At 40.6% G+C, this 45340-nt stretch carries 33 protein-coding genes and 2 tRNA genes; 9 read left to right on the top strand and 26 right to left on the bottom strand.

Going from position 1 to position 45340, the window contains the following annotated elements; all coding sequences use genetic code 11:
- The 4 genes from ACEYJ7_RS09645 to ACEYJ7_RS09630 all read right to left on the bottom strand — a co-directional run.
- A partial coding sequence (locus ACEYJ7_RS09645; protein ID WP_373778890.1) for an alpha/beta hydrolase occupies nucleotides 1-898 on the bottom strand: 898 nt, incomplete at its 3' end.
- A gap of 9 nt (nucleotides 899-907) precedes the next feature.
- A complete protein-coding gene (locus ACEYJ7_RS09640; RefSeq protein ID WP_373778889.1) occupies nucleotides 908-1852 on the bottom strand; it encodes a DMT family transporter in 945 nt (314 codons plus the stop codon).
- A gap of 246 nt (nucleotides 1853-2098) precedes the next feature.
- Nucleotides 2099-3202 carry a carboxymuconolactone decarboxylase family protein gene (locus ACEYJ7_RS09635; RefSeq protein WP_373778888.1) on the bottom strand — a complete coding sequence of 368 codons (1104 nt, stop codon included), beginning with the start codon at nucleotides 3200-3202 and terminating at the stop codon, nucleotides 2099-2101.
- A 76-nt stretch (nucleotides 3203-3278) separates the two neighbouring features.
- Nucleotides 3279-4346, bottom strand: a complete 1068-nt coding sequence (locus ACEYJ7_RS09630) for an alpha/beta hydrolase (protein ID WP_373778887.1) — start codon at nucleotides 4344-4346, stop codon at nucleotides 3279-3281.
- Nucleotides 4347-4773: 427 nt separating this feature from the next.
- Here ACEYJ7_RS09630 and ACEYJ7_RS09625 point away from each other — a divergent pair, with 427 nt between their 5' ends.
- Nucleotides 4774-8832: a transcriptional regulator gene (locus ACEYJ7_RS09625; RefSeq protein WP_373778886.1), complete on the top strand. Its 4059-nt coding sequence runs from the start codon at nucleotides 4774-4776 to the stop codon at nucleotides 8830-8832.
- A 641-nt stretch (nucleotides 8833-9473) separates the two neighbouring features.
- On the opposite strand, the gene ACEYJ7_RS09620 is transcribed toward ACEYJ7_RS09625, so the two are convergent.
- The 3 genes from ACEYJ7_RS09620 to ACEYJ7_RS09610 form a co-directional block, all read right to left on the bottom strand.
- Nucleotides 9474-10583, bottom strand: coding sequence for an alpha/beta fold hydrolase (locus tag ACEYJ7_RS09620; protein ID WP_373778885.1), 1110 nt, complete (start codon nucleotides 10581-10583; stop codon nucleotides 9474-9476).
- 12 nt (nucleotides 10584-10595) lie between these two features.
- Nucleotides 10596-11921, bottom strand: a complete 1326-nt coding sequence (locus ACEYJ7_RS09615) for a carboxylesterase/lipase family protein (RefSeq protein ID WP_373778891.1) — start codon at nucleotides 11919-11921, stop codon at nucleotides 10596-10598.
- A 195-nt stretch (nucleotides 11922-12116) separates the two neighbouring features.
- The gene (locus tag ACEYJ7_RS09610) at nucleotides 12117-12629 is read right to left on the bottom strand and encodes a GNAT family N-acetyltransferase (RefSeq protein WP_373778884.1); all 513 of its coding nucleotides are present in this window, start codon (nucleotides 12627-12629) and stop codon (nucleotides 12117-12119) included.
- A 275-nt stretch (nucleotides 12630-12904) separates the two neighbouring features.
- On the opposite strand from ACEYJ7_RS09610, the gene ACEYJ7_RS09605 reads away from it, so the two are divergent.
- On the top strand, nucleotides 12905-13927 hold the full coding sequence (locus ACEYJ7_RS09605) for a hypothetical protein (protein ID WP_373778883.1): 1023 nt from the start codon (nucleotides 12905-12907) through the stop codon (nucleotides 13925-13927).
- 47 nt (nucleotides 13928-13974) lie between these two features.
- On the opposite strand, the gene ACEYJ7_RS09600 is transcribed toward ACEYJ7_RS09605, so the two are convergent.
- The gene (locus tag ACEYJ7_RS09600) at nucleotides 13975-14817 is read right to left on the bottom strand and encodes an aldo/keto reductase (protein ID WP_373778882.1); all 843 of its coding nucleotides are present in this window, start codon (nucleotides 14815-14817) and stop codon (nucleotides 13975-13977) included.
- A 116-nt stretch (nucleotides 14818-14933) separates the two neighbouring features.
- Between ACEYJ7_RS09600 and ACEYJ7_RS09595 the strand changes: the two genes are divergently transcribed.
- Nucleotides 14934-15821 (top strand): LysR family transcriptional regulator, encoded by an 888-nt coding sequence (locus tag ACEYJ7_RS09595; protein ID WP_373778881.1) that lies wholly within the window; start codon nucleotides 14934-14936, stop codon nucleotides 15819-15821.
- A gap of 199 nt (nucleotides 15822-16020) precedes the next feature.
- Here the strand turns inward: ACEYJ7_RS09595 and ssb are convergent, their stop codons facing one another.
- Nucleotides 16021-16548, bottom strand: coding sequence for a single-stranded DNA-binding protein (ssb, locus tag ACEYJ7_RS09590; RefSeq protein ID WP_373778880.1), 528 nt, complete (start codon nucleotides 16546-16548; stop codon nucleotides 16021-16023).
- A 166-nt stretch (nucleotides 16549-16714) separates the two neighbouring features.
- Between ssb and uvrA the strand changes: the two genes are divergently transcribed.
- Both uvrA and ACEYJ7_RS09580 read left to right on the top strand, forming a co-directional pair.
- Nucleotides 16715-19543: an excinuclease ABC subunit UvrA gene (gene uvrA / locus ACEYJ7_RS09585; RefSeq protein WP_373778879.1), complete on the top strand. Its 2829-nt coding sequence runs from the start codon at nucleotides 16715-16717 to the stop codon at nucleotides 19541-19543.
- Between the two features lie 78 nt (nucleotides 19544-19621).
- On the top strand, nucleotides 19622-20002 hold the full coding sequence (locus ACEYJ7_RS09580) for a YacL family protein (protein ID WP_373778878.1): 381 nt from the start codon (nucleotides 19622-19624) through the stop codon (nucleotides 20000-20002).
- 40 nt (nucleotides 20003-20042) lie between these two features.
- On the opposite strand, the gene cydC is transcribed toward ACEYJ7_RS09580, so the two are convergent.
- From cydC to ACEYJ7_RS09540, 8 genes are all read right to left on the bottom strand, one after another.
- Nucleotides 20043-21710, bottom strand: a complete 1668-nt coding sequence (cydC, locus tag ACEYJ7_RS09575; RefSeq protein ID WP_373778877.1) for a cysteine/glutathione ABC transporter ATP-binding protein/permease CydC — start codon at nucleotides 21708-21710, stop codon at nucleotides 20043-20045.
- A 6-nt stretch (nucleotides 21711-21716) separates the two neighbouring features.
- Nucleotides 21717-23456 carry a cysteine/glutathione ABC transporter permease/ATP-binding protein CydD gene (gene cydD, locus ACEYJ7_RS09570; RefSeq protein WP_373778876.1) on the bottom strand — a complete coding sequence of 580 codons (1740 nt, stop codon included), beginning with the start codon at nucleotides 23454-23456 and terminating at the stop codon, nucleotides 21717-21719.
- Between the two features lie 52 nt (nucleotides 23457-23508).
- The gene (locus ACEYJ7_RS09565) at nucleotides 23509-27423 is read right to left on the bottom strand and encodes a translocation/assembly module TamB domain-containing protein (protein ID WP_373778875.1); all 3915 of its coding nucleotides are present in this window, start codon (nucleotides 27421-27423) and stop codon (nucleotides 23509-23511) included.
- Nucleotides 27424-27481: 58 nt separating this feature from the next.
- Nucleotides 27482-29215 (bottom strand): autotransporter assembly complex family protein, encoded by a 1734-nt coding sequence (locus tag ACEYJ7_RS09560; RefSeq protein WP_373778874.1) that lies wholly within the window; start codon nucleotides 29213-29215, stop codon nucleotides 27482-27484.
- Nucleotides 29216-29255: 40 nt separating this feature from the next.
- A complete protein-coding gene (locus ACEYJ7_RS09555; RefSeq protein ID WP_373778873.1) occupies nucleotides 29256-30113 on the bottom strand; it encodes a divergent polysaccharide deacetylase family protein in 858 nt (285 codons plus the stop codon).
- A 2-nt stretch (nucleotides 30114-30115) separates the two neighbouring features.
- The gene (envC, locus tag ACEYJ7_RS09550; protein WP_373778872.1) at nucleotides 30116-31312 is read right to left on the bottom strand and encodes a murein hydrolase activator EnvC; all 1197 of its coding nucleotides are present in this window, start codon (nucleotides 31310-31312) and stop codon (nucleotides 30116-30118) included.
- A gap of 398 nt (nucleotides 31313-31710) precedes the next feature.
- Nucleotides 31711-31787, bottom strand: a tRNA-Arg gene (locus ACEYJ7_RS09545).
- 39 nt (nucleotides 31788-31826) lie between these two features.
- Nucleotides 31827-31903 (bottom strand) — tRNA-Pro (locus ACEYJ7_RS09540).
- Between the two features lie 170 nt (nucleotides 31904-32073).
- Here ACEYJ7_RS09540 and folD point away from each other — a divergent pair.
- A complete protein-coding gene (gene folD / locus ACEYJ7_RS09535) occupies nucleotides 32074-32931 on the top strand; it encodes a bifunctional methylenetetrahydrofolate dehydrogenase/methenyltetrahydrofolate cyclohydrolase FolD (protein ID WP_373778871.1) in 858 nt (285 codons plus the stop codon).
- A 52-nt stretch (nucleotides 32932-32983) separates the two neighbouring features.
- Here the strand turns inward: folD and dapA are convergent, their stop codons facing one another.
- From dapA to mepM, 7 genes are all read right to left on the bottom strand, one after another.
- The gene (gene dapA / locus ACEYJ7_RS09530; protein ID WP_373778870.1) at nucleotides 32984-33871 is read right to left on the bottom strand and encodes a 4-hydroxy-tetrahydrodipicolinate synthase; all 888 of its coding nucleotides are present in this window, start codon (nucleotides 33869-33871) and stop codon (nucleotides 32984-32986) included.
- Between the two features lie 113 nt (nucleotides 33872-33984).
- Nucleotides 33985-34503, bottom strand: coding sequence for an N-acetyltransferase family protein (locus ACEYJ7_RS09525; RefSeq protein ID WP_373778869.1), 519 nt, complete (start codon nucleotides 34501-34503; stop codon nucleotides 33985-33987).
- A gap of 10 nt (nucleotides 34504-34513) precedes the next feature.
- Nucleotides 34514-35332 carry a pyridoxal phosphatase gene (locus ACEYJ7_RS09520; RefSeq protein WP_373778868.1) on the bottom strand — a complete coding sequence of 273 codons (819 nt, stop codon included), beginning with the start codon at nucleotides 35330-35332 and terminating at the stop codon, nucleotides 34514-34516.
- Between the two features lie 81 nt (nucleotides 35333-35413).
- A complete protein-coding gene (locus ACEYJ7_RS09515; RefSeq protein ID WP_373778867.1) occupies nucleotides 35414-36253 on the bottom strand; it encodes an OmpA family protein in 840 nt (279 codons plus the stop codon).
- Between the two features lie 128 nt (nucleotides 36254-36381).
- Entirely contained in the window at nucleotides 36382-38097 is a 1716-nt protein-coding gene (gene recJ / locus ACEYJ7_RS09510; RefSeq protein ID WP_373778866.1) for a single-stranded-DNA-specific exonuclease RecJ, read from the bottom strand.
- A 113-nt stretch (nucleotides 38098-38210) separates the two neighbouring features.
- Nucleotides 38211-38897, bottom strand: coding sequence for a bifunctional protein-disulfide isomerase/oxidoreductase DsbC (dsbC, locus tag ACEYJ7_RS09505; RefSeq protein ID WP_373778865.1), 687 nt, complete (start codon nucleotides 38895-38897; stop codon nucleotides 38211-38213).
- Between the two features lie 25 nt (nucleotides 38898-38922).
- Entirely contained in the window at nucleotides 38923-40533 is a 1611-nt protein-coding gene (mepM, locus tag ACEYJ7_RS09500) for a murein DD-endopeptidase MepM (RefSeq protein WP_373778864.1), read from the bottom strand.
- A 149-nt stretch (nucleotides 40534-40682) separates the two neighbouring features.
- Between mepM and znuC the strand changes: the two genes are divergently transcribed.
- The 3 genes from znuC to ACEYJ7_RS09485 all read left to right on the top strand — a co-directional run bounded on the left by znuC (nucleotide 40683) and on the right by ACEYJ7_RS09485 (nucleotide 43234).
- Nucleotides 40683-41477 (top strand): zinc ABC transporter ATP-binding protein ZnuC, encoded by a 795-nt coding sequence (gene znuC, locus ACEYJ7_RS09495; protein ID WP_373778863.1) that lies wholly within the window; start codon nucleotides 40683-40685, stop codon nucleotides 41475-41477.
- A gap of 45 nt (nucleotides 41478-41522) precedes the next feature.
- Nucleotides 41523-42308 carry a zinc ABC transporter permease subunit ZnuB gene (znuB, locus tag ACEYJ7_RS09490; RefSeq protein WP_373778862.1) on the top strand — a complete coding sequence of 262 codons (786 nt, stop codon included), beginning with the start codon at nucleotides 41523-41525 and terminating at the stop codon, nucleotides 42306-42308.
- A gap of 125 nt (nucleotides 42309-42433) precedes the next feature.
- Nucleotides 42434-43234 (top strand): class II glutamine amidotransferase, encoded by an 801-nt coding sequence (locus tag ACEYJ7_RS09485; RefSeq protein WP_373778861.1) that lies wholly within the window; start codon nucleotides 42434-42436, stop codon nucleotides 43232-43234.
- A 58-nt stretch (nucleotides 43235-43292) separates the two neighbouring features.
- Here the strand turns inward: ACEYJ7_RS09485 and cmoB are convergent, their stop codons facing one another.
- Nucleotides 43293-44258: a tRNA 5-methoxyuridine(34)/uridine 5-oxyacetic acid(34) synthase CmoB gene (gene cmoB, locus ACEYJ7_RS09480; RefSeq protein ID WP_373778860.1), complete on the bottom strand. Its 966-nt coding sequence runs from the start codon at nucleotides 44256-44258 to the stop codon at nucleotides 43293-43295.
- A 265-nt stretch (nucleotides 44259-44523) separates the two neighbouring features.
- A partial coding sequence (locus ACEYJ7_RS09475; protein ID WP_373778859.1) for an acyl-CoA thioesterase domain-containing protein occupies nucleotides 44524-45340 on the bottom strand: 817 nt, incomplete at its 5' end.

The following is a 45340-nucleotide window of genomic DNA, read 5'->3' as shown; positions in this document are numbered from 1 at the left end:
TCGTTCCCGTACCCAATGCGAAGCCGTGTCCGAGGTTTTTATAGAGATGGAATTCAGTCGGCACGCCCATTGCGTTGAGTTGCTCAATACGGCGTTTCATCGTATTCGGAGAGGCAATGCCGTCCTGCTCGCCGATGGCAACAAAGGTTGCCGGTTCGCCTTGGCGATTGTAATCGCTATGTCCTGTGTAGAGCATAATGACACTGCTCGGTTTAGAATTTGCTTCGGTTCCAAAAGCCTGTGTGCCGTAAGAGCCAATATACGCCGCCATTCTCGCTCCGGCGGAGGCGCCCCATACGGAATAGCCGTTAGGGTCGACTTGTAACCTTTTTGCATTTTTTCGCACGAATTCGACCGCTTGAGCCATATCTTCGGTGGCGATTTGTTCGCCCATGCCCGCCCGATATTTCACGACAAAGGCATTATAGCCTTGTTCGGCAACGGATTGTGCAATCGGAAAACCCTCATGCAATGAACCGACGTAAGCAAAACCGCCGCCCGGGGCTATCATTGCAAAAGGTGCATTCGGTTTGCCTTTAAACACGAATATGCCCGTATGTTGTTTGCTTGGATCTTGGCGTTTTTCCGCTTCGCTATAAATCTCATAAAAAATCGTGTCACCTTGTTCGGCACGTGCCAGCATTTTATTCAACGTCTCGGTTACCACCTGCGGTGAAATATGGCTATGGTAGGGCATTAACCGCTCGATCTGCTTTAGGCGTAAGTTCGGTTCATTGCGGTTATCATCCCAAGGCAATAGGCGTTCGGCAAAGCCTTGAAATGCAGAGTGAGTCAGAATGTCGTTTACACGGCTGTCTGTGGTAAACGGTTGGGCGAAAAGGGGCGACTGTACACACATCAGCGCACTGCCCAGTAAGCATAGTGGAATATTTTTCATGTTTCTTCCTTATTTACTCATTTGAATGATAACGACACCGCTCAATAACACCAGCAAGCCCAAAATTTGAATAGCGCTAATCGGTTTTTTATTGGCACCGAGCAAACCGAATTGGTCAATAATCAGACTACCGACCAATAAACCGAATAATGAAGTCACAATCGCCCCGCCGGTGCCGATCTGTGGCACAATCATCACAATACCACCGATATAAATCGCACCGAGCAAACCGCCGAACCATTGCCACCAAGGTTGCGGTTGTTTCACGGCGGCTTTTAAATGTTGCCAAGCGGTCGGTTCTTTCAAGCAAATGACTAAGGCTAATAACAGCGTACCGATAACAAACGGCACAAATACTGAAAGCGTAGTGGATTGCAACGTGTGACGTAATGCGGTATTCACTGCGGGGGTAATGCCTGATGCGACGCCACCGCTAATACCGAGAATCTGCCAACACAGTAACGAACCTTCTTCGCGCTTTTTCAGGTTATGTTGTTTGAGTGACGGTAATACAATCGCAATGCCAATTCCAGCCATTACCGCTACTAAGCCCAGTAAACGCCACAGGGTGAAATCATATTGCGGGGCTGAGAACCAACCGAATGTATCAATCAATGTGCCTGTTATCACTTGTCCTAAAATCGGCATAATCGCCGTTTGAACACTACCCAAACGAGGAAAAATCAGAATATTGACGGTTAGTCCGAACATTGCCAATAAACCGCCCAACCAAATCCACCAAGGCGATTGGTTTAAGGTTTCAGCAGAAACCGCAAGCGGTTCGTTTTGCACGAAAATCAGCAAAATCAATAAGATAGAACCTACACCAAAAGCGATAAAAGATGATAGCAATGGCGATACGACATTTTTGCGTAACACCGAGTTCATCCCTGTTTGAAAGGCTATCCCCATTCCTACGAGCACGCCAATAGGGGCAGCTAATAACGACATCATTATATTTCTCCGATAAATTAATTTAGATGTATTATAGGTAGGTTAAATTATTTTGATTAGATAGGGAAAGTTGAAAGAGTTATTGAATAAAATTCAATAATTTGGATAGAGAGATAAAAAAAGTGCGGTGATTTTTACCGCACTTTGTAAACTACTCAAAATTTAAAATCCATTTGTAGGGGCGAATTACATTCGCCCTGATATTCCTATGATTGTTTTGGGGCTAATGTGATTAGCCCCTGCACATTATTGCGCCTTAAACACGTCTTTCAACACACTATCCGTTTTATCCGCCGCCGTTGGATTTTGTTGGCGGATTTCATCAATCACACGCTTCAATTCCGTTTCATTTAAGCCTAGATTTTTCAAAATGCCTAAATGCGAACGAAGTTGATTCTGCACGGTTTCCAAGCTGGCAAGGGTGCTGACCGTAACCAATTCACGGTTTACGGGACTCAAATTATCACGGCTGAACAAATAGCCGAATAAATGGGCTTTTAGGGCGTAATCCACGCCGTCAAAATTCCACAACACGGCGGAATTATCCCGTCCGTTTAGGGTGTTGAGCGTATGCGTACCTAAGGCGTAATAGTCGGTCGGTTCGGTTTGTGTTGGTAGATTGCCTTGCGGATCTTGAATACCTTTTTCGCTACGTTCTTTTAGCACATTTTGCAAGGTCAGCAAGCCGTTTAAGGCTCGCGGAAAACCTGCGTAGGCGTATTGATGAGCGAAAATTTCACGCAATTCATTGACCGTTAAACCGCTTGTCAAGCCTTGCTCAATAGCAGGTTTTAAATGCTCTAAATCGCCACGAGCGGAGTAGAACGCAATCGGCACAATGGCAAGTTGCTTATTTGCAAGCGGTGTGTTTTGGCTGATTTTTTGCAAATCGGCTTTGGGATCGCTTTTCGGCAATTCCACTTTTTCTAACCAAGTGGCTTTGTTTTCTTTGGCGTTCGGGCTGATGGCGATATGCGCCATTTTGCTGTGTTCGCCCGCACCGTGCCAATGTTTCACGTTGGGCGGGCACCAAATCACATCGCCTTTTTTGATGATTTGAATCGGCTTGCCCCATTCCTGCGTGCGACCTTCGCCTTCGGTCACAATCAGATATTGTCCGTGCGAATGGGTATGCCAATCGGTAATGGTGCCGGCTTGAAATTCTACAATCGCTGAACCGTCCGGGCTGTTGGGGATTTCAGGCAGCCGAGTAAAACGTGCAGAACCCGAAAAGTGTTCGCTCGGCGCGGCCATCCATTGATGTTGCGGATAAAGCGTAATGGTTTGTTCCGCCAAAGCAGACGAAGTAGCGAAAGCAAGTGCGGTGGAAAAAAGGACAGTTTTTTTCATAAGATCTTCTTCTCAATTTAGCCCCAGAGGGGCTAGGATTAAAGAACCTAGCACGGCTCGTGCTAGGTAAAGCGGGTTACAGATTTTTACCAAAGAAACCTGTCAGTTTTTCGCTGATTTGTTTCACATATTCAGGTTTCCAGTAGGTTTCGATATGTTTTGCATTCGGCACGATAAACAGCTCTTTGTTTTGTGTACCTTTGGCGTTGGCGAACACTTCTTCGGTCATATACAAACTGTCCGCTTTTTCGCCTGCGATCATCAACAACGGTTGATTGATGAGTTCCACATTGGTATTCACATCAAACGCCATTAAATCCAACAAACTGCTCACGGTAAAATTGGTTTGCGAATTCGGGTGAGCGTGGGTTTGAGCGTAATATTCATAGCCTTGACGATACAGATCATAAGGCAGAGCCGCCACTTGTTCAGGTGTCATTCCTGCAGCAAAGGCTGGCGTATAAAGGATTTCGCCGCCAGCCGCTTCTTGCGCACGGGCATCCGATGCCTGTTTCAAACGTTCTTGAATGTTGTTGGTTTGCGAACGCATAAAACCGTTGCGGCGTGCGTCTCCGCTGTTGAACATTGAAATAGTCGCCACCGATTTAAAGCGTTTGTCCGTTTCCGCCGCTTTGATGGAGTAGCCGCCACCACCGCAAATACCTAGCAAGCCGATACGGTTCGCATCTACGCCTTTAAATTGGCTGATAAAATCCGCCGCACCGCGAATATCTTCAATACGGTTAGCCGGTTTATCCACATAACGCGGTTCGCCGCCGCTACCGCCTTGATATGCTGCGTCAAAGGCAATGGTCACATAACCTTGCTCTGCTAATTTTTGTGCATACAAGCCCGCCACTTGCTCTTTTACTCCACCGTTCGGGTGCGCCACCACGATTGCAGGGTATTTTTTGCTTGGGTCAAAATTCGCTGGGGTATAAACATTTGCCGCAATAGTTAAACCGTTGAGCTGATATTTCACAGGGTGAATATTGACTTTGCCTTGTACGTTTTCGGTAATTGCACCGTCATAAGCTAGCGTAAACGGATTTTGTTTGTAATCGGCAGCCATCGCGTTTGCTCCTAAAAATAATGTTGAGATGAAAAGGGTTGAAAGTAGGGTTTTCTTAAATGATTTTTTCATCGGGTTGTCCTTGTGTTAATTGAATGAATGCAGTATAGAGAAAAAAGATTGTTTTGATTAGATAGGGAAAATTCAAAGGGGTTATGAATGAAATTCAATAAAAGCTAAATAAGGACATTATTTTTCATTTATCTAGCAGAAATTCGTAAAGTGATAGGGTGTTCACTTCTTCATCACAAGAAGCGTAATGTTTTTCCAACAGATAATTAGGTTTTCAATGCTATTTGGTCGGTAATCAAGGATGCTTCAAAAAAATCTGGACGATACGGATTCATAATTGGATATGGTCTAATAAGTTAAAAAGCTTGCTATTTTATTTATATCAAATTAATATGTATTGTGTAGCGATACACATTAAATTGAGTATCTTTGATGTTGCCTATACAGATGAAATACATTCGATCAATTTTTATAAAAGGAGTGAATTATGACTATCAATCATCCTGGTTTTAGAATCAAAAATGAAGTACTTCCCTCTGGTATGTCAGTAACAAATGCTGCTAAATTATTGGAAGTTGGACGTCCTGCATTATCAAATTTATTAAATGGAAATGCTAAATTATCTCCCCAAATGGCTCAGAGATTATCTCAGGCATTTAATTTTCCCTTGGAAAAATTAATGCAATGGCAATCAGAATATGATGAGTCACTCATACAAAAATCTACGACTCCCATAACTCATACATATGCACCACCTTTTTTAAATATTAAAGCTAATGATATTGAAAATTGGATTAATACAGATGAAATTCAATCAAGATCAAGGCTTGCGGTTTTATTAAGAATGTTAGTTCACTCAACGGCTAAGAAATTATTAAAAGTAAATTTTCCGGGAAATGACGATTCGCAACGACCAGGATGGGATGGAGAGGTTTTATCTAATGAAGCAACTCCTTGGATACCTGAAGGTTTATCTGGTTGGGAGTTTGGCGTAAATGCTGATATTTCTAAAAAAGCAACCGCTGATTTTAATAAAAGTGTGAATGCTTATACTGATAATTCTATTAATATAACTTTTATTTTTGTAACTCCTCGTAGATGGATTGGTAAAGAAAAGTGGGTTCGCGATAAAAAATCTTTAAATAAATGGAAAGATGTGAGGGTTTATGATGCAAGTGATTTAGAACAATGGCTGGAACAATCATTATCTACCCAAAGTTGGCTAGCTAATGAAGCAAAATTACCGACTAAAGATGTTGAGTCGTTAGATAGTTTTTGGAATAGCTGGGCAAATGTATGCCAGCCACGTCTTATTCCATCATTTTTCACTAAGTTAATGGAGAAAAATAAACAGATAATTGAAAATTATTTAACTAGCCCACCTTCTAAACCATTTTATATTGCTGCAGATTCAACCGATGAAGCAATTGCATTTTTATCCTCACTATTTAGTGAAAATAGTGATTTTATTAATTATAGAGATAGATGTCTTCTATTCAAACAAACAGATGTTTTACCGCGTCTTGCAGAGGGGACAAAAAATTTTATAGCAATAACAGCGAATAAAGATGTTGAAAAAGAGCTAGCTCAATATGTAACTCAAATTCATTCTTTTATTGTTTGTTCTAAAAATTCCCAGAGTAAAAATGTAGATCTAACCTTGGAGATTTTGGATTCATCAACCTTTATACATGCTTTAGAAAAGATGGGTAAAAATTATGATGAATCAGTAACTTTAGCTAATAAAGCTGGTTATTCACTAACAGTATTACGCCGTCAATTATCATTAGTTGAAGCTATTAAGAATCCAAACTGGGTAAATAATAGCAATAGGGAATTAATTCCTTTTTTATTTGCTGGTACATGGGATTCTAGCAATAAGAAAGATATTGCAGTTTTAGAATCATTTACAGATAACCAAAGCTATAGAATTTTAGAGGGAAATTTTAGCAAAGTGTATTTATTAAATGATTCTCCCGTCTGGAAAATTAATAATTATAGAGGAGTTGTATCTAGAATCGATTTACTTTTTGCTATTGCACCATATATAACTAAATCTGATCTAGAATGTTTTTTTGAAAATGCTAAGTTGATACTTTCAGAAGATGATCCTGCATTAGATTTGCCTGAAAATGAGCAATGGCGTGCAAATTTACTAAATAAGAAACGAGAATATTCTCAAGTATTAAGAGATAGTTTTAGCGAGATGATTATTCTATTAGGTGTTCATGGTAATGAATTATTTAAAGATGAATTAGATTGTGATATAGCTATTGAGAAACTTATTTATTCACTATTAACTCCTTTGACGGTAAGAAAGTTACAAGCAAATGCTGATTTGTTATCAACATACGCTGAAGCATCTCCAAACACATTTTTAACTATTATTGAGAATGATCTAAAGGCAGAAAAGCATATATTAGCAATCCTAATGCCAACAACTAATACATTATTCTCTAGCCCTAAATATACAGATTTATTATGGGCTTTAGAAAAACTAGCTTGGGATGAAAATTTAGTTTCTAGAGTTGTAAAGATTTTAGCTCAATTAAGTGAGAAAGAAATTGATGATAACTATGCAAACAAACCATTTTCTTCGCTATGTGCTATTTTTAGAACTTGGTTACCAATAACAAATGCTAGTTTAGAACAACGTATTTTTTTACTAAAAAAACTAGTAAAAGATTTTCCAGAAATAGGATGGCGAGTCTGTTTAAGTCAGTTTCCTAAGGTCTCTCATCAAATAGCATTGCCATCAAGTAAATATATTTGGAGAAATATAGGTAAGCAGAGAGTAGTTACGTATCAAGACGTTTATGATTTCTGTAATACATGTGTAAATATTTCATTAAATTGGTCAGAATATACATTTGAAAAATTATGCGATTTAGTCAACAACATTCATTACTTAGATACTACTCAGCAAGATAAATTATGGGAGCTACTAAAAAACTGGTCGTTAAACAAAGCTACTGAATCTGAAAAAATTAAAATGCGAGAAAAACTCCGTACAAGCGTATTATCTCGCAGAGCGAAAAAACAAAAAAATGGAGTTCGGTTCACAAAATTAGGCGAACAAGTATATGCTGACTTATTTCCTGAAAATCCGATTGATAGAAATATTTGGTTATTTCGTGATTCTTGGGTTAATGAATCTGCTGATGAATTGGAAGAAATTCATGATTTAAGTTTTGATGAGCGAGAAGAATTGATTCGTAAAGAGCGAGTTAAAGCTATAGAAAGCATTATCAATGAGAAAGGAAATGAGGGAGTCTTAGATTTATGTTTACAAGGAAATGCTGCACATATAGTTGGTTTCTTACTTCGACGATACATTTTTTCTGCAGAGTCTCAACTTGTTACAGTAATTGTTCAAACTATAAATAAATTTAATATCTCACAAGAAACGAAGTTGATGAATTTTATTCGCGGGATATTATGTGAAAGTAAAGGCAATACATCTTTATTTGAAGCTTTAGGTAAGGAATTATCAGAAAGCGATATGGTTAAGATATATTTGCAAGCACCATTTATATCTATGATTTGGGAAAAAATTGATTTGTTAAGTGAATCATTAAAAAAAGAATACTGGGCTAATGTAATCCCTAATTATTGGAGTGATAAAAATGATGTAAAAAGAGGTGTTCAATACTTGTTGGAGGCAAATAGAGGACAAACGGCATTTTCTTATATTTCATTATTTATTAATGATGTGGAATCAGAGTTGATTTTTGAAGTGCTTTCCTCAATGATTTCTTCGTCTACTATTAATGAAAATTTACCGCCTAACTCTTATCATTTAGGAAAAGCTTTTTCCAGAATTAAAGAAAGTAAATATCTAACATTAGAACAAAAAGCGGGACTGGAATTTTCATATATCTACATATTAGCTCCGTATGGACGCAGAAATGAATATTGCGATATAGAAAATCTAGAAATGTATATTGAACAGCATCCTGATTTTTTTATTTATCTTATTTCTAGTCTATATAAGAGAGATGATGGGAATGAAGATGAAAATATCAATAAACATCAAACTGAGGAAGAAAGGGATTCTATTTTTAAACAATATTATTATACATTAGAGGCATTAAAATTTATTCCAGGTCAAGACAAATCGGGTAATCTTGATAAAGTAAAGTTAGAAAAATGGATTGATAATGCGATTGAATATGCTACAAAAGAAGGTCGTAGAAAAATAGCTGAGTATTTTATAGGCAAACTATTAAGCCATTCTGCGATAGGTAAAGATAATATTTGGCCATGTGAAGAGATTAGAGATATTTTAGAAGATTTTCAATCTGATAATATGTGTGAAGGCATGTATATAGGTAAGAAAAACGGCAGGGGAGTCACGACTCGTTCGTTTGGGGATGGAGGTACTCAAGAAAGAGAATTAGTTGCACAATATAATAATTGGGGAAAACTTCTAACTATCACTCATCCATTTGTTGCATCCAAACTTTTATATGCATTAGCTCAGTCATATCAATACGAGGCTAAACATTGGGATAGTGAACATAGACTGCGAATGCATTTACGATAAATCATCATATAGATTGTAGGCAATTTGAGTATTTGCAGAAAATAAGCCATCCAAAGACCGCTTTCTGAACAATATCCCACAAGGATACTTTAAGGGATTGGATAGCCAAAATGAGGAGTATAAATTCTTGGCTAATATGCTAGTTTGCAAGATATTTGAATTGCTTATATTGATGGACTGAAGGCTGCCACAACAATTTAAGAATCGAGCTTCAAGCGATAAATGAAGTGGTTACCTGTGAAGTTATAGAGAAAGTTTCGAAAAGATGGAGGCCTAAATATCTTTAATAACAATGGATTGTGAAGATATTACCATATTATGATATTTTTCATTTATCCAGCAGATATTTGCAATGCAGTTTATATCATCAATATGGTGGGATTGTTTAATAGTGTGATTCGTCTAATCATTAAGAAACGTAATGTTTTTCTAATAGATGATTTGGTTTTCAATATTCTCTAGTTTGCAATCAAGAATGTTTCAAAGAAATGGGTACGACCTTTTCAAAATTGAAAAGGGATATGAAAATTATTTACGGTTGAATTGGGTGATCGCTTAAACGATCACCTTTAAATTAAAATGAGTATTTATACAGAATTTTGGATTGGGTCAACGATGGTAGTTGTAATTTTTCTTAATATCTAATCCAACCCATTCTCCTTCAACCACTCCGCCAAATGCTCAGCCACCTGCACGTTATTAGTATCAGACATCGGGAAGTGCGTATTACCTTTAATCCCCACTCTCGGCAGTTCGATGACTTCCACTTTGCCGCCGTGTTTGTTCACCACGTCCGCCCATTGTTTGGCTAAACTCAAACGGATGCGCCATTGGTCTTCGCCTTGGTTGTCGGACGGTTTGTCGCTGATGAAGTCGCCGAAGTAGATCACAATCGGCATTTTGGTCAGTTTTTCAAAGTCCGCTTGGCTGGCGACCGCAGGTTTGATGTCGCCGAATTTGCTGGTAATGGTCGGCGGCACTTCGCCTTCTGGGAACGGGAAGTTGCCCGGCTCATACGCCACGATGCCTTTCACTTTATCGCTTTGCATACCGACCAACCAGCCGACAATGCCGCCTTGCGAGTGGGTAACCAAAACGCCGTTGCCAATGCGGTCAAACAGTTGGTCTAGGCTGTCGCTAATCACTTTTGCATCAAACGCGCCTATGTTCGGGGTCATTTGGCGGAAGAATTGGTTGAGCGACTGTTCGTCTTGTGGGAACGCTACGCCTTGGTTGAAATTCGGGTAAGTGCCGATACGGAATTGGGCAAACCAAAATTGATCGTCCGGTGTGGCTTTGACTTCAGCGTCCACCGTGCTACGTCCCGACCAGCCACGGCGTGGTTGATCCACTAAATAAACAGGGTAGTTTTTGCGTAAAAAGATATTTTGGAAACCTTCACGACCGTCCGGTGTGGTCTGCCAAGTGCGCATAGATTGCCCTGCGCCGTGTAAAAATACCAACGGATAAGGGCGAGGGTTGGTTGGAATTTGGTAGAACACGGTAGCGTGGTCGCCGTGCAAGGTTTGCCCGCCAGCTTGAATATACGCACTAAATACGTCCATAAAGTTATTGCTTTCTTTGCCTTTGGCAATTTCAGGCAACGGCTGATAAGTGCCGCTGCTGGTTTTTACCGTGCCACCTACCGCAAAACTGCCTTGTTGTTCAATAGAAAGTGGGGCAGCGAAACTTTGCACCGCCATCGCACAAGCGGTCAAAATTAGGGATAATTTTGCAGATTTTTCTAACATGGTTTTTACTCCTTAGAAGTTGTAATTCGGCGCCAATAAGTGCTGTAATTTTTCATCGTGATGTTGTTTCACTTCAGGTTGATTATCAAAAATCATCACGTTGCCATTTTCACGAGTGTAAGCGTCCCACTGCGGTAAACCATCGGCGTTCGGGTTGCCGGTTTTGGCGAAATTCGTCCATGCACGGCTCATTTTATCGGCAAGGGCTTGTGCCTCTTTACCGCCGCCGGTGGCTTGTGCCATACGTTCTATATTATTGAACACAAAGGCGATTTCTGCGGTGTGATAACTCATCGGCACGCCGTTAAACACCGGCGTATCCCAAGTAAACAGATATTGATAAACGGGCGCACCTTGTTGATCCGCTTTTAAGCGAGCGGTTTTTAAGGCGGGTGTACGCAAGAAACTGTCCACATACAACGCATCGGCAATCACTCGGTTTGGATAAGCCTCACGGAACGCCGCCACGATTTCATCGGTTTTATCGCCGTATTTGGCTTTTAAGCGATCCATCGTTTCGCTTTCAGTCCACGTAAAGCGGTTGCTTTTTTGTGAATTTTGCAAATCCAGTTGCAGCGGGAAACTTTGCCATTCCGTTAAATTTGAGCCGATAAGCAATGGAATATCTTTGGCAATTTCAGGATATTTATCGCCGACGGGTTGTTGCGGGATAACTTTGCCGTCAAGCATTGGCGCCCACGATAAGTTGTAACCACCGCCCAAAATAGCAGGGATTTTCAACTCTTCACCCGTTTGTTTCAGCGCTTTGTTGGCGGCGTCATTAATTTGTGCAGGGGTGAATTTATTTAAATCGGAAAGTGCGGTCGGTTTTACGTTTAAATTTTGGAGCGTAAGTTTGGTGACACGTTTGCTCACTTTCGGATCGGTTAATGTCATGCCCATTTTTTCCACCGCACCGCTTTGTACAACGGCTTTATGGAACAAGCCTTTGGCACTCGGCATTGCCATCAATGTCAGCACTTTCGCTCCGCCGCCGCTTTCGCCGAAGATCGTGACATTATTCGGATCACCACCAAATTGAGCGATATTCGCTTTCACCCATTCTAATGAAGCAACTAAATCTTGCATCCCTAAGTTTGCAGAGTCTTTATATTGTTCACCGTAAGCGGACAAATCCAAAAAGCCCATTGCATTTAAACGATGATTGACCGATATCACTACCACATCGCCTGTGTGTGCCAAGTTTGCACCGTCATAGCTGTCCAAGTCGTTCGATGCTCCCGATTGAAAACCACCACCGTGGATCCACACCATTACCGCGCGTTTTTTGCCGTCGGAAACCGAAGGCGACCAAACATTAAGATTAAAATGTTGGATCTCATCGGTTTCATTATTTGCTCCTTAAATATAGTCTTTTTGCAAAATATTGATAAAAACTGACCGCTTGTAACTTGAAGAGATTATAGAACAAAAAATTATTTCGATTAGGTGGGGAATATTGAATAGGGTGTTGAGCAATTTTCAATAATAAAGGGAAAATCCGGAATTAATCTGCCCTCCGAAACTTGTCCATTATATCCCGAATGCTTTGTCGTATTGTACAACGCCTTGAATTTTATTGGGATTTTCTTGTAAAGCATGCGCCATATAATACCCTTTGGGTACGTCAAAAGGAGCAATAATCCCAAAGTTATCTGAAGAAACATAGCCAAAACGCTGATAGTAACCAGGTTCTCCAAGCAGCACGCTGTAGTGATACCCCATTTCTTTGGCGATGGTATGAGCGCGGTCAATAAGCCGACCGCCAATACCTTGTCCTTGAAATTGCGGGGAGACGGCAAGCGGTGCTAAAGCAAGTTCGGTGCTGTCGCCAATGCGGATTTCGGTGAGTAAAATATAGCCTACGATTTGCCCGTCATACTCGGCTACCAAAGACAGTTGAGTCACGAACGCAGGACTTTGACGTAATTTCACCACCAAATCTTGTTCCGTGCCGTCGCTATGTTTAGCGGTAGCAAAAGCATTTTTGACCAGCTGATAAACCGCCTCATGGTCGGCATTAGTTTCTTGACGGATAATTAGCATGAGTAGATCTTCATAAAAAAATACAGCGCATTATTGTATCTCTTTTTAGGGATGATAACCCAATATAAGTGTGCAAGCGGTCAGATTTTAATAATTTTTTGCAATTTGCAAATTTTTGTCCAAATCCGACCGCTTGTATTTTTTGGCTAAATTGAATCTCGGCAAATAGGCTTAGTCAGGCGGTCATTCACATAATAAACTTATGCTTGTTATCATATTTCGAAAATGCAATACTCCACCCGTATTATCACTACATGAAACGATGAAGGAATCTTATGAAATGCTCAAAACTGGTCACTTTATGCAGTTTATTTTTGTTTCCGCTCACGGCTTCGGCGCAAACGGTATTGACCTATAGCGATCATGAACCCTATGGTAATATGCGTACCCGTCTTATCAACGATGTCTTTTTTAAAGAGGTGGAAAAGGCGTCACAAGGCCGCTTGAAAATTGAGCCGCATTGGGGCGGGGAAATTGCCAAAGCGCATACCGAGCTGGATACCATCAATGCCAAAAAAGTCGATATGATTATGGCAGTGCCGGAATACAGTTTGAAACAATTGCCGTTACATCAGCTTTTTAAGGGCTTTGCCATCGGTCCGAGCGGGCAAAAACAAGTGGAAAAGATTCGGCGAATTTATCGTGAAATTCCGGATCTGACACAGGAATATGAACGTAATAACGTGAAACCGGTATTGATTGCCACCGGTTATCCCGTGGCGTTTTTCAGTACGCAAAAGTTGAATTCTCTTCATGATTTAAAAGGTCAAACTTGGCGTAGTGCAAGCTTTTGGCATCGCGATCACTTAAAAAATGCGGGAGCAAATCCGGTTTCAAGCCCTTGGGGCAAGGAAGTGATTGAAATGTTCGCCAAGGGTCAATTACACGGATTGATGGTGAATATTGACAGTGCGTTTGACATCAAAGCCGATCAATATACGCCCTATGCGCTGGCTTCCCGTGAATTATGGTTGGGGCATATTTATCCGGTAGTGATTGATTTGGATCGTTGGAATACATTGTCAAAAGAAGATCAACAAGCCTTTGAACGTGCGGCGGAAGTCGCTTATGCAAAATTGGGCGGAATGATGGATGAAAATTTCGAACACATTCTGCAAATCGCTAAAGAACGTAACGTCAAATTGCGTTTGCTGTCTAAGGACGAAGTTACCGAATGGGGCGTGATGAGCCAATATCGAAACGTACTGCAAACTTGGGCAAAAGAACAGCAAACCAAAGGTACGCCAAATGTTGAAAAAGTTTTGGCTCAAATGGAAGCGATTTTAAACGCTCAATAGTAAGCCTAAGATAAACGCCATACGAAGCCGTATGGCGTTTATGGCTTTTATCCGCGATGCTCCGCCAACCATTTCACCATCTTCGGATCACGGTGATTGAAAATAATCTCATCACGATTCAACGTCGTAATTTGCGCTAAATCTTCGTTGTCTAAAGTGAAATCAAAAATCTCACGGTTTTCAATCATCCGTTCTACTTTGACCGATTTCGGAATAATCGCGACGCCCCGTTGATTTAACCAACGCAAGACCACTTGAGCCACCGATTTGCCGTGTTTTTGGGCGATTCGGGTTAAAATCGGGTTGCTGAAAATCTCAAATTTACCTTCCGCAAGCGGTCCCCACGCTTGTTGCACAACGCCGAGTTCTTTGTGGAAAGCGATTTCCGCATCACGCTGATAGAATGGGTGCGTTTCAATTTGGTTTACTGCAGGTATGATTTCATGGCAAGTGATTAAATCCATTAAGCGATCCATATGGAAGTTGCTCACGCCGATGGCACGGGCTTTGCCGGCTTTATACAAATCTTCCATTGCGCGCCATTGTTCGTGAACATCACCAAAAGGTTGGTGCATTAAATATAAATCTACATAATCCAAACCTAAGCGGTTTAATGAATCTTCCAACGCTTTTTTGGTATTTTCGTAGCCGTTTTCACGTTGAATCCATAATTTTGTGGTGACAAAAATCTCTTCACGCGGAATACCGCTGGCTTTAATGGCTCGCCCGACGCCCGCTTCGTTGCCGTAAACCGCGGCGGTATCTAATAGACGATAGCCTGCTTTTAAGGCTTCCAATACCGCTTTTTCGGTGTCTTCATCGCTGACTTGAAAGACGCCGAAACCGACCATCGGCATGTTAATTCCGTTATTTAATTTTACTGATTTCATGTTGTGACTCCTGTGTGATTTGAATGAAAGCATTATAAAGCGTAAAGATTGTTTTGATTAGCCGGTATTTTTTTGATAGCCTCTTGAAAAATATTCAACAATCGGCGGGCTAAAACATGATGGAAAATATGAACGAATTGCGTAGTTTTATTGTGGTGGCACAAACGGGCAGCTTTACCAAAGCAGGAGCAAGGCTTGGTGTTTCCACCTCGGCGTTAAGCCATTCCATGCGCAAACTGGAAGAGCAGCTTAAAATCAAGCTGTTCAACCGCACTACCCGAAGCGTTTCCACCACCGAGGCGGGCGAACAGCTTTTCAGGCAACTTTTGCCGTTATTTGAGAGCATTGAAGATAATGTGAATGCGTTGAGCACGTTTCGCGATACGTTAAGCGGTACGCTGCGCATTAACGGGGCGGATCATTCGTTTTTATATGCGATTTGGGATAAGCTGTTAACGTTTATGCAAAAATACCCCGAGGTGCAATTGGAGCTGACCAGTGATATGAAACTGACCGATATTGTCGCCGGGCGCTTTGACGCAGGCATTCGCCTCGGGCAGAGCATTGAGCAGGATATGATTGCGGTGCGGATTTCGGACGATATGCAAATGGCGCTGGTGGCAACGCCGCAATATTTGGCAACATACGGCACGCCTCAAACGATTAACGACTTAAAACAACACCAATGCATATGCGCCAGAATGGCAACGGCGGAAGGCATTTTTACCTGGGAGTTCCGTGCACCGCGCAGCAACGAGCTGATTAAATTCACCCCGTCGGGCAGACTGATTGTGAATAACAACTTTTTAGTGCATAAAGCCTGTTTGTCCCATTTGGGCATTGCTTGGATGCCTAAAGATCGTATGGCACAAGAACTGGCGCAGGGAGATGCGGTAGAAATTTTAGCCGACTATGCGATCAGCTACGAAGGTTATCATCTCTATTATCCCAACCGCCGCCAAAACTCGTCATTGTTTAAAGCGTTGGTGGAATGTTTAAAATAAACGAGAGATGAGTGCTCAGAAAATCAATTTTCTAATACTGTTACCATTTTATAAAGATAATATTTTATTCGATATCAGTTAGTTGGCTTATAGATGCTATCAAACGCTATAGTAAATACAAAAAAAAGAGAAACCTTGTTTTATAAGGTTTCTCTCTGGTTTTAAATATTATATTTTACATTTTTAATTTATATGTAACTCAGAATGGAATATCGTCGTCAAAGTTATCCATCGGCGGTTCTGCTTGTAGTGCAGGTTTTGTCGCCTGTTGCGATCTTGTGCTACTTTGATTGTAGTTATCATAACCGCCTTGGTTATAATTACTTCCTTGCTGAGTCTGAGGCTGTCCGCCCCAACCGCCTTGAGACGGATTACCGCCAAAGTCACCGCCTTGACGACTGTCTAACATCTGTAATAAATCCCCTTGGATTTCTGTCGTATAACGATCTTGGCCGTTTTGATCTTGCCATTTACGGGTTTTTAATTTTCCCTCAACATAGACTTTGGAACCTTTCTTTAAATACTGCCCGACTATTTCTGCATTACGGCGGAAAAACACTATACGGTGCCATTCAGTCACTTCACGGCGTTCGCCGGTTGTTTTGTCGTTCCACGTTTCACTGGTTGCAACGCTAATATTGGCAACGGCATCACCATTGGGCATTGTGCGCATTTCCGGATCTGCGCCTAAATTACCGACAATAATTACCTTATTCACACCTGCCATAAAAAATCCCCTTATAAAATCACGATGTTTAATATATCTGTATATTCTGCCCTAAAATGAAAATAAAATCACGTATTAAAACTGATATTTTGTACAGTTATTCAAATTATGCGATAATGATCGAGGAACGAAAAAAATCAGCTTTACATTTTCTGAGATCGCATTTATGCAACATATCGATATTCGCGGGGCACGAACCCATAATCTAAAAAACATTAATTTAATCTTACCAAGAGACAAATTTATCGTCATTACAGGCTTATCCGGTTCCGGAAAGTCTTCTTTAGCCTTTGACACGCTTTATGCTGAAGGTCAAAGGCGTTATGTCGAATCCCTTTCTGCCTATGCACGTCAATTTTTATCTTTAATGGAAAAACCCGATGTTGATCACATCGAAGGGTTATCACCCGCTATTTCCATCGAACAAAAATCAACGTCTCACAACCCACGCTCCACGGTTGGTACCGTTACGGAAATTCACGATTATCTGCGTTTATTGTTTGCCCGTGTCGGCGAACCACGCTGTCCTGATCATGATGTCCCACTGGCGGCACAAACTATCTCTCAAATGGTTGATCGAGTATTAGAAGAACCTGAAGGCAAGCGTTTAATGTTGCTTGCGCCGGTAGTGAAAGAACGTAAAGGCGAACACGTTAAGCTACTGGAAAACTTAACTGCACAAGGTTATATTCGTGCTCGTATAGATGGGGAAATCTACGATCTCTCCGATCCGCCACGACTTGAACTACAGAAAAAACATACCATTGAAGTGATAGTAGACCGCTTTAAAGTGCGTGCCGATATTGCTCCTCGTTTAGCGGAATCTTTTGAAACGGCTTTAGAACTATCCGGTTCAACTGCGATTGTTGCGGATATGGACAATTCTGATGCCGAAGAGCTGATTTTTTCTTCCAGTTTTGCGTGTCCGCACTGCGGTTATTCCTTAACCGAATTAGAACCTCGCTTATTTTCTTTCAATAATCCGGCTGGAGCCTGCCCGACTTGTGACGGCTTGGGTGTACAACAATATTTTGATGAACACAAAGTGGTACAAAACCCCGATATTTCATTAGCTAACGGCGCAATTAAAGGTTGGGATCGTCGTAGTTTTTACTATTTCGGTTTATTAAAATCTGTTGCTAAACACTATGATTTTGATATTGAAACACCATTTAATCGATTACCGAAAACATTACAGCACATCATTCTTCACGGATCGAAAGAAGAGATTGAATTCAACTACGTCAATGATCGCGGCGATACGGTAAAACGCGTTCATCCATTCGAAGGTGTACTGAATAATATGGCGCGTCGCTATAAAGAAACAGAATCTAACTCGGTACGTGAAGAATTGGCAAAATATATCAACAATCGCGCTTGTACAGACTGCCACGGTTCTCGTTTACGTCGTGAAGCTCGCTATGTCTTTATTGATAAAAGTAATCTCTCTGCCGTTTCTGAAAAAAGCATCGGTGAAGCTCTTAGTTTTTTTGAAAATCTCAATTTAACCGGTCAGAAAGCACAAATTGCAGAAAAAATTCTTAAAGAGATTCGCGAACGTTTACAGTTTTTAGTGAATGTCGGCTTAAATTATCTATCGCTTTCCCGTTCTGCAGAAACCTTATCCGGTGGTGAAGCACAGCGTATTCGTTTGGCAAGCCAAATCGGTGCGGGACTGGTCGGCGTGATGTATGTATTGGATGAACCTTCTATCGGTTTACATCAACGTGATAACGAGCGTCTATTAAATACCTTGATTCATTTACGCAATCTCGGTAATACCGTCATTGTTGTAGAACATGATGAAGATGCAATTATGGCGGCAGACCATATTGTAGATATCGGTCCCGGAGCCGGTGTTCACGGTGGTAATATTATTGCTCAAGGTACCGCACAAGAAATTATGCAATATGAGGAATCCATTACCGGCAGATTCCTGTCCGGCAGAGAAAAAATTGAGATCCCGGCTAAACGGACTGCGCATGATCCACAAAAATATTTGGTATTAAAAGGAGCAAGCGGTAACAATTTAAAAGACGTAGACTTGGAAATTCCGGTCGGATTATTCACCTGTATTACCGGTGTATCCGGTTCGGGTAAATCGACTCTAATTAACGATACACTGTTCCCTATCGCACAAAACGCCTTAAACCGTGCGGAAAATCGTCATTTTGCACCTTATAAAAGCATTGACGGTTTAGCCTATTTTGATAAAGTGATCGACATTGATCAAAGCCCGATTGGCAGAACGCCACGCTCAAATCCGGCAACTTATACCGGTTTATTTACGCCGATTCGTGAATTATTTGCCGGTACTCAAGAATCCCGCGCACGCGGTTATAATGTCGGTCGATTTAGTTTTAACGTACGCGGCGGTCGTTGTGAAGCTTGTCAGGGCGACGGTGTCATTAAAGTGGAAATGCACTTCCTGCCGGATGTTTATGTGCCCTGTGATCAATGTAAAGGTAAACGTTATAATCGTGAGACCTTAGAAATTCGTTATAAAGGCAAAAGCATTCATCAAGTTTTAGATATGACGGTAGAAGAAGCTCGCGAATTTTTCGAGCCGGTGCCGATGATTGCCCGTAAACTACAAACTTTAATGGACGTGGGTTTATCCTATATCCGTTTAGGTCAATCCTCTACCACCCTTTCCGGCGGTGAAGCTCAGCGGGTAAAATTAGCGGCGGAATTATCTAAACGTGATACCGGCAAAACGCTATATATTCTGGATGAACCAACCACAGGTTTACATTTTGCCGATATCAAACAGTTACTAAAAGTGCTACACCGCTTGCGCGATCAAGGTAACACCATTGTGGTGATCGAACATAATTTAGATGTCATTAAAACGGCAGACTGGATCGTCGATCTTGGTCCGGAAGGCGGTAGCGGTGGCGGACAAATTATTGCAACCGGCACACCGGAAACCGTCGCTAAGAATAAACAGTCTCATACGGCACGCTTCTTGAAAAGCGTACTGGCTAAGAGATAAACCAACAAGCGGTCTGTTTGACCGAATAATTTGCAAAATCATTGTCCAAACAGACCGCTTGTATTCAAGGAGTTATTTATGGAATACCAATTTACTCACACCATGCACGGCGTGGTTGCCAAATGTTCTATGGATCACGAGGCATTTGCCCGTTGGTTGAATACCGAGATTTCCCCAAATCCGAAAGATCTTACCCGCATTTTTGAAGAGATTGAAAAGTGCCGTCAACGTCCCTCCAACGATTACGAATGGATCCTAGAAGGACATGAATACAGTTTGTATCTCAATGCCGATGAGGTCATGGTTAAAGCGAATAATATCGATATGGAATTTAGTAATTTTGAAGAGATGGAAGACGGTTTTAATTTCTATAACGAGGAAAGCATTGCTTTTTGCGGATTAGAAGACTTTGAAGCGTTTTTACTGGCGTATCAAAAATTTATTAAAACCTATCATTAATGATCATAATGACAAATTAGGGCGGATAACCGCCCTATTTTTAGGCCACGATGGTACCGCTATCTATCTGATAAATTCGATCAAACTTATCCAAACCGCTCAAACGGTGGGTAATCATCAATAATGTTTTATCTTGGCAATGCGCTAAAATCAATTGTAAGATCTGCTGCTCCGTATCACGATCCAATCCTTCCGTCGGCTCATCCAATAAGACGATTTCAGCGTCGTTCAATAATAAACGGGCAAGCCCCAAGCGGCGTTGTTCACCGCCGGACAACGGGCGACCGCCCTCCCCCAGCCATAACTTCAGCCCTTGAGCCTCCAATAAATAGCCCAGCCCGACTTGGTGAAGTACTTGTTGAAGTGCTTCATCGGATGCGTGCGGATTGCCCATTAATAAATTATCTTTCAAACTGCTGCTGAAAATATGCACGCGTTGACTCAGGGTAACGATATGCTGACGCAATGTTTGTTCCGAATAATCGGAAATTTTGCAAAAATTTAGCCGAATCTGACCGCTTGTCGGGTCATAATTGCGGGTTAATAATTGGAAAATCGTCGATTTTCCGCTTCCCGTTTTACCCAAAATAGCGATTTTCTCTCCTGCCGACACAGAAAATGTCAGTTGCTTCAGTACATTTTCAGCACGCTGCGGGTAAGTAAAATCCACTTGTTCAAAACTCACAAGCAGTCTGTTTGGGACAATATTTTGCCAATTTGCATTACCGTTAAACCGCACTAACGGCTGTTGTTCCGTGATGTCCGTTAAACGTTCCGCCGAAGCAATCACTTGACCTAAATGTAAAAAAGCAGTGCCAATCGGAGTCAACATTTCCAGTGATGCCAACACACAGAAAACCACTAAAGCGATTAACGCTTCCGGATTTTCCGCATGAGGCACATGAATTGCCGTGGCTGAAAGATAAATCACGACCGTAACCAAAATACCGTTCATCAAAATTAACAGCGCATTAGATCCGCCGCTTAATCGGCTCTCTTTACTTTGAGCGTTTAGCCATATTTGCTCCGTTTCACGCAATTTTTCAGTAGCCTGCTGCTGTACCCCGAATAATAAAAATTCTGCATTTAACTGAATCCATTCAATAAACCGGCTACGGTATTGCGCTCGCGATTGAATGACTGTTTTACCGAGTTTACGCCCCAAATGGTAAAACAAAACGGGCAGCAAAATAAGCAATGCCGTTAACGTACCGCAAATTACCAACGCCAATAACGGAGAAACTAACGAAAGCCCGATGCCCATAAATAAAATGACCATTACGGCACTGACAAAAGGCGAGATCAGATTAAGATAGAGTGTATCTAAAGTATCCACATCCGAAACTAAGCGATTCAATAATTCACTGTTACGATAGCGGTTTAAACCTGCCGGACTGAGTGGAATTAATTTACGGAATACCGACATACGTAAATTCGCCAAGACTCGAAACGTTGCGTCGTGGGTCACCAAACGCTCAAAATAGCGGGAAACTGTACGTCCAATCGCTAAACCTCGGACACCGGATGACGGATAGAAAAAATTAAACAGCAAACTTGAACCAACAAGTGCTGAAGCTGCAAGAAACCAACCTGAAAGGCTTAACAAGCCGATACTTGCTGCCAAGCCGACTATGGCCAGTACAATCCCTAAAAAGAGCCTGCCGAAATGGGTTCGGTAAAGGGATAAAAAAGGAAAAAGTGTACGCATTGTTGTTTATTGTCCTAATAATTCTGCAAAAAAACCTTGTTTCTCAAGTTGTTCAAATTTTCCTTGTTGAACAATTTGTCCCTGTTTCATAACCCAGATTTCATCACTCTGTTTTAAATCTTCAATACGGTGAGTAATCATCAGCGTGGTTTGCTCACGGCTTAAATGATGTAAGGCTTGTAACACTTGCTGCTCTGATTGCATATCCAAACTGGCAGTAGGTTCATCCAATAACAACAGGCGATAAGGACGCAACAATGCGCGGGCGATAGCGATTCGTTGTGCTTGCCCGCCTGATAATCCTGCATTACCGTCTTGGACTTCGCTATCCAATCCTAAACGGTAAACAAACTCATCGGCTTTGGACAGAGCTAATGCTTCTTTCAATTTTATCGGTGAAGCATTTGGGTTACCCAGTAGAATATTTTCTTGTAAGGTTCCTCGGATTAATTGCGGATTCTGCCCGACCCAAGCTAATTTTTCCCGCCATTGCACCATATTTAATTCACGTAATTCCACACCATTTACCCGCACCTGTCCTTGATAAGGAAGGAAACCGAGCAACATATTCATTAAAGAACTTTTGCCCGCGCCACTCTGCCCGACTAACGCGATATGTTGGTTTGTCTGTATGCGGAAATTTAACGCTTGAGTTAACGGTTGACCTTGGACGGAAAGGACTACACATTGTTCGGCGATAATCTCAAGGGGTAAATCCGGTAAAGTTTTGTCCCCTTCCGTTTGCGCTAATACCTCTTCATTTAAGAAGGATTCCAAACTGTCTGCCGCACCGATTGCCGCCGCCTTATCGTGATAATAAACACCCAATTCACGCAATGGCTGATAAAATTCGGGAGCCAACATCAAACAGAAAAAACCGATAAAAAGGGTAACCGCTGTGTCGTAATAGCCAAAATCCAATTCACCTAAATAGGTAAAGCCAAAATAAACCGCCATTACCGCAATCGAAACCGCCGTAAAAAATTCCAATACCGCGGAAGAAAGGAATGCCATTTTTAATACATCCATTGTACTTATACGGAATTCTTCGGTACGTTGATAAATCTGTTGTGAATGTGCATGGGCTTGTCCGAACAAACGGATAGTTTCTAATCCTTTCAAACTATCTAAAAATTGCCCGCTCAAGCGCGATAATACGCCGATATTTCTTTGATTGGCTTCCGCCGCTTTCATCCCAGCTAATGCCATAAATAACGGCAGTAACGGCAGTGTGGCAAACAGAATAATTCCAGCCGCCCAATTCAACGGAAAAATAGCACAAAGGATCACAAGCGGTACAATTAGCGATAAAAATTGCTGAGGCAGATAACGCGCATAGAAATTATGGATATTTTCGACCTGTTCCAGCATTATGGTCGCCCAGCTTCCTGCCGGACGTTGTTGAATAGTCATCGGTCCGACTTGTGATAATTTATTAATCAGCGCTTCACGCAAATGTAACCGTAAAGTTTGTCCGGCTTTAAAACCGCTTCTTTCCCTCAGCCACAATAAAACCGCCCGTCCTGTAAAACATGCCAAAAGCAATATAAGCTGTTCAATAAATGCTGTCGGGGAACGATGTTCAATGATCATTTGATGTAAAACAGTCGCGAGTAACCACATTTGTGAAACCATCAATACGGCACTGAGAGATCCGAATAAGACATTAAGGTATAGCCACTTTTTGATGATTTTTTGTTGCTGACGTAACCATTTTTGGAGATGCTTTTGTCGTTGTTTTTCCATAATTTATGAGTAAAAATCCCTCGTTTTAACTCAAAACGAGGGAAAAATTGACCTAAAATTCAAATCGATACATTAAATCGACAGCTTGGTTAACACTTGAAACCCACTGTAGATAAAGACTAGGAGCTAAGCGATAACGTAGTGTCAGTTCGGTTAACGGAGCGAAAAGACCTACACCGTATTTTACTTTGAATTTCGGTGTTAAACTACCGCTAACGACAACTTTGGTGTTATCGCCAATCCCCGCAGTACTGACATTAAGATCCGTAATTCCAAACGCACTCCCTACACTACCGACGGTTTTACTACTTTTTGATAAACTCATACCAATAAGCGCTGCGGCAACCGAATTACTTGAACCTGCATCACCGCTGTTGTCTAACCCTCTTCCAGTCAAAATGTAGGAAAGAGCCTGATCTTGAGGTAATGAGGGGGTTGAGAAGATTTTAACTTCCGGATTATCGGCAATTCCAGTTACTTTTACCCCAGCAGTAATGCTTGAATCTTCCATTGCTTCCGGATTACGAATAGCTTCAAAGTCTAATGTCGGCTGTGACGGTAAACCGGTAAACGAAATTAAACCTTTACGGATAATGAGATCTTGTCCGAAAGAAGCAAAAGTCCCGTTTTTTAGATTAATTTGTCCGTATAATCCCATACCCTTATTGCCTTGGCGCACCTTAATAGTGCCGTCCAAATTAGTTTTTAAACCATAAGCATCTAATTTAACATCATCACCAATATTGATTGAAACATCCGCTTTAATTGCCATACCGGACTCACTTTGCGGAGGAAGAGAAGCCATATTGCGTTTTATTTGACTTTTTGCCGATCCGTCCATGATCACTTCATCACTACTCACACTCACGGCACTTTCCGGTAGCTCTTCAACCACAATACGTGCCCATGGAATATCAATATTACCGTTTAAAAGCAGTTCTTTAGGCGTTGCTTTAACTTCAATATTCGGGCTAACATCGACTTTAGCCATATTAGGTATATCAACTCGGAAACGGTTTGCTTGTGCCTTGATACGGGTATGCCATGCATCCAGTTTTTGCCAATTTGCATCGCCTTCAAGCAACAAATCACTTTCTTTTGTTTTAATATTACCCTTTAAGGTAGAGCTTGCACCATTGAAATTAATTGCTAAATTTCCACCTGTGACATCAAATGGCATGATCGTTGATGTTGCGGTTAAGCCGCTTAAATTTAAGTTCCCGTGCAATAACGGAGATAATGCGGTTCCACCTAAGGTTAAACGCGCATTAATATCACCGTTCACTTTATCGCTACCGCTTAGTAAAGGTGAAACCAAACTCAAATTAAGGCGTTCTATATTAATATTTCCGGACAATCCACGATTACCGGATAAATCTTTCATCAATAATTCACTGGTTAAACGTCCGTTATTTTCAATTTTAATATCGGTATTTAATTTAAGATTATTATCCGCCATATTTACGACAATGTTGACCGGAGTTAATGTCAGCGGAAAAATACGATAATCTATTTTTTGATTCAACTTAAGTGCGTTAGACGTTAATTCCACATTGACTTGCGGAGCTTTATCGGAGAACCATGCTGCATTTCCCTTGGCGTTTACCATACCGGAAATTTGGGTATCTTGAGTCAGATATTCCTGTAACATGGATAAATCAAACTGATTGATTTCAAACGGCACGTTACCTGCTTTACCCGCACTAAACGTTTGAGGGAAGCAGACATTGAGTTTCGAGTTACGCCAGCAGTGGGCTGAAATATTGGCTTCTATTTGCTTATTGTTATAGCTGATTTGTAGTGCTTTATCATTTTTCCATTCACCAACCGGTGACTGAATATCCACATTACTTAGCTGACCTTTCCAAATCTCTTGAGCACGGTCAAAACTACCTGCAAGTTGTAGATTAACCGCGACCGGCTCGCCTTTAGAAGCCAAGATTAAAGAGTGATTCGTTTCGCTTCCCGAAGCTTCAAGATTCGCATTATCTATTTTGATGTTATTGTAACTGAATTGACGTAGACCAATTTCAACATTTCCCTGTATCTGTTTATCCGTCGCAATTTTACCTTTAGCAGCAAGGTGATTTAACTGTAGTTCTTGAAATGCCACATTATTTGCCACTACATCCAAATCAAGGCTCGGAGCCGAAATATTACCGAATAATTTTACTTTGCCGTTTATTGCAGCTTTTAAATTTGGTACCAAACCTTGTAAATTAGGTGCTTTAATATCAGCCGTAAAATCAGAATTATCACTGATAATGCCTTTTAAAGCGATGGTGTTTTCACCGTAAATCAAACTGGCATTTGGCACATTCAATAAGGTTTTTGAATCAGCAGTTAATTCACCTTTAAGCTGCAAGTTTTTTTGTAATAAATTACCATGTAGGTCGATGTCAGAGACGGAGACATTCCACTCATCAGGTGCAGCCGCACGGGCCGCATAGCCTGTTGACTGTACTCCGCCGGACAATACTGCCGCCCACTCAGGAATTAATGCTTTGGTATTTATCCCTTTTAATTGTAGTGTCGTTTGCCATTCTACACCGTCAGTCCAATCGACTTTACCTTTAACATTCGCATTGCCTTGTAGAGCATTTAAAGTTAAATCATCCAACTTAAATTGCGTTAGTTCACCCGTTCCTTTTAATTTCAGACTACTTGCCGGTAAATTCATACCCACCGCATTGAGTGCAGTATCTAGTTGATAATTTAATAAATCGCCACTTAAAGTAATATTCACTTTTTGTAATTTAAGTGGGTCGACATCTTTTTCCGGCATAAACGGATAGCGGATTTGGTCACTTTTAATGATCAATTTCAGTGGTGTTTTCGGTTCGGCAAGTTGAATACTCCCCTGAATATCGGTTGTAGCCGCACCTTTTGTTTGAATCGCTAATACCGCCGTACCGAATAATTCACCGGATAATGTCAACGCGGCTTCACTTGCCGGTATTTTAAATTCTGTGAGTTCCGGCGAATTAGCTTGAATGGACCAATTTAACGGATAATTATCACTAAGGACCAAAGTACCGACACCGGAAACATTACCTTTATCACTCTCTATAGTAAGTTGTTTGAGAGAAATCGATTGTTCATCGGACTTTACGATCAGTTTCACTAATGGAATTTTTACTAAGGAAACCGGCTCACCGAAATGCATTTTCTCTTTCACTTTCTGTTCAATCGCAATATTCGTTGCTGTAAAATCAGAAATGTCAAAATTCACCGGTAATTTTATCGGATCGAGTTTAGTCAATAACGGTTTGGATAATTGCTGTTTAATGGTTTCCCAATCCACGGCTTGTCGTTGTTTTGCCGTATTTGCATTTTTTTGCTCGGAACTGACCGCTTGTGGAGCGAGAGAAAGTGTTAATCCGTCGACTAACGTTGGTGAGAGGTTTAGATCTTTTCCTTGAGCGCCAATCCCCGAATTGAAGTGATTCAGAACAACATCCATTTCATCGACTTTGATCGCCAAATTATCCACGGCAATACGTTTAACCGCCACTGTAATCGGAAGGTTAAATTCTCCGCTTGATTGTTGTTGAACCTGGTTTTGTGCAGGTGGCAGTTTTGCCGTGTTAATCCTAATTTCGGTATCTTTTAATGCCATATTTTCAACACAAGCATTACCTTGCAGTAAACATCCGAAACCAAGATGTAATGCAGCTTGACCAACGTTTACGTCTACGCCGTCCATCGTGAAACGAGCGTCAGACAAGAGCAGCCCCTCTTGCAGACTTCCTTCAACGTGAGTGATCGTCAATTGATCCAGCCATTTATCTGCCAGCTCGATAATCGTACGCTGCCCAAAACCTGTTGCTAAAAAAATCAGAGGCACAAAAAGTATAATCAATAAAACAACGCATCCTCTCCACAACCAACGCCATTTCGATTTCTTAGGTTGAGTCGATGGGGTTCCCGTTGAAGTTCCCACCTGATTTTCTGTTTGTTGTTCCATAAGTATTTCCACATTTAAGCGTAATGTTTATGTTGCGCTTATCTTATTCCGAGTAAAATTACAGCTCTGATCCAAGCCCGATATAAAACTGAAAACCGCTTTCGTTATTCGGCGATTTAACCGGGGTAGCAAGGTCAAATTTAATCGCGCCTATTGGTGAAGCCCAACGGACTCCGATACCTGCCCCCGAATGTAAATCTTTGCTGCTATAACGGTTAGACGCTAAGCCGGTATCATAAAAAACCGCCCCCCACCAATTCGGATAAATCTGATATTGATACTCTACCGTCCCCGTCGCCAAATGAGAACCGCCGATCAATTTTCCATCCGTATCTTTGGGTGAGATATCTTTATAACCAAAGCCACGAATACTCATATCGCCACCGGCAAAATAGCGCAATGCCGGAGTAATTCGCTCAAATTGATTAGATTTGATATAACCGATCTCCGCTCTCAAATAAAAACGATGGTTATCAAAATAGGTTCTAATCCAAGAACTGGAGGCTTTAATGCTATAAAAATTTACATCGGAAGCCCACGTTTTACTTCCCCAATTTAGGGTTACTTTCTGTGAATCTCCCCATAGAGGAAAACGAGAACCGTCACTACGCGTTCTGTTCATAGATGCTGTCGGATAAATTAATAAGGTTTTATATTTGTCGTTTCCTTGTTCGAAGGAGTCATATCGCGCTTTAAGACCTAATGAAAATGCCCAACCTGTTTCATGATTCCAAAAACGTTGAAAACCGATATTCGCACCGGTAAATTTAGTATCGTTTTGGTCCTCGCGCTCTATTCCACCAGAGAGCTGGTAATAATAATTAAGCGGATTACTTTTAAGAGGTATGTTATAACCGAACTCAACACTTTGTTCGGGTGAAGAGATATAAGTATTCGATTCAAAACTATGCCCGCGACTATTTATCCACGGTTTTTTCCAGTTAAATTGAAAACGAGGTCCCACATCCGTTGCATAACCAATCCCGATTTCCATATCATTTCTTTTTTTCGGATGTAACAAAACATTCAAATCCACCGTTTTCTCTGTTTCATCAACCTCAGGCTCAACCAATACGGAAGAAAACCAGTTACTGGAAGAGAAATCACTTGAAATTTTTGATAAGTCATTCAGATAGTAAGGATCCCCTTCCTTAATACGTAACATATTTCTTAAATATTCTTCACGAATCTGACTATCTTTAAACGTAATTTTTCCGTAACGGTAACGATCTCCGCTGGCATAACCCAAACGCCAATCAGCGGTGTGCTCTTGCGGATAAATTTCTAAACGGTGATAAAGCCAATGCGCATCAAGATATCCTTTTGCTTGAGCCAATTTTTCCAAACTACTCTTAAAGCTTTCATAGGTTTCATGATTTAAAATAGTTCCTTGAGGCGGAACATCTTTTTCAATGAGTTTTTTAAAATCACCGTCTTGTGCGGCTTGCCCGACAATTTCAACTTCCCGTTCATCTAATTTAACCGGTTTATCCAGAATGACTTGTAACGTTAAACGATCTTTTGCAGGTCTTTTTTGCGGTGTGAGCGTAAAATGGTATTGCGTATTATAGTAGCCCTTAGCTCGTAATCCCTTATCTACGGCTTCTTTTACACGATATTGATAACGTTCCGAACCATCCGCCTCATCATTACTTAATTGAGAAAGATAAATCCGAACATTTTTAACAAGCTCCTCATCTTCAATACCTTCCACTTTTAGTAATACAGTCTGTTCCGCCTGTACAAATCCCGTCAGAATTAATAAGGTTAAATAGTGTAATTTCATTCTCATATTTTATTCTCGTGATTTTAAACCGGTTATAGCGTTTAAATTACTCTTTCGGAATACCTCTCAACAAAGGCGTGCTTTGATAAGGTGCTGTAGATGTTTGTGCAGGCTCAACATCAAATATCATGATAAACGATTTACTTGATTCCATTTTTTGATCACGCCATAAATCCCCGATACTGACTAATTGGGTGTCTGATGGCAAATCAGCTAACCCTTTTTGCAATACGACAATACTATTTTTTCTAGGATGACCAATGATAATAGCTGTGCCATGCTTACGCGCATACTGAATCGCGGCATTAAATTGACGTTGAACGTCTGCTAAAGCATCACTGTCATCAAGAAAAATATGACGCTCTAACGCTTTAATTCCCGTATCTCTTGCCGTTTTATATGCAACGCTACTCCCGGACGTTTTACTGTCCAAAAAGAATAAATTTTGATGAGATAATGCTTTCATCAAATGGCGCATCGTTTGTAAATCAGTGGTTGCTTTACTCCCCATGTGGTTATTCAACCCGATAGCATGAGGAACTTGATTTTGTGCGGCTTTCACTAACTGAGCGGTTTGCATCTCATCCATTCCGACAAGCAATGCTCCGGCTTCAATCGGCTGCTTGCTTTGAGGTTCCATTGGCAAATGGATGAGCACATCCCGTTTTTGTTCAAAAGCTTTATTCGCTCTCGCCGTCGCATAAGGCGCAACCGGAATAATCGCCACCGCAACTTCTTTAGGCAGCGCATAAATTGCAGAATCTTCCTTTGAGCGGTAACCGATATCATCAATAACAATTGCCAATTTACCAGCGTATACAAGCGGTGAGAAAAAGAAAAAAATTTGCAAAATAATGCTTGAAATAGACCGCTTGTTTAACCCTTTGTTCCTGCTTATATTCATTATTATTTAATCCATTTGAGCGGATTGACCGCCTGACCTTTACGACGAATTTCAAAATAAAGGGCCGCCCGGCTTTGCCCCCCCGAATTTCCGACACTTGCTATGGTTTGTCCTGCTTGGACACGACTTCCCTTAGATACGGAAACGGATTGATTATAGCCATATAAAGACATATCGCCATTTCCGTGATCGATAACCACAACCTGTCCGTAACCTTGTAACCAATCCGCCAAAATAACTCGACCAGCTGCAATCGCTTTTACCGCACTTCCGGCATTTGCCTGAATAACGATACCGTTCCATTTCAACTCACCCATTTGAGTCGAACCGAAACTGTTTACCACTTTGCCTACAACCGGCATAGTGTATTTCCCGCTTCCTAAACCGCTTCCCGCTCTGACTTGCTGTTTTTCTTGCTCCGTCGCTTTACGCTTTTCTTCCTTGCTTTTCCTTTGTTCTAATTTTGCAAGCTCTTGTTTTTCTTGCTGCGCTGCCTCATTTGCCGCTTCCGCCAATTGATTACGCAGCGCGGCTTCATTCGCTTTGAGATCGTCTAAACGGTTTTGATCTCGTTGCAACGTTTTATCAATTGAACGGATCGTACTTTCACGTTCATTTTTCACTTTTTGTAAATCTTGCTCTTGTTTTTTTTGTGCATTTAACTGAGTTTGTTGCCCTTTTTGTTGCCCTTTCAGTTCATCCCGACGATTTCTAAGCTCTTCTTGAGTGCGGCGTAAATCATAAATCGCATCAATTCGAACTTGGTTGATATGTTCATAATAAGCCCCCATACGATCGGCATTTTTCGCCTCTTCAGACAACAAACGCTCTAATACGGAAGGGTGAATACCGGAACGATAAGCGGAATCCAACTGCTCTTTCAGTTTTTCTTTTTGCTCTTTTTCCTGTTTTTCTAACCGCTTGATCTCTTGTTCTGTTTTTTGAATGGCTTGACGAATTTCAGTTAATGACATTTCCGTTTTTTTCAGGTTATTCAACACCTTACCCATTTCTATTTCTTGGTTCTTAAGCGTTGACTGAAGTGAATCCCGCTTCTTTTTTTGTTCATCAATTTTGGATTGTTGCTGCTTGATTTTTTGCTGAATTTGGGAAAGATCGTCTGCGATCGCATATTGAGTAAGCCCTAAGCCAACGCAATATAACGAAACGATAAGAGAGAGGGATCGAATGACTTTCACGTGTGTTCCTTATCCAAATCAGGTAATAACTATAAACGAATTATTTTAATAGGTTATTGCTCAAATGACCATGTTTTTTGAGCATAGTATGAAAATCCGACAAATTAAATAACCTCAACCGTTAAAGAATATCTTTATGATTTATAAGGTGATTTTATAACGACACAAATAACGTTCCCGAATGTTTCAGGTAATAGACAATACAAAAAAGTTTTGATTGCATATTACGCTGAAAAGGTATCTTATTTTTAAGATCGCAAGTGCGAATCGGAGGATCAAGTGGTCTGTTTGAGTCAAAAATTTGCAATTATTGAATAACGAGACAAACCAAAAACGAATTTGGAAGAGATGAAAGATTGATAAAACTTATTATAACTAATTGATATTAAAGGAAATAATGGCACGCCCTAAAGGATTCGAACCTTTGACCCACGCCTTAGAAGGGCGTTGCTCTATCCAGCTGAGCTAAGGGCGCAAATTTGGAAATAACTAGTCAGTGAGATTTTAAAAAGAGTGGTCGGCGAGATAGGATTTGAACCTACGACCCACTGGTCCCAAACCAGTTGCGCTACCAAGCTGCGCTACTCGCCGCCGTTTGAAGTGGTTCGCATTATAGATTCTTTAGGGATTGCGTCAATGGATTTTTGAGAAATGCAAACTAAGTGAATGTTCTTTGAACATTATTTTTTATTCGTATCTTACTTAAATGTCAATTTTTTGAGAGAATGGCAAACGTTTTCGTGTTTCATTCGGGAGAAAATATGTCTGCACAAGTTATTTCAGGAAGCGCTGTTGCTACTCAAGTAAAAGCCCAAGTTAATGAGCAAATTATACACTATTTAAATCAAGGCTATCGTGCTCCGGGACTGGCGGTAATATTAGTAGGAGCGGATCCAGCTTCCCAAGTGTATGTCAATAGTAAACGTAAAACCTGTGTAGAATTAGGCATTCAATCCAAATCTTACGACTTACCGTATGATACGACTGAACAAACATTATTAGCATTAATTGATGATTTAAATAATGACACTTCTGTTGACGGTATCTTAGTACAGTTCCCCCTTCCGCAGCAGATTGATCCGACAAAAGTGATTGAAGCGATTTTACCGGATAAAGACGTGGATGGTTTCCATCCTTACAATGTAGGGCGTTTGTGCCAACGTATTCCCACTTTACGCGCTTGTACTCCGTATGGCGTAATGAAATTATTAGAAACTACCGGTATTAATTTATACGGAAAACACGCAGTCATTGTAGGGGCATCGAATATTGTCGGTCGCCCGATGGCTTTAGAATTATTATTGGGGGGCTGTACCGTTACGGTAACTCATCGATTTACGATAGATTTGGAAAAGCATATTCGCCAAGCGGACATTGTAGTCGTTGCCGTGGGCAAACCACAGTTTATTCCGGGCGACTGGATCAAAGAGGGAGCGGCTGTGATCGATGTCGGAATTAACCGCATCAATGGAAAATTGGTGGGCGATGTTGAATATGACGTTGCGGCACAAAAAGCAAGTTTTATCACTCCGGTGCCAGGCGGTGTTGGTCCAATGACGGTAGCAATGCTAATGCAAAATACCTTACAAGCCTATCAGCAACACATTGCAGAAAAATAAAGTCATCAAAAAGAAATCCCCGAAAGGTTAAATTTCGGGGATTTTTTATCTTTTATATTAGGTTTGCTTTTTGAAGTGCCGCAAGAATCACCGGATGGTATTGCTCTGATAGTGGTGTTAACGGCAAACGTAAACTTGGCTCGCTGATTAGCCCCATTTTATACGCAGCCCATTTCACCGGTATCGGGTTACCTTCAACGAATAAATTGGTATGGAGATCCATCAAACGATTGTTAATGGCATCCGCTTCTGCAAATTGACCGGATAATGCATATTTACACATTTTTGCCATATCTGCTGCAGCAAGATTATTCGTAACGGAAATCACACCTTGTCCACCCAATTTCATTGATTCTAAACCTGTTGCATCATCACCGCTTAAGAAAATGAAATCATCACCGGCAAGTTCTTTGATTAAAAGCAGACGGCTTAAATCGCCTGTCGCTTCTTTAACTGCAACAATGTTTGGGATCTTCGCTAAACGGGCAATGGTTTCAGGTCTTAAATCACAACCAGTACGACCCGGCACGTTATATAAAATTTGAGGAAGTTCAGTACACTCTGCAATCGCTTTATAGTGCTGATATAGACCTTCCTGAGTCGGTTTGTTGTAGTAAGGTACTACACTTAAACATCCAACAACACCACTTTTATCAATAAGTTTGGTTAACGTAATTGCTTCACTTGTCGCATTTGAACCGGTACCGGCTATAACAGGAATACGACCTGCTGCAAATTCAACGGTTTTTTTGATCACTTTCACATTTTCATCAATGCTTAAGGTACTGCATTCGCCGGTTGTACCGACAGAAACAATGGCATCAGTACCTGCATTAATATGGAATTCCACTAAATTTTTTAACCCGGTGAAATCAATTTCACAGTGTTTCATTGGGGTAATCAGCGCAACAATACTGCCTGAAAATAGAGGTTTTGTCATAATCATCTCCTGTATATATTTAAATTATTGATAACCGTGATAGCTTGCAAAATTAACCTTAATTATGCAAGTGTTTTCCGTATATTGTTGCTAATTTTTTACACAAATACGATTTATTCAATCCCTTTTTGGTAAGACATCATTAATAAAGTCCGCCATTTAGATTGCCCTTCTTCATCTTTCCCCATATTGGCAATGTTCGGAAAACGTCCCCAACATTCAAACCGGTGTTTTTTCATTAAATTCATGCTGGTTTGGTTTAATTCAAATACGTAGGCCATAAGCGTATGAATTTGATGATCTAACATAACTTGTTGCATATATTCAATGATTTTGGAACCATAGCCTTTCCCTTTTGCCGATTGCTCAAGATAAATGCTGATTTCTGAAGTATGTACAAAAGCAGGACGTTCATAAAAAGGAGAAAAACTAAACCAGCCCACGGTGCCATTTTCATCTTCTACCACCCAAATTGGGTATTTTTCACTGTTTAAATGAAACTCAAACCAATCTTTGCGACTTTCCTGTGTTGCCAAATAAAGATCGGCAGTCACTTGATGAGTTGGAATAGCTTGATTATAAATAGAAAGAATTTTTTCAAAATCCGGATATCGTGCTTTGCGGATTTCCATTAAAGTTTCCTTATAGTTTTAATAACTGCTCTAACGCTTTGGCAATGCTGTCTTCATTATGAGAACCGATTGTCTGTTTGGCATTCTGTTGTACTTCTTCATCGGCTTCTGCCATTGCAATGCCCATACCAACAAGCTTCAGCATACTGATATCGTTAAAATTATCACCAAATGCAATCACGTTTTGTGGATCAATCCCCTCAATTTTCAGTAATTCTGCCAAACAAGCACCTTTACTATTTCCTGTCGCGGTAATATCGACTCTATCTATCCACGACCACTCGGGACTAAATTGATCAAGCGGTAAGTTATCGACAAAATTTTGCATTTTTTCTAAATCCGATGAACTGATTAACACCTTCCAAATCGTCGTACCATCATCCACAAATTGTTGATAATTTTCAACTTGTCTAACATCGGGACGAACATTTTCCGGGCATGCATTGACCCATTTTAAAAATTTGCTGAAGTGTGCATTTAATACTTCGTAAGTCATGGCATCACGAATATAAACTGCAACATGAATATCATTGGCTTTTGCCGTATTTATTAAATATTCTGCCTGTTTGTTGGTTAATGGATTGGAAACAAGAACATCATCTTTTTGAAAATCATAAAGGTAAGTTCCGTTACAACAAACCACCGGAGTATCTAATTCCAATTCCGCATAATAAGGACGCACGGCGGTATGATGACGCCCCGTCACAATAAACACTTTTATGCCTTTTTCACGTGCTTTTTTAATCGCATTTTTACTGGATTCTAGAATAGTCGCTTGGCTTGACAACAACGTTCCGTCAAGATCAAAGGCAATTGCTTGGTAACTCATAAATTTCTCCATACAAAAAAAGAAAGGATGAATATTTTCACCCTTTCTATTTTACTATGCTATAAACGTTAAATCAGTAAATTATTTAGCGTTTGTATCGTAATGCGGAGTTTCATAAAGCGGAGCCGGACCATTAGGACCTGCTACATTACTTTGTTGAGAGAAATCACCGTTTGAAGTGATTTCTACACGACGGTTAGGACGTAAACAATCTTTTAATGTTTTACCTGAACCTGTACATGCTTTAACTTGGTTTGCTTCACCGTAACCAACAGCTTCGATTTGTGCAGTCACGCCTTGTTCGATTAAACGGGCTTTAACCGTATCGGCACGACGTTGGGATAAACCTAAGTTATATTTCACGGAACCCAGAGGATCGGTATAACCGGCAACTTTCACTGCATCGGCTTTAGAGGCTTTTAATTGAGTTGCAATATTATCCACTACTTCAACACCTTGTGCGGTTAAATCCGATTTATCAAAGTCGAATAAGAAATCACCGCTTAGATTGTATGCCGCTTTGCTGTTACAGCCGTTTGGATACCAATAGAAACTTTGCGCATTCATGTTAGTATCAAATAAAATTTTGAACTGACATACTTTATGCTCACCATTTTCTCTGAAATTGAATACATAATCCCACTCACGAACACCGTATAGACCTTCTGAGAAATGTGGGCGACCAAGTAAATTGTAGAGTTCATCTTTATTCATACCGGCTTCAACTTGACGAACGTTTTGCCAGTTAGGCCATGAACCAAATTGTGAACCGCTATGGTTAAATTTTGATTTTGAAATATCAGGGAATACAGGATTATCCGTTGTACCTTCTTTCGATACATCGCTCAAGTTACCGCAAGCCGCTACGGCTAGTGCAACACCTGATAATAATAATCCGCGAAAAACAGTCGTATTTTTCATCTTAGGTTGTCCTTTTGAAAAATTTAGTTTAAAAAACTTCATTTCTGATGGCTCATATAACCATTCATGGTATAGAGACTGAACAATTTTACAATACAAATCCATTTTATTCTAGTTTTTGCTGATGATTATGCGGAAATGTGTTCAATAAATAATTGTAAATTGCGATTTCCCCTAAATTCATTTATGTCTAATTTATAGACCAATCTCGCTTGTTTGATAGATAAATCAGGATATTTTCTTAAATCTACATTAAAACAAATTGCGTCTAAAAGCATACCTTGCTTATTCTCTACCATCATTTTAAGATGCTTTCCGCCTAACAAACGTTGTTGAATAATACGGAATTCCCCTTCAAAACTCGGCTCGGCAAAATTCTGTCCCCAAGGTCCCGCTTGTTTTAATAATTCTACGGTTTCCAAACTAAACTCATTTGCCTGTAACTCACCATCAGTATAAATAATACCTTGTAATTGTTCCGGCTCGATAAATTCATTAATTATTTCATCAAATAATTTTTGAAATTTAAGGAAATTATTTTGATGAATAGTTAAACCTGCCGCCATCGCATGTCCACCGAATTTAACTACTAAATCAGGGTGAGAAGAATCAATTCTTTCTAATACATCACGCATATGTAAACCGTTAATTGAACGGGCGGAACCTTTAAGATATTCACTGTCCTCACTTTCTTGTGCAAACGCAATAACAGGACGATGAAATTGATCTTTTATTCGTGACGCAAGAATACCGATAACGCCTTGATGCCAATCCGGTTGATAAAGCACAATACCGTGAGCCTGATTTTGTTGCATTAATTTCGGTAATTTGGAGCAGATTGCCAACGCTTCCGCTTTCATCTCTTGTTCAAACTCTTTCCGGGTTTGATTCAACGAATCTAACTCAAGCGCCATTTGGCGCGCTGAATCGATTTCATTACAGATCAATAATTCCACACCCAGTGACATATTTTCCAATCGACCTGCGGCATTCAAACGCGGTGCGATCGCAAACCCGAGATCACTCGCTTGCAGTGTACTCCGCTCTCTTTTTGCAATTTCAATTAATGCCTGAATGCCCGGGCGACAATAACCTGACCGAATACGATTGAGTCCTTGGTTAACCAAAATACGGTTATTGTGATCAAGCGGAACCACATCAGCAACGGTGCCCAATGCGACTAAATCCAATAACTCAGCAATATTCGGTTCTTTACCCTGAAAGAGATTACGTTCACGAAATGCTACCCGCAACGCCATCATAACATAAAAAATCACACCGACACCGGCCAATGACTTAGACGGAAACTCGCAACCAGATAAATTCGGATTTACAATCACATCGGCATCCGGTAGCTGGTCTGCCGGTAAATGGTGGTCTGTGACCAACACGCGAATACCCTGCGATTTTAATCGTGTAATTCCCTCAAACGAAGAAATGCCGTTATCCACAGTCAATACGACATCTGCCCCTTTGCCAATCACCATTTCTGCAATATCGACACTTAATCCGTAACCTTGAGAGAATCGATCCGGAATCAAATAATCAACGTGTTCAAAACCAAATTGACGTAAAGCTAAAATAGCCAGCGCAGTGCTAGTGGCACCATCCGCATCAAAATCTCCGACAACGACAATGTTGGCTTGTTGATGGTAGCTTTCTATTAATAAAGTGATCGCTTTTTCAATATTGGCTAAGTATTTAGGATGATGGAGCCTTTGTAAGGTAAGTTCCAACTGTTGCGGAGAATTAACCCCTCTGCTCTGATAAATACGGTTAAGCAAAGGGTGGTCAGATAATGTAGCGGATGTTAATAAAGGTCTGCGTTTAATTAGTTTATTCACGTAATTAGCTATATAAAAATCGGAAAGTAAGAAATTATAAGTGGATACAAGCGGTCTGTTTTTGCAAAAAATTTGCAAATTCTGACCGCTTGTCAACTCAAGCCAATGCCGAATTATTTATCCAACATGCTGAGTAATTCTTTCGGTTCAACAAATCCCGGAATCATATCGCCATCTTGCGTAATAAGGCTTGGCGTACCGTTTACACCGAATTTTATGCCTAATTCATAATGTTTTTTTACCACATTTGGAGTTTTGAGTTCCTTCGGTAAATTCCCTTTTTCCGCTTCATTTAAAGCGTACACACCGTCAGGTGCAGTCCAAATTGCTTCCATTTGTTTTGCCGTTTGAGTATTTAAACCGGTCCGAGGAAAAGCCAAATAACGTACTGTAATGCCTAACTCATTATATTCTTTGATTTTTTTATGTAACAAATTGCAATAGTGACAAGTGATGTCCATAAATACGGTCACGACATGGCGTTCATTTTTAGCAGGATAAACGATCATTTCACCTTTTAGGGCATTCAATTCATCCAATAACACTTTATTAGTGATATCAATGGCTTTATCGTCTTTGATCTCAAAAATATTCCCTTGAATCACATAACGTCCATTCTCACTGATTTGAACCACGCCTTGATCGGAAATCGCTGTTTTGAAACCGGGCAATACCGAATCTGTAATTTTGACGTTTGTTGCGCCGATTTTTTCCAACTGTTTCTGCAATGCGGTATCGTTTGCAAATGCATGGGTAGCCAAAGTAGCTAACCCTACTAGCAATGCGCTTGTTTTTAACATAGTTAAGATTCCTTTTTAATCACACTTAAAGTTTAAGTTTTGCTTCTACATATTTTGCTTTAATTAAGAATGCCTTACGTTCTTTATCCGGCATACTTGAACCCGTACCCGGTAGTTTGACCGTCATCGGATTTACCGGATGTCCGTTAATATGAAATTCATAATGCAAATGCGCACCGGTTGAACGCCCCGTATTACCGGATAACGCGATACGTTCCCCTTTTTTAACATGTTGTCCGACTTTCACCAAGGAACGACTTAAGTGCATATATACCGTCGTATATTGGCTACCGTGGCGGACTTTAATATAACGTCCGGCACCATTTGCCTGATAAGCGACATGCTCGACCACACCGTCCGCCGGTGCAATAATCGGGGTGCCTGTCGGGATCGCAAAATCCACCCCTTTATGCGGCGCAATTCTGCGAGTTACCGGATGTAAACGACGCGGATTAAACGGCGACGATGTTCTTGGTGTAAATTGCAACGGATAGCGGGCGAATCCTTTTCCTAAAGTTTCACCATGACGGTTATAGTAACGTCCGTTCTCCGCTTGAATTGCATAATAACTCTTCCTGCTACTAATAATGTGAATAGCTTCGACATTACCTAAATCGGTAACTTTACCGTTGATATATTCTCGTTTTACCAAAATGGCAAATTTATCGCCTTTTTTCAATTTATTCGTTGCGATTTGCCACTGCAAACCACTAACCAATTGATTGATTTGACGTTGAGAAAGCCCTACCGACTTTAAACTGGAGCTTAAATCGCTAGTTAACGTACCTTTAATCACATCTTGCTTCCAAATCCCTTTTTTCTGGATCGTTTGTACCGAAAACTGATTTTTAGCTTTACGCTCAAAAATTTTCTCTTCTTTTTCGGATATGAGCCAGTTCATATATTCCAGCTCACCGTCTTTATCCAAGATCCAATAGAACTGCTGTCCCGGCTGTAAGCTTGTTAATTGAGGAAACTTTTTCTCCAAAGCTCTCGCCGTAGCAGGACCTAAACCGGATTGTTCAAGCACATCTTTTAGTTTATCTCCACGAGTCACCGTATAGCTGAATTGATTTTGGATACGAATAGCTTGATCAGCAATATCCAAAAAGTCTTCTAAAATGTTTTCCGCTTCCTGTGACAATCCTTCGACCACAGTAATGCTTTCAGGCACTTCGACTTCATCATCCTTATCCGTCAATTCGTCCTCATAAGAAGTTGCATTTTCATCGACTTCCGTCGACGTTTGATGTTCTTCAGGTTCAGTAAAATCAATATCTAGATAAGTGAGCTCTTCATGTATTACGGACTTAACGGCTTGATTTATTTCCAATGCGACGGATTCCGTTGCTTCTGTTGTTGGTTCCGATGAAATTGATTCTTGGCTTTCTGTTTGTTTATTTGGAACTTTAATTGCGATGTCTTGTACCAATATCGCAACATTGTCTAAAACATCTATATCATCTTGGCTAAACTGAAAGGTCAACTCTGTTTCACGAGAAGAAACAACAGACTTTTGATGCTGTAATGCGAGTATAATCCCGATCAGAATAGAAAATAACGCCATTAAAAAGATAAAGGCTTTAACGCGATTCTTCTTTCTTCTTCGATCTCTTGCAAAAATAACGTGTTGCAAAATAGTGTCCTAATTTCTTTCGTAATAATTATTTTAATGATTCCCCATAGACATTCACTAATCCAAAAAATTCCCGAGACATTTCTTGTCAAATCTGGAAAAATCCGCTACTTTTAAACGGTTATTATATCCATAAATTTTTTAGTGCTATGCAAATCAAGCAAATTAATTCTATTTTACCTATGTCTAAGTCGATTCCGCTTGTGACATTGGAAAATATTGATGTTGAGTTTGGCGAATTAAAAGCCTTACATAACATCAATCTACATATTTATCCGCGATCCATTACCACTATTGTCGGTCCGAATGGTGGCGGAAAGTCAACCCTGTTGAAAGTGTTACTCAAACTGTTAACACCGTCCAAAGGCAAAGTGAGTTATCAAAACGGGTTGAAAATCGGCTACGTACCGCAGAAACTGCATCTTGATCATTCAATTCCAATTACGGTACAAAAATTCTTATCATTAAAACCGAATGTAACCAAATCCTCGATTGAAGAAACACTCAATCTGCTTTCAATCTCCCACCTTGCACAAAACAGTGTGCAAAAACTGTCCGGAGGTGAACAACAACGCGTTCTTTTGGCTCGAGCTATTTTAGATAAGCCACAATTACTGGTTTTGGATGAACCGATGCAAGGCGTGGATATTACAGGGCAATCGGAACTCTATCAACTATTAAATAAAACTCGCTTATGGTTAAATTGTTCTATTTTGATGGTTTCTCATGATTTAAATATCGTGATGGCAAATACCGATGAAGTACTTTGTATCAATCGCCATATTTGTTGCGCCGGTACACCGGAAGTCGTTTCTAACGATCCGAGCTTTATTCACCTGTTTGGTGACCAATTCGCTAAAAACGTGGCATTTTATTCTCACCACCATAATCACCACCACGATCTGCACGGTGATGTATGTGGTGGGCAAAATTGTCGACATTAATTGCGCCCAAAAACGATAATACATTTTCTACAGTTCAGAGGCTTTATGTTTGAAATTTTATTTCCTGCTTGGCTTGCAGGATGTCTTCTTACGTTTATCACTGCTCCGCTCGGTGCTTTCGTTGTGTGGCGAAAAATGGCCTATTTTGGCGATACATTAGCTCATTCCGCATTACTCGGCGTCGCCTTAGGTATTTTTCTACAAATCGATCCTTATATTTCCGTCATTCTGATGACCGTATTGCTCGCTTTAGGTTTAGTTTGGTTGGAAAGTCACTCCAACCACTCTGTCGACACCATTTTAGGCATTATTGCTCATTGCACCCTTTCTCTCGGTGTAATGACTATCAGTCTACTGGATAATGTCCGTGTTGATCTGGTTTCTTATCTGTTCGGTGATTTGCTTGCGATCGGTTATAACGATGTTCTGTTTATTACAATTGGCGTGATTTGTATTGCAACTATTCTTGGCTATTTTTGGAAAAAACTGATTTCAATCACTGTTAGCCCTGAACTTGCACAAATTGAAGGGCTAAATGTAGCAAGGCTACGTTTATTACTCATGGTGCTAACGGCTCTCACCATTGCATTAAGTATGAAATTTGTCGGTGCCTTAATTATCACTTCTCTACTGATTATTCCGTCCGCCACGGCAAGACGCTTTGCCAAAACACCGGAAACCATGGTGGGTTATGCGATTTTATTCAGCATTCTTTCTGTAACCGGCGGACTCATTTTCTCCGCGTTTAAAGATACTCCGGCAGGTCCTTCCGTCGTTGTTTGCGCCGGATTGCTCTTTTTAATTTCGTTATGCAAAAAAGAATATAATTAAGATCAATAAAATTTAATTTCATCTATTGAAATTTTTGTCAATTTTCGTTTAAATCACACCGCTTGTAATACATTTACAAGCGGGTGGTTATGTAAAAAATGAACGAAATAAAAAAGAAGTAAATTATGTGTCAATTATTAGGAATGAATTGTAATACGCCAACGGATATTACCTTTTCTTTTGAAGGTTTTCGACGGCGGGCAGGCTTAACCGATCACCATACCGACGGATTCGGTATTGCTTTTTTTGAAGGAAAAGGTGTCAGAATTTTTCGGGATAACCGCCCGGGCGCCTCGTCGCCGATGGCGGATCTCGTCAACCAATACCGAATTAAATCTTATAACGTCATCGCCCATATCCGAAAAGCGACCCGAGGCGATATCAATTTAGAAAACACTCATCCTTTCATCCGTGAAATTTGGGGGGAAAACTGGGTATTTGCGCATAACGGCACCGTTGAAAACATCACGGTTTGTCCCAACAATCACTATCAACCGATTGGCACAACGGATTCCGAAGCCGCATTTTGTTGTATTGCGGCAGGCTTAAAAAAACGCTTCTCAAAAAAACCGTCTGAAAAAGAGATTTTTGATGCCGTGATAGATATTACCAGTGAAATAGCTACACATGGTGTATTTAATTTTATTTTATCCAACGGGCATTGGATGATTGCGCGTTGCTCGACCAACCTTTATTACGTATGCCGTAAAGCCCCTTTCGGCACAGCGCTGCGCGATGATGATGTGATGATTGATTTCCGTGAATATACACAAGAATCCGACAAAGTAACCATCATTACTACACAGCCTTTAACGAAAAATGAGAAATGGACAAAAATGAAAAACGGTGGCTATGTTTTCTTTAAAGACGGCGATGTGCTGTTTGAAGTGGAAGGCTCATTACCTGAATGTAAACCGCATGTTTAATTTGTAAAATTCTAAGTGAAACAGACCGCTTGTATTTCTCGTTACAAGCGGTCTGTTTTTATGGATTATTTGCAATGATGACCGCCCGTTTCGGTGCAGGATATCCTTCGACGGTTTTTTGGTGATCTTGCGGATCGAGAAAATCAATTAACGACTCATTTTCCAACCATTCGGTTTTACGCTGCTCTTCAAGGCTTGTTACGGCTTGATCCACGCAGCGAATGTTTTTAAAGCCGACTTTTTCAAGCCAGTTCACTAATGCTGCGACAGACGGAATAAAATACACGTTCTTCATTTTGGCATAACGATCCGCCGGCACAAGTACGTCATGAATATCGCCATCAATCACTAAAGTTTCAAGCACCAGTTCTCCGCCTTTTACCAGCTGATTTTTCAGTTGTGAAAGGTGATCCAACGGTGATTTACGGTGATACAGTACGCCCATTGAAAATACTGTGTCAAAAGCGTGTAACGGTTGCATCTGCTCAATCCCCAGCGGAATAAGATGAGCTCGACGATCATTATTCAGCAACTTTCTAACCGCCTCAAACTGACATAAAAAAAGCTCGGTCGGGTCAATCCCCACCACCAATTTTGCACCTTCTCCCACCATTCGCCACATGTGATAACCGCTCCCGCAACCGACATCCAAAATTACACGATCTTTTAACGGCGATAAATGCGGTAATACACGATCCCACTTAAAATCGGAACGCCACTCGCAATCAATATGTACACCATGCAAATGATACGGACCTTTACGCCACGGCATTAATTGCTTGAGGTGATAAACCAAACGTTGCGTTTCACCGGCACTTAGCGGCGCCATTAAACAAGATTCCACTTTGTCGGCTAAATTGATTTGAGCCGGTACATTCGGTAAAAAATCGACGACTTTTGCCCACTTGGCATAGTCCCCGTGAGCTTGTTTTTCCCACTGTTTTAATTGTAACGGTAAAGTTTCCAACCACGCAGAAAGCGGACCGGTAGCGATTTGTTGATAAAAAGGACGGAAATCAATCATAGTTTGTTAAAAATAAAAAAGAAAATCGAGAGGAAATTGTAAAGGAATTTTCGATGATCGGCAAAAAGATAAAAAAAGACCAAACATCCTGTTTGGTCTATCATAATATTGATTAATGAATGAATAAAATTTTCTTTATTGTACGACTGTTTCATCCTCGGTATTTGGTACTGAGTTAAAACAGGCGTTAATGTAAACAAAAGTCAGCTACCGGTCAAGCTAAACTTGTAATTATTTTACTTTAATTTATCTATTTGATGAAATTTTACACCAAGTCTCTTATTAATCCTTCTTGTTGATAAGAAATGAGTAAATTTCCTGATCGATCAAAAACCTGCCCGTGTGTTAATCCCCTTGAACCGTAAGCGTTGGTACTTTCTAAATTGAACAATAACCAATCATTAAAATCAAAATCACGATGAAACCAAATGGCATGATCAACCGTTGCAATCTTTACATTTTGTTGCATAAAACCACGAGAATGCGGATGTAACATTGTCAAAATACAATGGAAATCCGAAAAATAAGCAAGTAAGCATTGTTGAATACGACGATCCTTTGGCGCTATACCATTCGTTTTTGTCCACAAATGTTGCTCCGGCGGTAATTGATGGCCATTAAACGGATCATTCGGATATTTAATTCTGACATCAAACGGACGTTCGGCTTGAAATTTTTCTCTTAGCGGAGAAGGCAGCATTAAAGCCACAGAATGAATCAATTCATTTTCGGAATAAAAGCTCTCCGGTTCACCGACATCTTTAGCGGCGGATTGATGCTCAAAACCCTTTTCTCTAACATGAAAAGAGGTCATCACTCGGCAAATAATCTCATTATGTTGTTTAGCATTCACGCAAACCGCAGTAAAGCTTTTACCTTCACGTAAAATTTCCGTTTCATAAATAATCGGATAGGCTGCATCACCGGCTCTTAAAAAATAAGCATGGCAAGAATGTAAATCACGTTCTACATCCACGACTTGCATTGCCGCCGCCAATGCTTGCGAAACAACCTGTCCTCCGAACACTTGCGGAAAACCGAGGTCTTCGCTTTCTCCGCGGAACAGTCCGTCATCCAAACGT

Source organism: Glaesserella sp. (assembly GCF_041814905.1).
Taxonomy (GTDB): Bacteria; Pseudomonadota; Gammaproteobacteria; order Enterobacterales; family Pasteurellaceae; genus Glaesserella.
This window is presented reverse-complemented; position numbering and strand designations above follow the sequence as displayed.

Bases quoted from the DNA above. Each gene is read 5' to 3' on its own strand.
- ACEYJ7_RS09640 (WP_373778889.1), bottom strand. From the start codon at position 1,852: ATGATGTCGTTATTAGCTGCCCCTATTGGCGTGCTCGTAGGAATGGGG.
- ACEYJ7_RS09635 (WP_373778888.1), bottom strand. From the start codon at position 3,202: ATGAAAAAAACTGTCCTTTTTTCCACCGCACTTGCTTTCGCTACTTCG.
- ACEYJ7_RS09630 (WP_373778887.1), bottom strand. From the start codon at position 4,346: ATGAAAAAATCATTTAAGAAAACCCTACTTTCAACCCTTTTCATCTCA.
- ACEYJ7_RS09625 (WP_373778886.1), top strand. From the start codon at position 4,774: ATGACTATCAATCATCCTGGTTTTAGAATCAAAAATGAAGTACTTCCC.
- ACEYJ7_RS09620 (WP_373778885.1), bottom strand. From the start codon at position 10,583: ATGTTAGAAAAATCTGCAAAATTATCCCTAATTTTGACCGCTTGTGCG.
- ACEYJ7_RS09610 (WP_373778884.1), bottom strand. From the start codon at position 12,629: ATGCTAATTATCCGTCAAGAAACTAATGCCGACCATGAGGCGGTTTAT.
- ACEYJ7_RS09605 (WP_373778883.1), top strand. From the start codon at position 12,905: ATGAAATGCTCAAAACTGGTCACTTTATGCAGTTTATTTTTGTTTCCG.
- ACEYJ7_RS09600 (WP_373778882.1), bottom strand. From the start codon at position 14,817: ATGAAATCAGTAAAATTAAATAACGGAATTAACATGCCGATGGTCGGT.
- ACEYJ7_RS09595 (WP_373778881.1), top strand. From the start codon at position 14,934: ATGATGGAAAATATGAACGAATTGCGTAGTTTTATTGTGGTGGCACAA.
- ssb (WP_373778880.1), bottom strand. From the start codon at position 16,548: ATGGCAGGTGTGAATAAGGTAATTATTGTCGGTAATTTAGGCGCAGAT.
- uvrA (WP_373778879.1), top strand. From the start codon at position 16,715: ATGCAACATATCGATATTCGCGGGGCACGAACCCATAATCTAAAAAAC.
- ACEYJ7_RS09580 (WP_373778878.1), top strand. From the start codon at position 19,622: ATGGAATACCAATTTACTCACACCATGCACGGCGTGGTTGCCAAATGT.
- cydC (WP_373778877.1), bottom strand. From the start codon at position 21,710: ATGCGTACACTTTTTCCTTTTTTATCCCTTTACCGAACCCATTTCGGC.
- cydD (WP_373778876.1), bottom strand. From the start codon at position 23,456: ATGGAAAAACAACGACAAAAGCATCTCCAAAAATGGTTACGTCAGCAA.
- ACEYJ7_RS09565 (WP_373778875.1), bottom strand. From the start codon at position 27,423: ATGGAACAACAAACAGAAAATCAGGTGGGAACTTCAACGGGAACCCCA.
- ACEYJ7_RS09560 (WP_373778874.1), bottom strand. From the start codon at position 29,215: ATGAGAATGAAATTACACTATTTAACCTTATTAATTCTGACGGGATTT.
- ACEYJ7_RS09555 (WP_373778873.1), bottom strand. From the start codon at position 30,113: ATGAATATAAGCAGGAACAAAGGGTTAAACAAGCGGTCTATTTCAAGC.
- folD (WP_373778871.1), top strand. From the start codon at position 32,074: ATGTCTGCACAAGTTATTTCAGGAAGCGCTGTTGCTACTCAAGTAAAA.
- dapA (WP_373778870.1), bottom strand. From the start codon at position 33,871: ATGACAAAACCTCTATTTTCAGGCAGTATTGTTGCGCTGATTACCCCA.
- ACEYJ7_RS09525 (WP_373778869.1), bottom strand. From the start codon at position 34,503: ATGGAAATCCGCAAAGCACGATATCCGGATTTTGAAAAAATTCTTTCT.
- ACEYJ7_RS09520 (WP_373778868.1), bottom strand. From the start codon at position 35,332: ATGAGTTACCAAGCAATTGCCTTTGATCTTGACGGAACGTTGTTGTCA.
- ACEYJ7_RS09515 (WP_373778867.1), bottom strand. From the start codon at position 36,253: ATGAAAAATACGACTGTTTTTCGCGGATTATTATTATCAGGTGTTGCA.
- dsbC (WP_373778865.1), bottom strand. From the start codon at position 38,897: ATGTTAAAAACAAGCGCATTGCTAGTAGGGTTAGCTACTTTGGCTACC.
- znuC (WP_373778863.1), top strand. From the start codon at position 40,683: ATGCAAATCAAGCAAATTAATTCTATTTTACCTATGTCTAAGTCGATT.
- znuB (WP_373778862.1), top strand. From the start codon at position 41,523: ATGTTTGAAATTTTATTTCCTGCTTGGCTTGCAGGATGTCTTCTTACG.
- ACEYJ7_RS09485 (WP_373778861.1), top strand. From the start codon at position 42,434: ATGTGTCAATTATTAGGAATGAATTGTAATACGCCAACGGATATTACC.
- cmoB (WP_373778860.1), bottom strand. From the start codon at position 44,258: ATGATTGATTTCCGTCCTTTTTATCAACAAATCGCTACCGGTCCGCTT.